The sequence below is a fragment of the Rhizobium sp. M1 genome (genome assembly GCF_002531805.1).
In the GTDB taxonomy this organism is placed as follows: domain Bacteria; phylum Pseudomonadota; class Alphaproteobacteria; order Rhizobiales; family Rhizobiaceae; genus Rhizobium; species Rhizobium etli_C.
On record NZ_NWSW01000026.1, the window covers coordinates 1 to 55,795 of the forward strand.

The window sequence follows — 55,795 nt, forward strand, 5'->3', positions numbered from 1 at the left end:
GCGGAGCACATCGGCGCAGGCCGCTGAAACCACCACCACGCCCGCGGCAAGCACGAGATCCGCCTGCTTTTTTTCCTTCTTGTCCGGATATTCGGCAAAGATCTCCTTTGGAAAATGCTCGGCAGACATCCGCTCGCCCGCTTCATTCAACTCAGCCATCTGACCAAGATCCATCCCCGTCGGCAACGGATCAGCGGTAAACGCCTTGATCCGTGTTGAGTCCATGAAGGCGCGGCTGGCCCAGACCCGTGCGTTTTCCGGTTGCGTCACAGCGGTAATAATCTCCTGATTCAGTTCACATGCGCACAGACCAAATCCTGCCCAATAGTAGGGTAAAGTAGGATTGTTCAACTCACGCTCGCTGCCAAGTTCAACGAGAGATTATCAACCACATTTGGCAAGCGAATGCGTAAGTGACGACACGTCCCTTAATCAACGATACTTCTGCATAGAAAAAATAAGTCTGAAAACACTCCGCCCCTCCAAACTGGCATTTGCACTTACGATCACTATTCATGATAGATTTTAGCTATGTTGCCAACCATAATTTGCAACACGCTCTGCAAATCTTTACCGATGGGGATCGCCAGCGCCGTCATCGGCCGCGTGTCGTCGGTGGCCGCGAACCCACGCCTGCACAAGCTTCTGATAGACGCCCTCGCTCGACACCTCACGACGCTTCAAGGGCCAGCTCCCGTCGGCGGCCCTTGGACTCGTCAGGGACGCCCCCTCCCGGCGATTCATGTGTTCGGCCTTGGACCGTCCCCTGTTCTAGGCAGCTCCATCAAAGCCGCCAACCCGCGCGGATGACGACGCGCACGGCTTCACCAGATACGACAGCCACGCGGCTGAAGGCGCGCAGCGTCTGGCCGTTGCCGAGCGTCAGCTTGACGGCATAACGCTCGCCCTCGAACAGCACGGATTCGACGGTTACCGGAGCCCCCTCGCCGCCGACCACAACATCTTCCGGCCGCACGAGAATATCGGCGCCATCGGTGTTGGCCGCCTGGAGCGCATCCTGCAGTTCATCCCATTCCAGATGGCGTTCGCCGCCCATGACAGGCAGTGTCAGGATCGCGCCGCGTCCGATCAGGCTGCCGACGATGCGGCCCTCCGGCCGGGCATAGATTTCGGCCGGCGGCGCCACCTGCAGCAGCCGGCCTTCGGACATGACGGCGACATCGGTCGCCAGCGCCATCGCCTCGCTCTGGTCATGGGTGACATAGATCATCGTCGCGCCCGAGCGTTGGTGAAATTCTCTAAACGTCTCCTCCATCTCCTGCTTCAGGTGCCGGTCGAGATTGGCGAGCGGCTCGTCGAGGAGGACGACGTCGGGCGATGTCACCAGGCAGCGGGCGAGCGCCACGCGCTGACGCTGGCCGCCGGAGAGATCGGCCGGCCGCCGCCCGGCATGATCGGCAAGCCGGACGGTGGAAAGCGCCTCGCCGACCTTCGTCCGGTATGCCTTGCCGGAGACGCCGCGCACCTTTAGGGGATAGCCGACATTGTCGGCGACGCTCATATGCGGCCAGAGCGCATAGGACTGGAAGACCATCGCCATGTTGCGCTTCTCGGGCGGCAGCGCCTGGGCTGCATTGGCAAGCAGCCGTTCGCCGAGATGGATGGAGCCGTCGGAGGGCGTCTCGAAACCGGCGATCATGCGGAGAACCGTGGTCTTGCCGCAGCCGGAAGGCCCGAGCAGCGCCAGGAAGCCGCCCTCGCGCACATCGAGCGAAAAATCGCTGACGGCGGCGCGGCCGGTGCCGAAATCCTTTGCCACCCGGTTGAGGATCAGCTTCGCCATGGGACCACCCCTTTCGGCAGGCGTTTCGCCAGGAGTTCCAAAAGCACCATCATGACGACGACCATCAGGACGACGAGCACCGACAGCGCCGAGGCAAGGTCGGAGCTGCCGCTGTCGTCGAGATTGTAGATGGCGACGCCGAGCGTCTGGGTGCCGGCCGACCAGAGCAGCGCGGAAATCGTCAGCTCGTTGCAGGCGATCAGGAAGACGAGGATGACGGAAGCGCCGGCGGCGGGCGCAATCAGCGGCACGATGATATCGGAAAGCCGCCGAGAGAAACCGGCGCCGGACAAACGTGCTGCCTCCTCCAGCGCCGGATCGAGCTGGTGGAAGGCGCTGACCACGGGCTTCAGGCTGACGGCGAAGAAGGAGGAGAAATAGGCAATGAGAATGATCCAGATCGTGCCGTAGAGCGAGATGTGGAGGAAGGGGATGGGCGCTGCGAAAACCAGGATGAAAGCGACCGCCATGACGATGCCGGGCAGCGAATAAGGTATCTCGATCAGGCTCGCGATGATGCGGGACGCCGCATCCTTGCGCCGCGTCAGCATATAGGCCGCAAGCACGGTCACCACCAGGAGACACACGGCGGTGGCGCCGGCAAGCGAGATCGAGTTGACGAAAGCCGTGCGCGTCACCGCCTGCCGGAACAGGATCTCCTGGAAGGCATGCAGCGACATGGTCTTGAAGGTGAGCGGCACGCCGTAGGCGGGAACCAGCGCGCCGGCGACGAGCGCGAAGAAGGGTGCGGCGAGCATGAAGAACAGGATCGCCCAGAGGAGCGGCATGAAGGCGAACCGCCAGGCGCCGAGCTCGAAGGCGGCGCTCGCCCCGGACAGGCCGATGACGCGGTAATCGCGGCCTCTGAGCGCCCTATCCTGGATCATCAGCCCGGCGACCGAGATCATCGCGATGATTGCCGACAGCACGGCGACATCGCCGAAGGTACGGCTGGTGAAGGCGGAAAACTTGGTGAAAATCAACGTCGGCAGCGTGAAGATCGAGGCGGGTATGCCGAGAATGGCGGGAATGCCGAAATTGCCGGTGCAGGAGACGAATGAGATCGCAGCACCCGCGATGATGCCGGGCAGCGACAGAGGCAGGATGATGTCGCGGAAGACTCGAAAGCTGGAGGCGCCGGAAAGCCGTGCGGCCTCGACGCCGTCACGCGGCAGCGTCATCAGCCCGGCCCTGAGCGCGAGATAGACGAGCGGCGCATGCTGGACGCCATAGAGCAGCGCGATGCCGCCGACCGAATAGAGCGGCTGCGGCGAGCCGAGCGGCGGAGCGATCGCGAGCGCCTTCAGCAGCGGGCTCGACGGCCCCGACATCTGCACCCAGGCAAGGGCCGTCACCTGCGGCGGGATCATCATCGGCAGCACGAAGAAGAAGCTGAGCAGCCCCTTGCAGCGGATGTCGGTCAGCGTCAGCAGGAAGGCGAAAAGGCAGCCGATGAGAAGTGAGAGGATCGTGCCGAGAACGGATGTGACGACGGTGTAATAGGTGGCCTGCCAGAGCGCCGGGTCGGCGAGCACATCGGTGACACCGCCGCTGGCGAAGCCCGCGATCCCTGCTATGGCAAGGCGGGCGAGCGGCAGCACGCTGAGGATGAGCACGGTAATGACGATAAAAGGAAACAGCCAGGCGGGCTGGCTGTTTCCTGCTCTGACATAGCCTGGCATGAAGAGATCAGTTCGAGCCGTAAATGCCCGAGAAAGTCTTCAGGTCCTGGTCGGTATTCTTCAGCGCTTCAGCCGCATTGACCGGCAGGACCTTGATCGTGTCGCGCGCCGGGAAGCCTTCCGGCACCTTCATGCCGTTGCGGGCCGGGATATAGCCGAGCTTGAGGAAGCCTTGCTGGCCCTTTTCGGAGAGCACGTAATCGACGAACTTCTTGGCGGCCTCGGCATTCTTGCTGCTGGCGAGGATGCCGACCGGCTCGGTGACGGCGGAAACGCCGTCGCTCGGGAAGACGAATTCGACCGGAGCACCCTTGGCCTTTTCGCGGATCGGCAGGTAGTCGACGACCATGCCGTAAGCCTTCTCACCCGAGGCGACCGACTTCAGCACGGCGCCATTGCCGCCGGCGGCAATGGCGCCGTTTGCCTGAAGCGACTTGTAGAAGTTCCAGCCGAGGCCGGGAACGGCGGCAAGCGTCTGTGCATGGATGAGGGCCGCACCCGAAGCAAGCGGGCTCGGCATGGTGACGAGGCCCTTGGCTTCCGGCTTGGCCAGATCCTTCCAGCTCGCAGGCTTCATGCCGGCCGAGGTGTTGTACATGATGCCGGTGGTGATCAGCTTGGTCGAGTAATAGTAGCCGTCGGCGTCATAAAGGGTGGCGTCATACTGGGCGGCTTCCGGCGACTTGTAGGCGAGCAGCTTGCCCTCTTCCTTCAGGCGCTCCAGCGTCACCATGTCGGCGATCAGGAGAAGGTCGGCGACCGGGTTGCCGGCCTGGATCTCGGCCTGCAGTTTGGCCATGATCTTCGGCGTGCCGTCGCGCACCCAGTCGACCTTGATATCGGGATTGGCGGCCATGAAGCCATCGACCGTCGCCTGCGCATCTTCGTTCGGCTGGCTGGTGTAGAGAACGAGGTTTGCGGCCGAAGCCGGAATGGCAAAAAGGCTCGCGGCGAGAAGGGCTGTGGCGGAAACGATCGTTTTCATGGGAGGGATCCTCGGGATTGCGTCACCCTCCCTTATTAGGGGTCGTTGACAGAGATGTGACAGGCGGCGGCAGGCTCCGCCGCCCATGTCACCAGGGCTGCTGCGTGGGCATCACGAAGAGCTCGGCGATATCCATGCGGGCCGGCGCCTGCAGCGCGAAGAGCACCGTCTCGGCAATGTCACCGGCCTTCAGGAATTCCATCTGCTCCTTGAGCGCTTCCATCTGGCCACGATAATTGCCGTCGGAAATATGTTCGAAGAGTTCGGATTCCACCGCGCCCGGCTGGATGCAGGTCACGCGGATATTATGCTTCTTGGAAAGCTCGAGACGCATGCCTTCCGAGATTGCCGTCACCGCGTGTTTGGTGGCGCAATAGACGGCAAGGCCCGGGAAGACCTTCCTTCCGGCGATCGACGAGGTGTTGACGATATGTCCGCCCTTCTGCCTGATCATCATGGGCAGGACCGCGGCAGTCGTGTTCAACAATCCCTTGATGTTGACATCGACCATGCGATGCCACTCATCGGTCTTCAGCGCCTCCAGATCCGAGATCGGCATCAGGCCGGCATTGTTGAAGAGAATGTCGATCGAGCCGAAGGCTTCTGCGAGCTTTTCAGCGCCCGCCGTGACGGAGGCCTGATCGACAACGTCCATTTCGAGAGCGACGGCCTGACCGCCATTGGCAGCGATCTGCTGTTGCAGCGCAGAGAGCCGGTCGAGCCGGCGGGCGGCGAGCCCGATCTTGGCGCCTGCCTTAGCAAGCTTCAGCGCGGTGGCAGCGCCGATACCGCTCGACGCACCGGTGACGAGAGCAACCTTACCATCAATAGACATGTTTGCTTCCTTTCATGTGGCCGCTGCGAATACGGAGCCGGCCGCTGTTGACGGAGGACAATCTAGGAAAGGCGGCTGGCCTTCGCGCTCGGGCCTTTGCGGTCGATGTCGCGATCTTGCGGCAATCGTCAGCCGTCGCGATATTGCGAGGGCGTGACGCCAACGGCCTTGCGGAAGACGGTGGCGAAATGGCTGGGGCTGGAATAGCCGACGTCGAGGCCGATCTCGATGATGCCCCGGTCGGTTTCCCGAAGCAGCCTGCGCGCCTCGGCCATCCGCATGCGGATGAAATATTCCGAGGGCGAATAACCCGTCGACTGTTTGAAGACCCGGCTGAAATGGAACGGACTGAGACCTGCTTCGGCCGCAAGCGCTTCCAAGCTGAAGGCCTCGGCAATGCCGCTTGCCATCAGATCCGTCACCCGGCGAAGCTTGAACGCCGGAAGGGCAACCCGGCGCCGCGGCGGCCGATCCGCATCCGCGTAGGAGCGCACGAGATGGACGGCCAGCGCCTGGGCAACGCCCTGCACGAAAATCTCGCTCGGGTCGCTCGCCTCGGTCAATTCGCTGAGGATCAGCTGCAGCAGATGGTTTATCAAGGGATCGCGTCCGGCCGATACGTCGCGCAGGCAAAGCCGGTCGTGGCCGATAGACAGGACCTCCGCGGCGGCCGCCTCGATCAGCGGCAGGCCAAGATAGACATGCATCACGCGGAACGGTTCGGCCGAGGTGGAGGTCCAGCGCATCTCATAGGGCGTCGCCGAATTGGTCAGGTAGAAGTCGCCGACATCGGCGCGGGCGGCCTGCCATTCACCGGAGAATTCGCGCTCTTCTATGACGGCCGAGCCTGAAAGGATCGAGACCAGCAGCGGCTCGGCAACGGCGGGAACGATCAGCCCCTCTTCCCGTCCGCTATGCGACAGGAGATGCACGAGAACGTTCCTCCAGGCAGGTCCCTCGCTTCGTGAGAGAAGGCGGCCATGGATGTGGTCTTTGAGCTTATCGGCGGAGGTTCTGAGCATCCGCGCATTCTGCGAGAACGGCTGCGGTCTTTTCAAGCCCATGATGGGGCTTGCAGCATTCGGGCCACGGCACTCTCGCGCCGTGGCCCTGGAACGAATGTTATTTCGCAGCCTCTTCGATCAGTTCGGCAACCTTGTCAGGATGCGACACCATCACGACGTGGGAGGCGCCATTGACGACGACGGTCCGCTTGGACCCTGCCCGCTCGGCCATGAAGCCAAGGGCTGCGGCCGGGATGTTCTTGTCGCCGGTGCCGTAGACGAACCACGACGGCAGCTTCTTCCAGGCCGGCGCGCCGGATTTGTCGGTGAGCGCCGCCTCGGTGACCGGGCGTTGGCCAGCCGCCATCACGGCCGCCTGTTCAGCCGGCACGTCGCTGGCGAACTGGTCATGGAACTTCGCCTGGTCGATATAAAGATCAACGCCGCCGGTGCTGAGCTTTACCGGGGCCGCCAGCGCTCCGCTCAGCGTGCCGCCCGGAAACTTGCCGGCAAGATCGGCAACCGATTCCCCTGCATCGGGCGCGAAGGCCGCGACATAGACCAGCGACTTGACGTTGTCGTGGCCGTTCGCCGCAGTCGAAATGACCTGGCCGCCATAGGAATGGCCGACGAGGACAACGGGGCCGGCGATGCTGCCGACGACGTCAGAGACATAGGCAGCATCATTGGCAACGCTGCGCAACGGATTGGCGGCGGCCACGACCGGGAAGCCGTCCTTGCGCAGGATTTCGACGACGCCGTTCCAGCTGGATGAATCGGCAAAGGCGCCATGGACGAGGACGACGGTCGGCTTGGCCGGCTGAGCAACGGCAGCACCGGAGAAAAGCGCGCCCGCCAGGGCGACGGCAGCAGCAAACTTGAACATTGGTCATTTCCTTTCGTCGGTTGAGTGTCACAGGAGCCGAAGTGGGGTTGACGCGCTTTCCGGCTCTCGCGTTCGTCATTTAATTTGCAGGCGATTTCTTTGTACACGATCTAATTAGGTCATCTCGTCCGGGACGTCAATAGCTTGCAAACAGATCGCGCACAAATTATATTGAGGCCGAAGGAGAGCGTGATGAAAGACACCACATCGAATGAACTCGCCGACGTGCCCAAGATCGATGAAATGCTTTGCTTTTCGATCTATTCAGCCGGCCACGCCTTCAACCAGCTTTACCGCCCGCTGCTCGACGAATTGGATCTCACCTATCCGCAATTCCTCGTCATGACCGCTCTGTGGGCGCGTGACGACCGCACGGTGAAGGATCTCGGCGAGACGCTTTTCCTCGATTCCAGCACCCTCACCCCGCTGCTGAAGCGGCTCGAAAATGTCGGCCTCGTCACCCGCAACCGAAATCCCGCCGACGAACGCCAGGTGCTGCTGCGCCTGACGAAAGAGGGACAGGCCCTGAAACGCCGCGCCACCCACGTGTACGACTGCATCGGCAAAGCCGTCGGCCTCGACGCCGAGACCGTCGGCAAGATCAGGGACACGATCGCTTCGATCCGCGACACCATTCACAACAGGGATACGGGCGAGGCCTGACGCGAGGCCGCCTCCCCGCGCCGCTGCGACGGTTTTCGTTCGACAAGCCGATAGCATATTGTAGGATCTGTCGGCTGCCGGCACGCGCGATCGGTCATCACCGCCACGCGGCCCGAGACGCCGGTGCCCCGCAAATCTTGCCTAAGCCTCACGCAGGCGTGAACCACGCCGCCATTGCCATTCGGCCGTGCTGAGGTACGTCAATCCTGTTTTGATGAAGGAGGAGTTTTATGGAATATCGTCTGCTCGGCCGTTCCGGCCTGAAAATTTCGACATTGACCATGGGCACGATGACCTTCGGCGGCGTCGGCTGGGCGAAGATGGTCGGCGATCTCGGCGTCTCCGAGGCGAAGAAGATGATCGATATATGCATTGATGCCGGCATCAATCTGATCGACACCGCCAACGTCTATTCATCCGGCGAATGCGAAAACATCATCGGCGAGGCGCTCGCCGGCAAGCGGCCGCAGGGCGTGCTGCTCGCCACCAAGGCCCGCTTCGGCATGGGCGACGGCCCGAACGACCGCGGCCTTTCGCGCTACCATCTGATCCGCGAATGCGAGGCGAGCCTGAAGCGCCTGAAGACCGATGTCATCGACCTCTACCAGGTGCATGAATGGGACGGCCAGACGCCACTCGAAGAGACGATGGAAGCGCTCGACACCCTGATCAAGCAGGGCAAGGTGCGTTATGTCGGCTGCTCGAACTATTCCGGCTGGCACATCATGAAGGCGCTTGGGCTCGCCAACGAGCACGGCTATCAGCGCTTCGTCAGCCAGCAGATCCACTATACGCTCGAATCCCGCGACGCCGAATACGAGCTGCTGCCGATCTCGATCGACCAGGGCCTCGGCGTCCTGGTCTGGAGCCCGTTGGCCGGCGGCCTGCTCTCCGGCAAGCATCGCCGCAACCAGGCTGCACCCGAAGGCACGCGCCAGTTCGCCGGCTGGACAGAACCGCCGATCCGCGATGAAAACCGTCTCTGGAACATCGTCGAGACGCTGGTGGCGATCGGTGACGAGCGCGGCGTCTCGGCCGCTCAGGTGGCGCTCGCCTGGCTGATCGGCCGCAAGGCGGTCACCTCGGTCATCATCGGCGGGCGCACCGAGGCCCAGTTCCGCGACAACATTGCCGCTGCCGAGCTGAAGCTGACGGAAGAAGAGCGCAAGCGCCTCGACGCCGTCAGCCTGCCGCCGATCCTCTATCCCTATTGGCACCAGCTGAACACCGCAAGCGACAGGTTGAGCGAAGCCGATCTCGAACTCTTCGGCCCGCATCTCCAGCAATAGCAGCTGAGGCCTGCTCGGCGGAGGATACGCGTCACAAAAGATGCACTTTATCAGTGCTAGCATGAGATCCCGCCACTGTAGCGAGGTTCTCATGCTGAAGAATTACAAGGTCCTGAAGGGTACGGCGAGCGCGCTCGCCCTTGACGACGACAACGATCCCCATATCGAGATCCGCATCGAGGCGGACGGCGTGAGCTACCGCATCGCGCTGAACGTCCGCTCGAAGATGTCGCCCCACGACCTGCTCTACGCCAATATCGTCGATTTCAAGCACGCGGCGCTGACGGAGGCGCTGGAAGCCCTGCCGATGGGCCTGACCGACATCCGCAAAGACCGTCCGGAGCTTGCGATCGATTATGTCCGCGGCGGCCTGATCGAGCGCGAGGATATGGATGTCGCACCCTTCCAGCTCTCCGGCCCGAAGAACGATCTGAGGGAATTCATCGAGCCGATCGTCGAGGAAGGCATCGCCGATCCCGACATCCATTTCTATGCCTTCGGCGAAGCCTGGGGGCCCGAGCACAACAAGCCCGACCAATATTTCGATTTCGAACCCGGCAACGGCATCCACGACATCCACATGAACCAGGGCGACAATGGCGGCTTCAAGGCCACCAACGGCCCGAACCAGGATGGGGCGCTGCTCGTCCACTTCACCGATACCGACGAATGGGCGGCGATCTTCCTCTGCTTCCAGTCGCAGAACTGGAACACCGATGCGGCCACCGGTCATCCGGTCGCCGAGGATCGCGGCGGCCAGGGCCGCGGCGAAGGCACGCGCCGGCCGCAGCCAGTCGTCGCCTCGTCGCTGCGTATCATCGCCGCGCTGATCAATCCGGTGAATGGCGAAGGCGGCACCGAGGCCGAAACGGTGACGCTGATGAACCGCTCCGACATGTCGGTGTCGCTCGACGGCTGGAAGCTGGAAGACGAAAACGGCCGGACCCAGACGCTGTCGGGAACGCTTGCCGCAGGCGAGATCCGCACCATCGCGCTCGACGCCGCAGCCGGCGGCCCGCAGCTCGCCAACCGCGGCGGCGACATCATCCTGCGCAACACCGACGGAGCGGTGGCCGACCGCGTCGGCTACGGCAAGAGCGAGACGGCGAACGAGGGCTGGACGACGATTTTTTGATTAGACGCTGGTGCACTGGTTTGCAAAAACATGGCAATGGAAGGATAAACGCTTACCCCTTCCCTCTGAGAGAAGAGGGCGTACCGTGCGGCCCCCTCATCCGGCTGCCGCCACCTTCTCCCCGCCGGGGCGAAGGGGTTGTGGCAACGTCTCGCGCTCATCTCTGCAATCGAAAGGCGGGGCAAGCGGCTTGCTCCCTCTCTTCTCCCCAGCGGGGAGAAGGTGGCCCGAAGGGTCGGATGAGGGGGCTGCACGGCACAGCCCCTCGCAAGCAATCACCCACCAATCTCATCCGAGATCAGCTTGCCCAACCGGCTGATCCCATCCCCGATCATTTGCTCGTTGGCGCAGGAGAAGCTGAGGCGGAAGGTGTTGGCGCCGGAGCCGTCGGCGAAGAAGGCCTTGCCGGGTACGAAGGCGACCTTGGCGGTTTCGAGCGATTTCGCCAGGAGCTTGGCGCCATCCATGCCTTCCGGCAGCGTGATCCAGATGAACATGCCGCCTTCCGGCTTCGTCCAGCTGGTGCCCTTGGGCATATATTTCTCAAGCGCCGCCAGCATGCAGTTGCGCCGATGGCTGTAGGCGGCCTTGATCTTGGCGACCTGCGCATCGAATCCACGTTCGGCCACATGGCTGATCGCGATCTGGTTGATGGTCGAGGAATGCAGGTCGGCCGCCTGCTTCATCAGCACCAGCTTGCGGATGACGGGCGCATTGGCGACGATGAAACCGACGCGAAGACCGGGCGCCAATGTCTTGGAGAAGCTGCCGCAATAGATCGTGCGGGTATGGTTGATATGGCCCCTTTCGGCAATCTCCAGCGCCAGGATCGGCGGGATCGGCTCGCCGTCGAAGCGCAGCGACTGATAGGCGGCGTCCTCGATGACGGCGACGTCGAGTTCTTCGGCAAGCGCCAGCACCTGCTTGCGGCCGGCGAGATCGACCGTTTCACCGGTCGGATTGGAGAAATCGGCGGAGAGATAGGCAAATTTCACCTTGCCGCCGGCGGCGGCTGCCGCCGCGCGGTAGGATTCCGGTGTCCGGTTGCCGCCTGGCGTCAGCTGGTCATAGGCCGGCTCATAGGCGTTGAAGGCCTGCAGCGCGCCGAGATAGGTCGGCCAGGTGACCAGCGCGGTGTCATTCGGCGACAGGAACAGCTTGCCGAGATAATCGAGCCCCTGCTGCGAACCGGAGACGATGAAGATGTTGTCGAGTTCGCAGGGAATGCCGAGACCCGCCATCTGCTTGGCCAACCATTCGCGCAGCGGCTTGTAGCCTTCGCTGACCGAATATTGCAGCGCCGAATTGACGGCAGGACCTGCGAAGATATCGGCGTAGGCCTGCTTGAATTCCTGATCCGGAAACAGCGCCGGATCAGGAATGCCGCCGGCAAAGGAGATGATTTCGGGCCGGTCGAGAAGCTTCAGGAGCTCGCGAATTTCGGATGCGCGCATGCGCGACGAGCGCGATGCAAACATGGTGTCCCAGTTCAGCATGGGGTTTCCTCGTATTTTTCTATAATACGGCCGACAAACCATGCGGCGGAAATTATGTCAACAATACTGACCTATTTTCTTGTCATGGTGACATGTTGGAGACTTTATATTCCAAAGCCTTGGATATTCCGGATCTCACTTGATATTGACGCCATCCGATATCGAAGCCGCTCGGTCCCGGATTTGCTGCTCGACAGCAGCCACATCAAGCGATTATTCCTCCGATCAAAGCCGAAACCGACTGATTCAGACCTTTCCAAGACCGGCTCGGCGGCGGTAGTGTCGCCGCCACTCTTCAATTTACTATCAAGGTGCAGCAATGACCGTGACGTCGGCCTCTCCGGAAATCAAAATCGAACTCCACAAATCTCCCGTCTCGGACGCCGAACGTATTCAGGCACTGGAGGCGCCCGGCTTCGGCAAGCTCTTCACGGATCATATGGTCCTGGCACGATGGACGGCCGACAAGGGCTGGCACGATGCGAAGGTTACGCCGAGGCGGCCCCTGGAACTCGATCCGGCGAGCGCCGTGCTGCACTACGCGCAGGAAATCTTCGAGGGCATGAAAGCCTACAAGGCGGACGACGGCCGGATTCTGCTCTTTCGACCTGAAGAGAATGCGCGCCGCTTCGCGCAGTCGGCGACCCGCATGGCGATGCCTCCGGTGCCGGAAGAACTCTTCCTGAAGGCGGTCGAAGAACTGGTCCGCGTCGACAAGGCCTGGATACCTTCCGGCGACGCCAGCCTCTATCTTCGCCCCTTCATGTTCGCCAACGAGGCGTTTCTCGGCGTTCGTCCGGCCCAGGAATACGTCTTCTGCATCATCGCCTCTCCGGTCGGCGCTTACTTCAAGGGCGGCGCGAAGGCCGTCTCCCTCTGGGTCGAGACCGAATACACCCGTGCAGCCGCCGGCGGCACCGGTGCCGCAAAATGCGGCGGAAACTACGCAGCCAGCCTCGTGGCGCAAGCCGAGGCGACGAAGAAGGGTTGCGATCAGGTCGTCTTCCTGGATGCCGCAGAGCATCGCTGGGTCGAAGAACTCGGCGGCATGAACGTCTTCTTCGTGATGAACGATGGGTCGGTAGTCACCCCACCGCTTGGCGGCACGATCCTGCCTGGCATCACCCGGGCTTCCGTGATCGTGCTCGCCGAAGAAAGAGGCTTGCGGGTCGAGCAGCGCCCCTACTCGTTTACGGAATGGCAAAACGACGCTGCCAGTGGCAGGCTCGCCGAAGCGTTCGCTTGCGGCACCGCCGCAGTCCTGGCGGGTATCGGCCTGGTTCGACATGCCGGCGGCGAGTTTCTGATCGGAGACGGACAGACCGGCAAATTGACCAGCGAACTGCGCCAGCAGCTCGTCAGTCTGCAGAAGGGCATAACGAACGATGAGCACGGCTGGACGCGCCTCATCCCGGCCTGAACTCGGTCGTGCGCCGACCTGCTTTCGGAAAGACACCTTCAATTCCAACCGACGTTGGGGATCGGCCGCTCCGCATGCACCGTGACAGCACCTCCGCCTTCTACGACGAAAACGCCGAGATTTATGCAAATCGGGCGCGCAGCCTGCCAAAGCAAGAGCTCGATGCCTTCCTCGCGCGGCTCGCACCGGGTGCCGCAATCCTCGAACTCGGCTGCGGCGGCGGGCAGGACAGCGCCTACATGCTGTCGCAGGATTTCGACGTGACACCGACCGACGGCTCGGCCGAGCTTGCAAGGCAGGCGGAAGTGCTGATCGGCAGGCCGGTCAGGGTCATGCTGTTCCAGCAGCTCGACGCCGAAAACGCCTACGACGGCGTCTGGGCGCATGCGAGCCTGCTCCATGTTCCGAGATCCGAGCTCGCCGACGTCTTCGCCCGTATCCGCCGCGCTCTGAAAACCGGCGGTCTCCTCCATGCAAGTTTCAAAGCAGGCGAGGCTGAAGGCTATGACGGCTTCGGGCGCTACTACAACTATCCCTCCGCAGACTGGCTGTCAGAGCTTTTGACCAAAAGCGGCTGGCGCAACGTCGCCATCAGCGAAAGCGACGGCGGCGGCTATGACGGCAAGCCGACGCGGTGGATCACCGTGATGGCGCTGAGGGCCGCATAACGCGAATACCCGGCGCGGCGACAGGCTCATAAAGGCGGCCGGAAGAGGAGCTCGTCCCGGCCGCTAAATGGCATTCGCAGCGAGTTGGCAGCCTGACTGCCACTCGCCCTGAGGCTCGACGCCGCGTTTCCTGTCGTCAGACCGCAATCTTGCCGCCGCCAGCCTTGGTGATCGCAACGACCGCAGGACGCACCGGCATATCAGGTTTGAAGTCCGGCCAGCGGGTGGAAAGATCCTCGTAATAGGACGGGCGGCCATGGCCCGGCCAGTCCTCGCCGCCATCGCCAGGATGCTGCACGGCGACGAACGCCGTCTGGTCGTCCGGCGTGAACAGCGGGCCGCACATTTCGGCGCCGACCGGCACGCGGAAGAACAGTTTCGAGGTGGCGCGCGCCGCCCCTTCGGTATCGACGGCCCACAGACCGTCGGTGCGGCCGGTGGCCTTGTTGTTATTGCCATCCGTCGACACCCAGAGGCGGCCGGTGGCATCGACGGCACAGTTATCGGGCATGCCGAACCAGCCGTTCTTGGTCGTTTCGGTCGAGAAGGTCGCGCCGACGGCCGCAACCGAGGGATCGCCGCACTTCAGGAGCACTTCCCACTTGCCTGAGGTGGCCGTGAAGTCGCCGTCGTTTTCCGAGATTTCGATGATGTGGCCGAAGGCGTTTTCCGCGCGCGGATTGGCGGCATCCACCTGGTCGGCCTTGCGGCGGGTATTGTTGGTCAGCATGACATAGACCTTGCCGTTGACGCCGTTCGGCTGGACGTCTTCCGGGCGGTCCATCTTGGTGGCGCCGAGCGCGTCACCGGCGCGGCGACATTCGATCAGCACGTCAGCCTGGCTGGTGAAGCCGTTCTCCGCCGTCAGCGGCCCCTGGCCGAAGACCATCGGCAGCCACTGCATGGTACCGTCCTCGTTGAACTTGGCGACGTGGAGCGTGCCGCTGTCGAGCAGGTTCATGTTGGCGGCGCGATCATTCGGGTTGAACGCCGCTGATGTCACGAACTTGTAGACATAATCGAAGCGCTCGTCGTCGCCGAGATAGAAGACGACCTTGCCGTTCTTGGCGACGATCGACTCGGCGCCCTCATGCTTGGTGCGGCCGAGCGCGGTCCGCTTCTTAGGTGCCGCCGTCGGGTCCATGACGTCAACCTCGACGATCCAGCCGAAACGGTTCGGCTCGTTCGGCTCCTTGGAAAGATCGAAGCGGTCGTAGAAATTGGCCCACTCGTAGGCGCCTTCCGGAACGCCGTAACGCTTGTAGTTCGCGGCTTCCTTGTGACCTTCCGGCAGCGCGCCGGAGAAATAGCCGTGGAAGTTTTCTTCGGCCATGATGTAGGTGCCCCAGGGCGTGACGCCGCCGGCGCAGTTGTTGATCGTGCCGATGGCGCGGGTGCCGGTCGCATCGGCGCTGGTCTTCAGACGGTCGTTGCCGGCGGCCGGGCCGGTGATTTCCATCGGCGTGTTGGCGGTGATGCGGCGATTGTATTTGCCGTCGGTGACGACCTGCCACTTGCCACCCGTCTTCCGAATCTCGACGACGGTGCCGCCATGGGCCGCCATCTCGACATCCACCTGCTCCTTGCTGAGCGCGCCCTGCTTGATCTTGCCGTCGACCACCTGCACCAGCCCGGCAAACATCAGATGCGGGTTCGTGTATTCGTGATTGACGACGAGCAGGCCATGTTCGGACGAACCGTCGAGCGGAATGAAGCCGACATAATCGTTGTTGTAGCCGAACTGCTTGCTCTGGGCATCGGCCGTCTGCTTCGTCGGATCGAACGCAGGCGCCCCCGGCAGCACGGCATCGCCCCAGCGCAGCAGAATATCGGCATCATAACCTTCAGCGACATGATGCTTGTCGTCGACGCCGGCCTCCACTTCGGAGAAGTTGAAGGCAGAGCCTTTATTGTCTGCAGCGCGCGCCTCGTCCGCGCTCATCAGCGCGATCGGGCTCACTGTGGCGGCAATGGCGGAAACGGCAAGCGAACCCTGCAGAAAATTGCGGCGCGAAAAACGCTTGCCGATGATTTCACCCATCGTCGGATTGGCGCTGGTGTTGTGGCCGTCACCATCCGCGTCCTCAAGCTGAGTCGTCGGGAAAATTTTCTGGGAAAGATGCTCGTTCATCCGATGCCTCCACGGTTCAAACTGGTGTCAAATTATCTTGTTTTTAGACCCATTCTAAACCTAGAGGCGCGATATTACGGTTTTGCGACAAGAACGCCTTGAGGATGCTGTTCTCTCAGGCGGGAACGATACGGCTCAATCAAAGGCCAAGGCTGGACATTGCCGTGGTCGACACGTTGCCTCCGCCCTATAACTCCCCCGTCATGAAGATGAGGTCGAAGTGCCAGAGACAGGCAGGATAGGCAGAGGAGCTGGAATGGTCTTTAAACCGCAACGATGGATGACTCGTGACTTCATTTTCACGGCGCCGCCCGCATTTCCCGACGTTACCGCCCTCCAACCCGAACGCTTCCACCTTCGGCCGCATCCGCGCAACTCGGAGCTTCCAGCGCTCGTCGTTGCGGCGCTCGACGGAAGCCAGCCGTGGGATCTGGATGCGGGCTTCGCAGCGATTGCCGCGGATCTTATCGGATCAGAAGACCAGACCGAATGGTCTCTCGCCCCCATTCAGGTGCTTGGTCATGAAGGACGATATGGAACGGCAAGCCTGTCCTCTGCAAAGCCGGATGGGGCGACCGCTTCTAAGATCGGCGGGAGCGACGTCGTCAATCCGGCGACCCAACGCGAGAAGGCAGACGCCGCAATTCTCGTATTTCATCGAGTAGTCGCTCGATGAGCCAATCCCGTTGCGGCGGTATAGCATCAATCAAGCCGATGAATGCATTTTCGATGATATCGCCCTTGAGCCATTCAATGACGCGAAGGCGCTTTTCCGGCGCGACATCACACCAGTAGCCATTTCCCCGGTAGAGGCTTTTGAGATCGGCACTGGCGAGTTGCAAGAAGGCGTTCGGCATTGGCTGCTTTAGCCACAGATCAAGGCATGGCTGGAACTGAAGATCGAGCATCGCTATAGCCACGATCCAGTCCCAAGCCGATGCGCCGGAATCGGGGTCCTGCAGCCTCTTATAGGCCCAGGCCGAATAAAAGAAGTTCGCGATGGCTGTCTGCTGGGCAATCGGCCATTGCTGCCAGTCACACAATAAAAGCTTGGAAGCGACAGTCGGCGGCTCGAAGCCTGGTGCGGAAGTATTGAAGAGAGCGCAGTGGAGAATGCGCGGCAGAAAGTGCCTGAAGTCATCGACCGAGCCGACTGTCGTTATCGCACTTGCTGCATATGGGCCAAGCTCCGCCGCATTTATTTCCCGCAAAGGCGCCGATTTGAGCGCGGTGAGGATCTTCTCTGCGTCGCGCAACGGCGAAGCGTCCAGCGAAGACGGAAAAGGATATTCGAAGAATGCGGGATAAAGCGTCTCGAGGCTGTCTTCCAAGTCCTGCCTTGCAGACCGCATAATCGCTTCAAACACATCAAAATCCCAATATGACAGCGTCGATAACGGAGCCAGCAATAGCAAAAGAGGCCGGAGCTTTCACCCCGGCCTCCCGTTCAATGTCAGCGAAATCGCTTAGTTGACCGACTTGTCGACCAGCTTGTTCTTGCCGATCCAGGGCATCATGCCGCGCAGCTTGGCGCCGACTTCCTCGATCTGGTGGCTGTCGTTGTTGCGGCGGATGCCCTTGAAGCGGGCAGCACCGGAGCGGTATTCCTGCATCCACTCGGAGGTGAACTTGCCGGTCTGGATGTCCTTGAGGACGCGCTTCATCTCGGCCTTGGTTTCTTCGGTGATGATGCGCGGACCGGTGACGTATTCGCCCCACTCGGCCGTGTTGGAGATCGAGTAGTTCATGTTGGCGATACCGCCTTCATAGATCAGGTCGACGATCAGCTTCACTTCGTGCAGGCACTCGAAATAGGCCATTTCGGGCGCGTAGCCTGCCTCGGTGAGCGTTTCGAAACCGGCGCGGATGAGCTCGACGAGACCGCCGCAGAGAACGACCTGTTCGCCGAAGAGGTCGGTTTCGCACTCTTCGCGGAAGTTGGTTTCGATGATGCCCGAACGGCCGCCGCCGACGCCGCAGGCGTAGGAGAGAGCGAGTTCAAGCGCATTGCCGGAAGCGTTCTGGTGAACGGCCACGAGGCAGGGAACGCCGCCGCCCTTCTGGTATTCGCCGCGAACCGTGTGGCCCGGGCCCTTGGGCGCGATCATGACGACGTCGACCGAAGCCTTCGGCTCGATCAGGCCGAAATGCACGTTGAGGCCGTGGGCGAAAGCGATGGCAGCGCCGTCACGGATGTTCGGAGCGATATCGGCCTTGTAAATGTCGGCCTGCAGCTCGTCCGGCGTCGCCATCATCATCAGGTCGGCCCAGCCGGCGGCTTCGGCAACCGTCATGACCTTGAAGCCGTCGGCTTCGGCCTTCTTGACTGTGGGCGAACCGGCCTTCAGCGCGATGACGAGGTTCTGGGCGCCGCTGTCCTTGAGGTTCAGCGCATGGGCACGGCCCTGCGAACCGTAGCCGATGACGGCGACCTTCTTGGCCTTGATGAGGTTGAGATCGGCATCACGATCGTAATAGACGCGCATTTGAAGTTCCTTCCCTTGTGCTTGTCCTGTTGACTGTCATTAAGGCGAAATCAGCCGAGAGCCGGCATCTCCGCCAGTACCTTTTCCGTGCCGTAGAGCCGGAGGAAGGCGGTCACCGCCTTCTCCGCCTGGCGCGCGGTATCCTTGAGGCCGGGTTCGCCGAGCAGCATGCGCACATGCAGATCGGAGACAACAAGGCCGTAAAGCGTATGATAGGCCTCGTCGGCATCGGCAAAGCGCAGGAGCCCTGCCCTCTTGCCGGAATCGATCAGCGCCATGGCGCGACGGTCGATCTGGCGGCGGCCGCGCTCGAGAAGGAGCTTGCCGAGCTTCGAGCCGTCGCGATGCGACTGGCCGATAGCGAGCCGGTTCAGCGCCAGCGAGACGTCGCCGGCCAGCACCTCCAGCAGGTCGCGCGCGAAGATGACGACATGGTCGTGCAGGCTCGCCGCCGTCAGCCGCTCACCGTTGCGCTCGAAGGTGCGCACCTTGCTCGCCTGATAGGCGATCATCGCCGAGAGCAGGCCATCGCGGTCGCCGAACCACTTGTAGAGGCTTTCCTTGGAGCAATTGGCGGCACGCGCGACACCCGAGGTCGTCAGCGCCTTCTCACCGCCATCGACGAGCAACCGCAGCGCCTGCTCCAGAACGGCGTTCTGGCGCGGCGAAAATTCGCTCGGCTCTGCAGTATCGACGGACACGGTCATGGCTCCCATATACGTACCGTACGGTACGGTTCGTGAGCTTTATGCGGCAAACCGAACGGGCCGTCAAGCCAGGCCCGGGAGATTTTTATACGGGAAAGGCGGGCGCAGCACCAGAATTGGATAGGCGGACACTGATGGCGATTGCATAATGCTTGTCGAACGTCATTTGCCGGGAGCCTTCCATGCCGCGCCTGTCTGCTGCCCTTCTCCTGGCTGGAGCGATGCTCCTGGCAGCGGCGCCCTTCACCGGCCGCGCCGCCGCGCAGGATAGCGAGGTCTATGATCGCATCGAGGAACTGCACGGCGATGCCGCGGGCTTCGACCGGCCGCTGCGCCAGCTCGTTCTCGCCATGCGCTCCGGCGATGCCGAGACCATTGCCGGCCTTGCCGAATATCCGCTGAGCGTGAAGGCCAATGGCGAGACCTACGATGTCGAGAGCGCCGAGGATTTCGTCGAGAATTTCGACGATCTGGTGACGCCGGAGACCCGCCGCGCCGTCGGCCGCCAGCAATATCAGGATCTCTTCGTCAGCAGCGAGGGCGTCATGCTCGCAAACGGCGCCGTCTGGATGGGCGCGGTCTGCGACGACAACGCCTGCGACGAGAGCCATTGGGCGATCATCGCCATCAACAATTAGCCTCGCGCAGCCATGTCAGCTGCGAAGCTTGCGCGCCAGCGTCTGCAGCTCCTTGAACGCTTCGTAACGCTTGCGGTGGAGGTCGGAAACCTCGCCGTCTGACGGCTGAAAACGTGTTTCCACCCTGGTGAGTTCGCCCATCGCCGCGCGCACGTCGGCAAATTGGCGGCCGGCGACGGCGCCGAGGATCGCTGCGCCGAGCAGCACCGGCTCTTCGGCCTTCGTGGCGACCACCGGCTTGCCGCTTGCATCGGCGAGCACCTGGCGGACGAAATCGTGCTGGCCGGCGCCGCCGCTGATGACGATGTTTTCGACGCTGACGCCCGCCTCGGCCTGCGTTTCGATGATCTGCCTGAGGCCGTAGCCGATGCCGCAAAGCCCGGCGATGTAGAGCGCAACCAGGCTGTCGACATCCCGCTCCATGCCGAGACCGGCGATAACAGCCCGGGCATGCGGATCGGCAAAGGGCGCGCGGTTGCCGAGGAACTCGGGAACGACATGCAGCCCGGCCGCCAGCTTGACCGCATCGGAAGCACGGCCCGCCTTGTCGGCGGCCATGTCGGCAAGCAGGACCGGCAGCGCAATGCCCGCGCTCGTCGCAAGCTCCCTCGCCTCGCCGGCCGCCGGATGGAAGGAGAGGAGCTGGTCGATCGCCGCGCCGGCGGCGCTCTGGCCGCCCTCGTTCAACCAGAGGCCCGGCACCATCGCCGAATAGTAAGGACCCCAGACGCCGGAAACGAAAGACGGTTCCGCCGTCGATGTCATCGTGCAGGAAGAGGTCCCGAAAACATAGGCGAGATTGGCCTGCGGATCGGCGCCGACGGTTCCGACGCCGCCGGCATGGGCATCGATCAGCCCGGCCGCGACCGCCGTTCCCGGCAGCAGACCGAGTTCATCCGCTGCCGCAGCGGTCAGTCCCTGACCAAGCGCCGAACCCGGCTCGACGATGGACGTGCCGATGCGGGCAAAACCTTCGTCTGCCAGCACGCCGAGGCCGATCTGATGGAAATAGCTGCCGTCCCAGCGCTTCTCATGGGCGAGATAGGTCCACTTGCAGGTGACCGTGCAGGTCGAGCGCGACAGGTCGCCGGTCGCCCGCCAGGTGAGGAAATCCGCAAGATCGAAGAATTGCCAGGCGGCATCGAACACGGCGGGACGGTTTTCCCGGAGCCAGAGAAGCTTCGGCGTTTCCATCTCCGGCGAGATGCGGCCGCCGACATAACGCAGCACGTCATGCCCGAAGGCGTTGATGCGCTCCGCTTGCGGGACGGCCCGGTGGTCCATCCACACGATGATATCCCGGTCCGGATCTTCCGAAGGCCCGACGGGCAGCGGCTTGCCGCCTTCGCCGAGGACGACGAGCGAGCAAGTGGCGTCGAAGCCGAGCCCGACCACCGAAGCCCGATCGATGCCGGCTGCTGCAACCGCCTCCCGCACGGCGGCGCAAACAGCGCGCCAGATCTCGCTGCTCGACTGCTCGACGATGGAACCGGCTTCATGAAACAGGCTGATATTGCGCTTGGCGGAGGCAAGCATGCTGCCGGCCATATCGAACAGGCCCGCCCGGGCGCTGCCGGTGCCGACATCGACGCCGATGACATATTTGGCGCCGGCTTCCGGGGTGTGGGATGTGTCGCTCATGGTCTCTCGTTTCAGATCGCCAGGGATCGGGTTGATGGGCAGCTGTGGCCGGGGACGCTGACATTACGCGGTCGCGGCGACATGGCAAGGCGAGCACGCGCTGGCGAGCTCGCCGTCACAGCCTGCCTCCGACATTTTCCAGAATGGCGGTGAGCTCCCCTGCCCCTGTCGCGACGGCGGCGGCTCCGGCGGCATCGAGCACCCCGCGGCGGCCGGGCCTCGGATCGGCCGGATCGACGAATCCGATGGCCGTCATGCCTGCGGCCAGTGCCGCCGCCACGCCGTGAACGCTGTCGTCGATCATGACTGACTTGCCCGGACGGGCCCGGAAGCGCTCGGCGCAATGCAACAGCAGGTCGGGTGCCGGTTTCGGCCGCGAGACAGCTTCGGCGCTGAACACGCCCTCGGCGAAGGCGCTCCAGAGATCGAGCTTGCCGAGGCTGTTGCGCAGCCGCTGCATCGTGCTGTTCGATGCGACGCATTTCGGACGGTCGAGGTTGTTGACGACCTCGGCAATGCCGGCAATCGGCTTCAGCGAGCGTTCGAATTCCTCGAACAGATGGCGATGCCACTGCTCGAACAGCGCGGGCACATCGCTGATCCCGTATTCGCGCCGGCACATTTCGGCGATGATGCTTTCCGAATTGCCGGTGAATTTGACATGGGCCTCCGCCGCGCTGATCGCAATACCGGCGCCTTGCAGCGTTTCCGCGAGCGTGCGGCTGGCGATCGGCTCGCTGTCGATCAGCACGCCGTCGCAATCGAAGATCACGAGGTCGATGCTGTCCATGGCGCCTCGCGTGCCGGGATGATCGATGCGGCTATCGAGCATGCCTCACCTCCGCGCCTGCAGGGCGAGATCCGGCCGGTCCGTGGTGATCTGCCGGATCGGTTTGGCGAGCCAATATTCGAGTTCGCTCGTTTCGTTCGGAACCCAGGCGCCGAGCCGGTCAAGCGGCACGAGCTGAGTGATCTCGTCCCACTTCGCCTGAAGCAGCGACTTCTCGATCGCGATAATATCCGAGCACTGCTTCATCAGGCGGAGGCCGCTCGCAAGGCCGAGGCGCTCGGCCGACTTGGCGTCGAAGGACGACAAGGTGCGAATTCCGGGCGCGGCCTTGCGAATATCGGCAAGCACGTCGGGATGAAAGCTCGTCAGGATCGAGCGCTCCTTTAGACCAAGCCGCTCGACGGCAGCGAATGCCTTGGCCGCCAACCCCTCGTAAGGCGTCCCATCGGCAAGGGTCTTCAGTTCGATGTGAAGTTCGAGCGGCGTGGCCTTGAAGATGGCAAGGACCTCTTCCAGCGTCGGTATCGCCTCCCCGTCGCTGTCCTTGAGGCGGATTTCACGATGTTTTCCGGGTCCGAGATCGGCGACCGGCCCATGTGTATCGGTGGTGCGTTCGAGCGTCGGGTCATGAATGACGAGCATTTCGCCAGACCGTGTCAGGTGGATGTCGAATTCCACGCCGTCGACCGGCATCTGCGCAAGTTTTCGGAAGCCCGAAAGACTGTTTTCAGGCCAGAGATTGCGGCCACCGCGGTGGCCGATGATATGCACCATCGTCTGAATATCCTTGAAATCTTCGTGTTACTTTCCGGAGTCCACCAGCCCCTTGGTGAACCAGCGTTGCATGAAGAGAATGACGGCCGCGGGCGGCAGCATAACGAGCAGCGCAGCGCTCATCGCAATGTTCCAGGCAGGTGCCGAGTCGGAAACGGGAACGAGCTGCTTCAGCCCGAGGACGGCCGTTCCCATCTCCTTGTCGGTGGTGAAGAGCAGCGGCCACAAATACTGGTTCCAGCCGTAGAGAAACAGAATGATCGACAGCGCCGCGATATTGGCGCGCGACAGCGGCAGCAGGATATCCTTGAAGAATTTCAGGGGGCCGGCGCCGTCGAGCTTGGCCGCCTCGCAAAGCTCGTCGGGAACGGTCAGGAAGAACTGCCGGAACAGGAAGGTCGCCGAGGCAGAGGCGATCAGCGGCAGGATCAGCCCGGCATAGCTGTTGACCATGTTCCATTTCAGCGAGGCTTCGATGCTGTATCCGGTCAGCCGTTCGACGACGCCGGAAAGGCCGATCGTGCCGGCAAGCCAGCGGATCGGCCCGGCAGCATCGGCGACCGCTTCATAGGTTGGAATGATGCGGACCTCGACCGGAAGCATCAGCGACACGAAGATCAGCCAGAACGCCGTCATGCGGAACGGGAAGCGGAAATAGGTGACGCCGAATGCGGCGATCAGCGAGATCGCCAGCTTGCCGACGACGATGCCGGCGGTGACGATGATCGAATTCAGGAATAACTGGGAGAACTCGCCCTGCTGCCAGGCGGCGGCCAGGTTTTCGAAGAAATGCGAGCCGGGCAAGATCGGGAACGGCGCCTGCTGAACCTCCTGCAAGGTGAGCGAGCCGGCGACGAAGGCGAAGTAGAGCGGCAGGCAGACGAAAACCGCGCCGATCAACAATATGGCGTGGCAGAAGATCGATAGACCGAGATGGCGTTCGGGCATGGCTACACCTGGTAATTGACCTTGCGCTCGAGCGCGCGGAATTGAACGATGGTGAAGAGGATGGCGATCAGCATCAAAAGCACCGACTGGGCGGCCGACGAGCCGAGGTCGAGCTGCACGAAACCATCCTGATAAACCTTGTAGACCAGGCTGTTCGTCGCCCCCGCCGGACCGCCGCGGGTGACCGCGTCGATGATGCCGAAGGTTTCGAACAGGCCGTAGACGAAGTTCATCACCACGAGGAAGAAGATTGTCGGCGAGATGAGCGGAAGCGAAATGGTGAAGAAGCGCCGGACAGGCCTTGCGCCGTCGAGCTTTGCCGCCTCCAGCAGCGAGGCCGGCACGGCCAGCAATGCGGCGACGAGGAAGATGTAATCGTAGCAGACATTCTTCCAGACAGAGGCGATCGTCACCAGAAGCTGCGCATCGAAAGGACGCCGGTTCGGGTCCCATTCGAAACCGAACCCATGCAGAAGCTGCGCGACCGGCCCCACCGCCGGATTGAAGAGGAAGGCCCAGATCACGCCCGAAATGACAGGCGCGATCGCATAGGGAAGCAGGATGATGCTCTTGTAGATCCCCCTGCCCCTGATCACGAAATCAGTGGCAAAGGCGAACAGGCCGGCAAGCAGAAGCGTCGCAGCGTTCTGTGCAACGGTGAACCAGAGCGTAAACAGCGCGCTGCCGCGATATTCCGGACTGGCGAAGAGATTGTAGAAATTCGTGAGCCCGACGAAAATCTGCGTGCCGCCGAAGGGATCGACCTGAACGAAGGCCAGCGACAGCGCCTTGTAGGACGGGATGAAAAAGAAGAACAGCAGGATCAGCAGCTGCGGCGCGACCAGGCCGAAGGCAAGCCACGGCCTGTTGAAATGGGCGGACTTCAACCCGGCCTCGGAAGGCTGCGCGATCGAGCGCCCCGTCGACAGAAGATCCGGGATGCGAAGGCGCCGGGAGGCGCCTTCCATCTTTCCCAAGGTTCTACTTTGCTGCATGAAGCTGCTCATACTGGCGAAGGATCTGGTTGCCGCGCGCCGCCGCCGCATCCAGCGCCTCCTGGGGGCTCTTCTGGCCGGTCCAGACGCCCTGGATCTCTTCCACCAGAAGCGCCATCGACTGGTTATGGTTGCCGAAACGGAAGCCGCGCGAATTGTCGGTCGGCGTGCCGCGCGTGAGCTGGAGAATGGCGATCTCGCGGGTCGGGTGATCCTTGAAATAGCCCTCGGACTTGGCCTGTTCATAGGCGGCGTTGGTGACGGGCACATAGCCGGTCTGCTTGCTCCACCACACCTGCGTCTTCGGTGAGGCGAGGAAGTTCAGGAAGGCGGCGGCACCGGCATATTCTTCCTCCGACTTGCCTTTCAGGACCCAGAGCGCGCCGCCGCCGATGGTGCTGTTCTTCGGCTCGATGCCCTCCTCATGCGGCAGGAACGTCGCGCTCCAATTGAATTTCGCACCGCTTTCGACGGCAGCATGCGCCGCGGTGGAGGCCACATAGGTCGAGCAGGTGCCCGAGGTGAAGAGCTGGTCGGGCGAGAGGCCCTGCCCGGCGATCTGCAGGATGCCGGCGTCGAGCCAGGTCTTGAGGCGCGTCACCTGGCCGACCACCAGCGGACTCTTGTTGAAGATGAATTCGGTGTCGAGGCCGCCGAAGCCATTCGCCTTGGTGCCGTAAGGCTGGTCCTGGATCGCCGCGTAGTTCTCGATCAGGCTCCAGTAGAAGTCGTTCGCCAGCGCCATCTGGCACTTCGAAACGCCCTTCTCCTTGATGGCACGCAGCTGCTTGTCGAGCTCCTGCCAGGTCTCGCCCGGCTTGTCGAAACCGGCTGCCTTGAAGTGATCGGCATTGTACCAGAAGATCGGCGTCGAGCTGTTGAAGGGCATCGCCGCCGGCTTGCCGTCGACCAGATAAAAACCGGCGACCGGCGCGACGAAATCGTTCCAGTCGATCTTGTAGCCTTCCTTTTCCATCAGCTGCGGCACCGGAATGATGGCGCCGGAATTGTACATGGTCAGGAAGCCACGCTCGGCCGCCTGGATCAGCACTGGCTGCTGGCGGACGCGGTAGGCGGCCACCATCGCCGCCATGGTCTCCTCGTAATTGCCTTTGCCGATGCCGACGACCTCGTATTTGTCCTGCGAGGCATTGAAGTCGGCGATCAGCTTGTTGGTGATTTCGGCCAGGCGCCCGCCTGCCGCATTCCACCATTCGATCTTGACGCGATCGGCTGCGCTAGCCTCACCCGCAGCTGCCAATCCAAGCGTCGCCAGTGCAGCACCCGCCGCGAACGAGCGGATCGCCCGCCGCAAGCGGGCGCCCATCGAAGACTCTGCCGTCATTTCGTTTTCCTCTCCATAGCCGTTTTCGCCGACCGGCGCGCTTGCGCCGATCAACCCCTCCCAGAGTGGCGATAAAACAAGGTTGGGGTTACTTGTTACAAATGTCAATAGCGTGTTACAAATGTATGACGGCGACGAAGGAGGATGCCATGGCAGCGATCGAACTCATCGATTTGAAGAAGAATTACGGGGCGGTTCCGGCGGTGAAAGGGATCAACCTCAGTGTTGCTGACGGCGAGATGATCGTGCTGGTCGGGCCTTCGGGATGCGGGAAATCGACCCTGCTGCGGATGATTGCCGGTCTTGAAGCCATAAGCTCCGGGCACTTGAGGATCGCTGGAAACGACGTCGGCCATGTCGATCCGGCCGACCGCAACATCGCCATGGTCTTCCAGAACTACGCGCTCTATCCCCACATGACCGTTCGCCAGAATCTCGAATACGGGCTCAAGAATCGCCGCGTGCCGCGCGACGAGATCGACCGTCGGATCGCCAATGCCGCCGGCATTCTGGAGATCGGCGAGTTCCTCGAGCGGCGCCCTCGCCAGCTCTCGGGCGGCCAGCGCCAGCGCGTCGCCATGGGCCGCGCCATCGTCCGCGATCCCGCCGCCTTCCTGTTCGATGAACCTCTGTCCAACCTCGATGCGAAGCTTCGCGTACAAATGCGAGTCGAAATCCGCAGGCTGCAGCGGCAGCTGAAGACGACGAGCCTCTACGTCACGCACGACCAGCTCGAGGCCATGACGCTCGCCGACCGGCTGGTCGTCATGAACGGCGGCCGGATCGAGCAGATCGGCACGCCGATCGAGGTCTATCGCCGCCCCGAAACCGTCTTCGTTGCCGGCTTCATCGGTTCTCCGCCGATGAACCTCATCGATCTCGATGAGCTCGGCCCCTGCGACCTCCCGCTGCCGAGAGACACGGATCTCATCGGCATCAGGCCGGGCGCGGTCGATCTCGGTGCCGGGTCGGCACGCGATCTCCAGTTCGACGCTCATGTCGAATTGATCGAGACCGTTGGTGATGAGAACAACGTGCATCTGCGCATCGACGGCAGCGATAGGCGCATCGTTGCGAGCGTTTCCACCGATCAGCGGATGCAGGACGGCGACCGCATTTCCTGTCATGTGAGAAGGGATGATCTGCATCCCTTCAACCGGACGACGGGGCGGCGAACCGATTGACCTGCTGACGGCAAGCCCCTGCGATTGACAAGCGCCGGGGATTTGAGATCCATGGCGTCGAAGCGGAGGCGCAGTTTATCGCATGTCACAGAACAGAAGTGCTTCTCTTGCGCCTGTAGCGCTCCCCGACGAGCAGATGCAGGTGCGCGTCGTCTGGCTCTACTACATGGAGGGACGCACGCAGGGCGAGATCGCCGAAGCGCTGTCGACCAACCGGCTTCGCGTCAACAAGATCATCGCCGAGGCGCGCCGCTCCGGCCTCGTAACGATCACGCTCAATTCCCGGCTCACCTCCTGCGTCGCCCTGGAGCAGCAGCTGGCGGCGGAATTCAACCTCAATCGGGCAATCATCGTTCCGACGCCCGAGGATGCGGAACTCATCCCCGTCCTGCTCGGCCAGGCGGCAGCCGATTATCTCGTGCAATTGCTGAACGGCGGCAACATCCGCGGCGTCGGCGTCGGCTGGGGAGCGACGCTTCGCGAAATGGTGCGCCACATGCCGTCGCTGAGACGGCCCGATCTCTGCGTCAACTCGGTCATGGGCGGACTGACGCACGGCATCGAGATCAATACGTTCGACATTGCGAGCGATCTCGCCCGCCAGCTCAATGCCGAATGCGCCTATCTTGCAGCGCCGATCTATGCCGGCAGCCCGGAGTCGCGCACTGCGATCATCAAGCAGGATGTTTTTGAAACGGCCTTTCGCCAGATCGAGGCCAACGATGTCATCGTGCTCAGCATCGGCGACATGACCGAACGCTCGCTGCTGATGCGCTACGGCCTGCCGAGCAGCATCAATATCGAGGAACTGGTTGCAGCCGGCGCCTGCGGCGATGTTCTCGGCCAGTTCGTCGACAAGACAGGGCAGCCGATCGAACATGCGATCAACAGATGCGCGATCGCGCCCGAGCTCGAAGCGCTGCGCGCCATTCCGAACGTCATCTTCGCCTCTGGCGGCCTGAACAAGGCGCAGGCCATCGCCGCCGTGCTGCTGTCCGGTCTGGGCAACGTGCTGATCTGCGACGAAGACACGGCCCGCCAGGCGCGACAGCTTGCGCTCGATCTCAGGGCTGGCAGCGGTTCATAAAGCCGCCACGCAACCGGCGGGAACCGAAAGAGGTTCTCCCGGCGCCGCCTTGTCGATCGCGTAGAGCTTGGCGAAACCGGCATCCTCGACCAGCGTCAGGCCGCCCGGCATCAGGGCGCCGACATAACGGTCGGGAATATCGGCGTTGGCGACCAGGATAAAATCGAAGCGGCCGCGCCAGTCGGAGAGATAAGGCGCATAGGCTTTGTATATCTGCATCATCTCAGGGCAGGAAAGCACGCCGACCGATACCAGATTGCCCTCGGGAACCGCGATCTCCGACCAGGGCGGCAGAACGGTGAGCGGCTGCTTGCCTTTAGCGGTAAAGAGCGTCGGCACGAAAGCATGCGAAAAGGGCACGGCGAGCGTCGGCAGGTGCCGGAAAGTGTCCAGCCCCCAGGCGAAATGCCGGTTGGAATGGGCAAAGCCGCCGACCATCTCGGCCTCGTGCCCCAAAGGCAGTACGGCCGCACCGGCCGGCACCTTTTTGAGCACGGTCTCGAAGGCAGCGACGTCCTTCTGCGCCAGCCACCAGTTCCAGCCGATCCAGCCGGTCCGGCCGAAAACCGCGAGATTGACGACGAGCGCCATAAACAGTGCATGGCGGCGCGTCAGATTGGCAAAGGGGCACACCATCGCCATGGCGACGAGCGCCGCCATCACAGGAAAGCGCCAGCTGATCCACCCGGTGCCGAGCATGTGGAGCGGTGCGGCGCAGGAGAGAAGCAGCAGCCCGCAGGCGGCAACCGCAAGGCCCACATGCATACGGATGTCGCCTGCGCGAGCGGCGCGCGTGCAGATGAGGATCAGCGGCAGAACCAGCAGGACATCCACGACAGGCACATAGGTGGTGATGGCGGAAAGCAGGTTCATGACGATCGGGACGAGGCCATCGTTCCAGACCAGCCCGAGGCCATCGCCGCCGGCATTCGGCAAGGCGGTCGTGCGCAGATAGAGCGCAAGCGGCGGCAAGGAACAGGCGCCGATCGCCAGCGCCAGACGGCCGGCGAGCCTCATCAGCCCTGCCTTCGATCGCAAGATGTCGAAACGCCAGGAAAATTCGAGGCCGCAGACAACAGCCATATAGAAGCCGAGCGAGAAGAGGTGCATCACCGTCAAGAGCAGCGCGGCGGCAAGCCTCCAGGCAAACAGCAGCGCGAAATTTCGGCGCTGCAGCCGCAGGTCGGCGCAGGCGAAGAACAGGGCCATGCCGAGGCCGATCTGGAAGTTGATGAAGCCGCCGATCATCGTGGCGCACCAGCCAAGCGACAGCATGGCGATCTGCCAATAATGCCGGCCGCCGAAGAGCGTCCGGTGCAGACTGATCGCGCCAAGCGGCGGCAGCACGATCGCCAGGAAAAGCAGGGCTCGCGCCAGCCGGTCGGCGCCGACGAGCGGCCCTATCCAGGCTGCCAGAAGATCGATCCCGACATTGGTGAAGGTTCGGTTCCAGTCGATCGCATAGATCTCGGGAAACGGCTGATCGCCGATGCCGCCCGAAAGCAGCCAGATGCGGGCGTAGTGATTGGCGTAATCGAGAACCGGCGGAAAGGGAAAGAGCACCACCAGCGCCGCGGCGAGCGCAACGAAAGCGATGATCGCAACCGTGGAGTCTTGCCGGGCGGTCAGATCCTCAAGTCCGGCTGCCGCATGAACAGGCGCAGCAATCCGATCCATCATCCGGCCCGGCTGTTCTTTTTCGCGCGCGCTTCGCCTGGCACGAAGGCCGCATCCAGTGCTGCGCGCTTGTCGCCGGCGCCCATCTCGGAAAAAGCGGTCGGCAGCTCGGCATGTTCGCTGCCACGCAGGATCGTCTCGATCATGAACATCGGCCGCCTCTTGCTCTCCTGCACGAGACGGCCGAGATATTCGCCGATGATGCCGATGCAGATCAGCTGGATGGCGCTGAAGGCGCTGACGGCGGCCATGATCGACGACCAGCCGGTGACCGTCTCGCCCTGCAGCCAGCGCACGAAGGTATAGACGAGCAAGGCCATCGCCACACCGGCGCTGATCATGCCGAGCCATGTGGCGATGCGCAGCGGCGTCGTCGAAAAGCTGGTGATCGCATCGAGCGCGAAATTGATCATTTTGCGCAACGGATATTTCGTCGTGCCGGCAAAACGCGCGTCGCGCTCATAGGGCAGCGCCACCTGCCGGCCGCCGATCCAGCTGACCATGCCGCGGATGAAGCGATCGCGCTCCGGCATCGCCAGCAGGATATCGACGACGCGCCGGTGCATCAGCCGGAAATCACCGGTATCGCGCGGGATGGTCACGGAAGCGAGCCTGGAGAGCGTGCGATAGAACAGCGAAGCGGTGGCGAGCTTGAACCAGGTTTCGCCCTCGCGGCGCGTGCGCTGGCCGTAGACGACGTCGGCGCCGCGCTCCATGATCGGCATCATCATCAAAAGCAGTTCGGGCGGATCCTGAAGATCGGCGTCGATCAGGAGAACGCGCTCGCCCCGCGAGGCGGAAAGGCCCGCCGTCGACGCCAGCTGGTGGCCGTGATTGCGCAACAGGCGAACGCCGAGCACCTGCGGCACTTTTGCAGCCAGTTCCGAAATGATCTCCCAGGTGCCGTCGGAGGAACCGTCATCGACGAGAATGAGCTCGAACGCGTCGCCGGCAACGCTCTGCGCGGCGGCAGAGGCGCGGCGGCAGAATTCGCGCAGGCCCTCTTCCTCGTTGTGACAAGGCGCGACGATGGAAAGAAACGGTGCTTGCGTCATGCGGACGGCGGTGCCTGCTTGATGGATGGCGCCAGCCTAGCCGGGAAACGTCAAGCATCCTTTAATACAGCGGAAAGCAAGTGTATCGCGCCGGGCGCAGCGCTCTATTCGGCCGCCATCATCTCGCGCACGCCGTCGATATCGCGGGCCGGCGACGCCCCGTAGAGGCGGCTGTATTCGCGGCTGAACTGCGACGGGCTCTGATAGCCGACGCGGTGGCCGGCGGTGCCGGCATCGAGCCGCTCCACCAGCATCAGCCGGCGCGCCTCGTGCAGGCGCAGCTGCTTCTGGTATTGCACCGGCGTCATCGCCGTCACCGACTTGAAATGGTGATGGAAGGAGGACACGCTCATATTGACGCGCTCGGCGAGGTCCTCGATGCGCAGCGGCCGGGCGAAATTCTCCTTCAGCCAGGCGACGGCACGGGCGATCCTGTTGCTGTGGCTGTCAGCCGTCGCGATATTGATCAGCCGCGCGCCGTGCGGCCCGGTCAGCACGCGGTAGAGGATCTCCTGCTCGATCAGCGGCGCCATGGCGGGAATGTCGCCTGGACGATCGAGCAAGCGCAGCAAACGAACGGCGGCATCCATCAGCTCCGGCGGCGCGACGTTCACCACCATGCCGCGCTGCCCGTCGGTATCGGCGGCCGGGCGCGGAATGTCGATGCGGCTCAGCAATTCCAAGAGCTTCTCGGAATCGATTGCCAGCCCCAGGCAGAGATGCGGAACCTCGGGGCTAGCCTCGGTGACGCGCCAGGCGACCGGCAGGTCGAGCGAGGTCAAGAGATAATCCCCGGTGCCGTAGCTGATGAGCTCCGTGCCGAGCTGCAGGCTTTTGGCCCCCTGCAGCACGAAGGCAAAGCAGGGCCGGTAGCTGCTGTGCAAGGGATCGCTGGGCTTGGACCGACGGCTGACATGGAGATTGCCGATCGCGGTCGAAAACTCGCCATCGCCAGGCGCGAAGCGCATCGCGATGTCGACGATTTCCTGGTAGGGGCTGAAGGGCAAAGTCATGCGGCAACTCTTTCTGTCTGACGCCTGCTGATCGGCTCTAATCCGAAGTGGCTTCTATCTAGGTTCGCCCGGGCATTTCGAAAACGGGCCGTCCGCTCATTTTTGCAGGATCGTGCAAGAAGCTTGGAGGATTACTCTACCTCCCTCGCCGCGTTCGGGGCAATAGTGCGTCATACCGCTCAACCCCCACCTCAAAAATCGAAAAAGGAAGGTTCCATGCCTATTGCAAGAGGCTATGCCGCCACCGACGCTTCCAAGCCGCTGACCCCTTTTACCTTCGAACGCCGCGAGCCGAACGCCGACGACGTCGTCATCGACATCAAGTTTGCCGGCATCTGCCATTCTGATATCCACACCGTGCGCAACGAGTGGAAGAACGCCGTCTATCCGATCGTGCCGGGCCATGAGATCGCCGGCATCGTTTCGGCCGTCGGTTCCGCCGTCACCAAGTTCAAGGTCGGCGACCGTGTCGGCGTCGGCTGCTTCGTCGATTCCTGCGTCGGCTGCGCCGAGCGCGACCTCGACCGCGAGCAGTATATGCCGGGTCTCAGCGGCACCTATAATGACTTCGAAGCCGACGGCAAGACGAGGACGCAGGGCGGCTATTCCGACTCGATCGTCGTCAGGGAAGGCTACGTCATGTCCATCCCTGACAACCTGCCGCTCGATGCTTCCGCACCGCTGCTCTGCGCCGGCATCACGCTCTATTCGCCGCTGCGCCACTGGAATGCCGGCCCCGGGAAGAAGGTCGCGATCGTCGGCATGGGCGGCCTCGGCCACATGGGCGTCAAGCTGGGTTCGGCGATGGGCGCCGACATCACGGTTCTCTCCCAAAGCCTTTCCAAGAAGGAAGACGGCCTGAAGCTCGGCGCCAAGGAATATTACGCCACCAACGATCCGGAGACCTTCACGAAGCTCGCCGGCACCTTCGATCTGATCATCTGCACCGTCAGCGCCGAGATCGACTGGAACGCCTATCTCGGCCTGCTGAAGGTCGACGGATCCTTCGTGGTGGTCGGCGCGCCCGAGAATCCAATCCCGGTGCACGCCTTCGCGATCATCCCCGGCCGCAAGAGCATCTCCGGCTCGATGATCGGCTCGATCAAGGAAACCCAGGAAATGCTGGATTTCTGCGGCAAGCACAACATCGTCTCCGAGATCGAGAAGATCAACATCCAGCAAGTCAACGAAGCCTATGAACGCGTCCTGAAGAGCGACGTCCGCTACCGCTTCGTCATCGACATCGCCTCGCTGGCGGCTTGAGGAACAAGAGCGGCTCCTTCGGGAGCCGTTTTTTTATTGGTGGCACACCCAAGCTTCCTCATGCTGGGGTGCGCAGCCCGCAAGGCGGAGCCTTGAAGCACGAGGCTCTCTCTGTACAGGAAGCTTAAGAGTCATTCACGGCGCGGACGCGCCGTGGCTGGATTCCTGTGACGAGCACAGGAATGAGGGGAGGAGAAGTGGTGCCCCGACAGCGGATCAGCCCCTCCGCGCCACTACATCGGCCCATCCAACACCTTGTCGCGAGGACAGATTTGATGGGAGCGCCCGCCCCACCCTCCCTCATTCCTGTGCTCGTCACCGGAATCCAGCCACCGCGCGTCGGCGCGGTGAATGACCCTGCATGAGTGCGAGAACCGCTTCAACCGTCTCGCGACACGCGCTCCCCACCTCCCCGCAACCGCAGCAGATATTCCACCGGGTTGAACGGATCAGGCCCCGAACGCGGACGCAGGCGCGGCGGCCCTGATAGCGGGGCATAGTGATCGAAAGCCGTCTCCATCGTCGCTGCCCCGCTCGTCAGCCCCGGCAATTGCTGCTGGACGCTTTGAACCATCTGAGACGCCAGAGTGCCTTCCAGATGCGCCACCCCATCGGCAATCACCGAATCCGTCGTCATCGCGGCGGATTTCGCCAGCAGGGTCAGCACGCCGCCCAGGCTCTCGGCCGGCGTTTCGAGATGAAAGCGGTCGACCGGTTCGCAGAGCACGGTTTGCGCGGCCGAGAGCGCCGTTGCCAGAACCCAGGGCGTCAGCTGCCGGAAGTCGGCGGCAGTGCTGGCCGGCGAGCTATGGCGCGCCGCCGTCATCGCCACATGGCAATCGATGACCTGCCAGCCGAAAATGCCCTGCTTCAGCGTTTCGAACACGGTTTCCTCGACCGCCCGGTAAAAAGCGACGGGCATCTGGCCGACATCCACTTCGAGCGCAAAGCTGTTGCCCGCCCCGGCGGGACGCGGCTCGACCCGCAGGCCGACGGTGGCAAGAAACGGATTGGGCTCCTTGAAGAGGATCTGCAGGCCGCTTCCCGTTGCCGCCGGCCTCTCGGCCAGGATGACCGTGCTTTCCTCGAAGCTCGCCTCGAGGCCGAAATCCGCCAGAAGGGTCGATTGGATAACCTCCTTCTGCACCTCGCCGTAGAGCGATACGAAGACCTCGTCGGCATCTTCGTTCCGGTGCAGGTTGATCAGCGGATCCTGTTCGGCCATCTGGCTTAACGCCAGCCACAGCGCCGCCCTCTCCGAAGGCCGCCGGGCAAGCACGCGGGTTTCGAGCGTCGGCGGCGCGAAGTGAGCCCTTCCGGCCGCACCCCGATCGCCGCCCACCACATCGCCGATCCGGGCGCCGGCAAGCCCGCTGACGCGCGCGATCTGTCCGGCGGCAAAGCTCTCGGCGCCATGGCTGCGCCCGGCCTGAAAGAGCTGGATTGCGGTCACTCTCTCCGGGCCATTCGGCAGATCGAGATATTGCCGCAGCCGCACCGTGCCTGATGTCAGATACACATAACTCAGCTTCTCGCCGCCCCAGCCGCGCTCGATCTTGAAGATCCTGCCGGCGACCGGCCCATCCGGGTTGGGGCGCCGCTCGGGCAAGATCGCGGCGATGGCCGAGGCCAGCGCCGGCACGCCGGCGCCGGTCATAGCCGCGCCCGCGAAGACGGGATGCACAAGGCCGCGCGCCACCTGATCGGCCAGAGCGCGGCCGAGCCTTTCCCCCGTCAGGCGCTCGGGGGCGAGCACATAATCATCGAGCAGCACTTCGTCGTTTTCCCCGAGCGCCTCGCAGAGCGCCGAAAAAAGTGGCTCGTTTCCCGGGTCCAGGGCCTCCACCCCGGCAAGCTTGCTGCCGGCATTTATGACCGAAGACATGGGGATCGGCCGGACGGCCAACTGCATGGCAAGCGCCTCCATCACCTCCCCATATCGGGCGCCAAGGCGATCGACCTTGTTGATGAAGAAGACGAAGGGAACGCCGAGCCGCCGCAGCGCCCGCACCAGCACGCGCGTCTGCGCCTGCACGCCTTCGACCGCCGAAACCACGACCACCGCCGCATCCAGCAATCCCAGCACCCGTTCCACTTCGGCAATGAAATCCGGATGGCCGGGCGTATCGATCAGATTGACGGTCCTGCCGCCGATCGCAAACGACACCACCGCGGCCCGGATCGTGATGCCGCGCTGCCGTTCGAGTTCGAGCGTATCCGTCTGTGTATCGCCGCTATCGACGCTGCCTGGCTTGTCGATGACGCCGGCGTTAAAAAGCAGTCTTTCGGTAAGGCTAGTCTTGCCTGCATCCACATGGGCGAGGATGCCCAGATTCATAGTGCGCATGAACCACCATCTTCTCAGAAATTCGGATGTGATTTTCGTGAGAAGTGACTCGGCGCATTGGAACCTCTGTCCGTTGTTACGGCTGGATACGATGCCCCAGGTGGTGGGCAGACGCGGGCGGGATGCTAAGGGCGTGTGGGGAGATGTGTCAAGGTTTGGCGTGCGCGCCGGGCACACCGATCAGCCCTCATGGTAAGGAGGCCCATAGGCCGTCTCGAACCACGAGGGCGGGTGGCTGGGCGGCACGCGATATCGCCGGTAGAGATTAGGCATCCCCCGCCCTCATCCCTGTGCCCTCAGGGCTTCGCCCAAGGGATGTCACAGGGTTCCAGCAAGCCCAAGTCCTGGGCGCGAAAGACCTTCGTTCATGGAAGTCATTCACGGCGCGGACGCGCCGTGGCTGGATTCCTGTGACAGGCACAGGAATGACGGAGGAGAGGTACGCCGTGTGGCACCCCTCTCCCGCTGTCTTCCAACTTGAGCCTACCCCTCCTCCCACATCGTCTCCCGCTGCGTGATCAGCCGGGCGCTGTGCTGGCCGCTCAGATAGATCCACAGCCAGTTCCAGGCGACGGCAAAGCGCGAGCGGGTGCCGATCAGGAAGTAGATATGGGCGATGCCCCAGATCCACCAGGCGATCCAGCCCTTGAGCTTGATCCGGCCGAAATCGATGATCGCCGCACTCTGGCCGATCGTTGCCAGGCTCCCCTGATGCCAATATTTGAAAGGCGCAGGCGCCGGTTTGCCGGACAGGCGGGCGCGGATGACTTTTGCCACATAGCCACCCTGCTGCTTGGCGGCGGGCGCTATGCCAGGCACGGGCTTGCCATCCTCTCGCATGACAGAGGCCGTATCACCGATAATGAAGACATCAGGCAGGCCCGGCGCGCTCAAATCCTTCTCGACGATGGCGCGCCCTGCACGGTCGGCCGGAATATCGAGCCACCGCGCCGCCGGTGAGGCGGTGACGCCGGCCGCCCAGACGATCGTGCGGCTGGGCGTGAAAGTCTCGCCTATTCGGACACCGTCGGCGCTGCACTCGGTGACCGGCTTGCCGAGAAGCACCTCGACCCCCAGTTTCTCCAGCGCCTTTTGCGCATAGGCCGAAAGCTCTTCGGCGAAGGTCGGCAGCACCCGCGGGCCGGCCTCGACGAGCACCACACGGGTCTTGCGCGTATCGATATTGCGGAACTCCTTCGGCAGCGTGAAATGCGCGAGCTCGGCGATGATCCCGGCGAGCTCGACCCCGGTCGGCCCGGCGCCGACAATGGTGAAGGTCAGAAGCGCGTCGCGCACGGCGGGATCGGCCTCCATCTCCGCCTTCTCGAAAGCGAGCAGCACGCGGCGGCGGATCGTCGTTGCATCCTCAAGCGTCTTCAGACCCGGCGCCACCGGCTCCCATTCGTCACGGCCGAAATAGGCATGCGTCGCCCCGGTCGCCAACACCAGCGTGTCATAACCGAGAGTCATGCCGTTGCGTAACGACACGGTCTTGGTGCCGCTATCGACACCGGTGACCTCGCCGAGCAGCACCGTCACGTCGGGCCGGTCGGCATAGAGGCGGCGGATCGGCCAGGCGATCTCCGAAGTGGAGAGAATGGTCGTCGCCACCTGATAGAGCAGCGGCTGGAAGAGATGATGATTGCGCCGGTCGACGAGCGTGATCTTCACGCCTGCGCCCTTCAACCCGTTGACCAGCTGCAGCCCGCCGAAACCGCCACCGACAACGACGACCTGATGATCGCTCATGACCTGCCCCTTTTGCGCCATTTCGCTGAAGGCCAATGTGGCTTTTGCAGCGAATGTTGCAACCACCGTTTCGGCATGCCTGCCCTGCGCCGCCGGCAGTCGAGGCGACGCAGGATTATTGGCTTCTCGTCCAATTGGACCGAGCGAAACCTGTGAAGCGGAAGTCACGCGGAATTATCACTGCCCAGACCGGGTTGCGGTTGGGTTCACATAGACATGGCGCAGACGCGTAACCTGCCGATCAATAGGGACCGATGCACTGGCGACGGGGTCCGTAATAGGGCTGGAAGGTATTGTCGTAAGCCCTGTACGAACGATAGCGCGCATAGCACCAGGCCTCGTGGTTTCCCCTTCCGTAATACGCAGGCGATGCATAGGTGCGGTAGGGCGGGCTATAATAGCGGCCATAATAACGGTAGGGCGGACCATAATAGCGGTATGGCGAACCGTAGTAGCGGTACGGCGAGCCATAATAGCCGTAGGGCGAACCGTAATAGGAGCCATAGCGAGGCTGTGCCAATGCGCTGCCGATGATCGTGCTGACAGCTAGACCACCCAAAGCCCAGCCCAAATCCGCTCCACGACGATGATGGCGGTGACCGCGCCATCGCACATGCTCTATCTGCTGCTGAGCTTCGATCCGGGGCGGATTGATAGCCGGAAATGCCTGGGCCGGGGTGACGCCGGAGCTACCGATGATCAAGCATAACGCGGCGACAGTTAGCTTTCTCATGACTGTCCTCCTCTACTCCTCAGGAGGAGGACACATCTTCCCCCTCTTGAACCAAAGGTGAACGCAATATGTCGAAAATCGTTCCGTATCGGGGCAAATAATTGCCATCGGTGACGCTGGCGCTATCACTTCGCCAGGCAATCGAGCCGTGCTTTTTCCAGGATATTATAGACTTGCCTTATGCTGTGCGGGACGCCCGGACCAGAGCAGTTTATCTCCTGGCAGGACATAGCTATGAATATCGCTGTTGCGCATAATATCGCAGCCCTCGAAATACCGGCTTACCGCGCGTAGCCCACGGGTATCGCCATTCCATGTTTCAATTCTTCCATCGAGATCGACGCTGAAACGTCGAAGAGTTCCAGCTTGCGCACGATCTGCTTATAAATCACGTCGTAATGCTCGACGCGCGGCAGCACGATCTTCAGGATGTAATCGTGGTTTCCGGTCAGCCGGTGCGCCTCGACGATCTCGGGGATGTCGCTGATGATCCGACGGAAGGCTTCCGTCCATTCGTCGGAATGGTGGGCCGTCTTGACGAGGGCGAAGACCGTTGTCGGCACGCCCATGCGTTCGCGGTCCAGCACGATGATGCGCCGAGCGATATGGCCGCTTTCTTCCAGCCGCTGAATGCGCCGCGAGCAGGCCGAGACCGACAGCGCCACGCGCTCGGCGAGATCGGTCACGGATATGCCGGCATTTTTCTGCAGCATGTCGAGAATGCGTCTGTCACGATCATCAAGCATGGTGTGAAATGAACCCTGCGCTCTCAATTTGCGCCAATCGGCCAATCGATGCAAAATAATAGCACGTTTTCCTCATAAAGGACAAACAATGCAAACACGCCGCGCGACCATTGCGGCATCATTTTCGAAACTCGAAGCATGGGAGCACGAAGAGATGGAAACGATCGGCCTGATCGGCGGCATGAGTTTCGAAAGTTCGGCGGTTTACTACCGCCTGGTCAACGAGATGGTGCGCGCGCGCCGCGGCGGCCTCGCCTCGGCCGAACTCATTCTGCATTCGGTCAATTTCGAGGAGATCGTCGCGCTTCAGAAGGCCGGCGACTGGGCTGGAGCGGCCCGCCGTCTCGGCGAGGTGGCCGAGCGCCTGCAGGCTGGCGGCGCCGGCTGCATCTTGATCTGCACCAACACCATGCATCTGATCGCCGATAAGGTCGCGGCAAAAATCTCCGTACCGCTGATCCATATCATCGACGAGACGGCGAAATCGCTGCATGCCGCCGGCCACAAGCGGCCGCTGCTGCTTGCGACCCGCTACACGATGGAGCACGGCTTCTACGCCGAGCGGATGAAAAGCCTTGGCCTCGACATCATGGTGCCCGACGCCGCCGACCGCACCACCGTGCACGACATCATCTTCAACGAACTCTGCGCCGGCAAGGTGCGCGACAGTTCGCGCGAGAAGCTGATCGATATCATCGACCGCGCCGTGGAGCACGGCGCCGACAGCATCATCCTCGGCTGCACCGAGATCTGCCTGATCCTCGATCCCGACCGCCTGCCGCTGCCGGGCTTCGACACCACCGCAATCCACGCAAGGGCGGCGGTCGATTTCGCCCTTGGCACGGAGGATGCGGAGGCGGAAGAGGCTGCGTGAGGCATCTATAATTTAGTTGACTCAGTCAACTAAATGCATGACAAATGTCTTCATGCGGAGATCTTTTGTCAGTTTGTTGGCACGTCGGCCACCCCTCCTTCCGTCATGCTCGGGCTCGTCCCGAGCATCTGCCTCCGTTCGATAGGGCAGCAGATCCTCGGCACAAGGCCGAGGATGACGGCGAGCGAGGAGCGGGCTTGTCAACAATCTGGCGAGGTCTCCCTCTGGAGATCACCATGTCCGATACCGCCCTCATCGAAACCGCCCGCGATTTCAACCGCTTCTATACGAATTTCCTCGGCCTGCTGAACAAGGCATATCTCGACTCACCCTACACGCTGACGGATGCCCGCATTCTCTTCGAGATCGGCTCGCATGAGGGCGTCAGCGCCACCGCACTTGCCCGCGACCTGCATCTCGATCCGGCCTATCTCAGCCGCATCCTCAAGCGTTTCCGCGCCGAGGGACTGATCGAAACCAACCCCGATCCGGCCGATTTGCGGAGCCAGATCATCACTGTCACCGAACGGGGACATGCGCAGTTCGAGGAACTCGGCCGGCGCGCCAATGCGCAGATCGCCGCCCGTTTCGACACTCTTGCGACCGGCGAGCCACAGGCGGTCGTCTCCGCCATGAACAGAATCCGCGCCCTGCTCGACCCGGCCGCCAAGCCCGCCCCCGCCGTCATCCGCGCCCACCGCGCCGGCGATATCGGCTGGATCGTTCATAGCCAGAGCCGCTTTTACACCGAGGAATATGGCTGGGACCTGCGTTTCGAGGCGCTGGTCGCCGAGGTCGCCGGCAAATTCCTCGCCAATTTCGATCCCGAGAAAGAATATTGCTGGATCGCCGAACGCGGCGGCGTCAATGTCGGCTCGGTCCTCGTCACCAATGGCGCCGATGGCATCGCCAAGCTGCGGTTGCTCTATGTCGACAAATCGGCCCGCGGCCTCGGGCTCGGCAAGCTGCTGGTCGACGAATGCATCCGCTTCTGCAGGCAGAAGGGCTACCGCGAGCTTTCGCTCTGGACCAACGACATGCTGGAGACCGCCCGCGCCATCTATATCAAGGCCGGCTTCCGGCTTGTCTCCGAGGAGAGACATCGCATGTTCGGCCCGGAAGCCAACGGCCAGAGCTGGGTTCTCACCCTCTGAATTTGCTGCGTCGCAAAGTTTCGCTTGATTTGGAAACGATCATTTCCTAATTAGCTGGACATGAACGCAACGCACCTTCACGAGAAGACCCGAAGCCGCGGACGCCCGCGGGAATTCGACGCGGAGGCTGCACTCGATGCCGCCCTGCGCGTTTTTTCCGAACGCGGCTACCACGCCGCCTCGATCAGCGAGCTTACCGAAGCCATGGGGCTTGCCGCCGGCAGCGTCTACAAGGCGTTCGGCGATAAGCGCGGAATCTTCCTCGCCGCCTTCGACCGTTATCGCGCCGTGCGCCGCGGCCTGCTCGACGCCAGGCTCGCCGGCGCCGAGCGCGGCCGCGACAAGCTCCATGCGCTGATCACCTTCTTTGCCGGCTCGTCCCATGGTGAAATCGGCAGGCAGGGCTGCCTCGTCGTCGGCAGCGCCGGCGACCTCGCTCTCTTCGACGAGGAGGCGGCCGAACGCGTCGCCACCGCCTTCATGACCGACGAGACGCTTTTGGCCGACCTGATCCGCCTCGGTCAGTCCGACGGCTCGATTTCTTGGGATCTCGATGTTTCCGCCACATCGCTGGCGCTGCTCTGCCTCACCAAGGGCATGCGCGTCATCGGCAAGACGGGCCGCAGCGGCGAAGAAATGGCGGCCGCCGCCGAAGCCGCGATGAAACTGGTGACATGACATTCCCCCGGAGTGCCCGCCACTCCGGGGAGTGCTCGCACTCCCCGGAGTTGGCACCCTTGGGCCGCGGCAGGAAACGGGTGGCCGGCGGCAAGACGATTTGCGACTAATCCTTTCAATACCGGAGTTTCTGATGAGCATTTCAGCCACTACGCCGGATAATGCCATTCCACGAGCGCTATCCCCCTGGCTCACCTTTCTTTTCGCCGCCGCCTGCGGGCTGGTGGCGGCCAATCTCTATTATGGACAGCCGCTGGCCGGGCCGATCAGCGCCGATCTCGGCTTCACGCCGGCCGCAATAGGGCTGATCGTCACGCTGACGCAGATCGGCTACGGCCTCGGCCTGCTGCTGATCGTGCCGCTTGGCGACCTCACCGAAAACCGCCGTCTGGTGCTGCTGCTGATTGCCGTCTCCGCTCTCGCCCTGATCGGGGCCGCGCTGTCTTCGACGCCGGCCATGTTCCTCACCGCCTCGCTGTCGATCGGTCTTGCCTCGGTCGCCGTCCAGGTGCTCGTGCCTTTCGCCGCCAACATGGCGCCGGATGCGACGCGCGGCCAGGTCGTCGGCAATGTCATGAGCGGCCTGCTCTGCGGCATCATGCTGGCCCGCCCCTTCGCAAGCTTCGTCGCCGAGGCGTCGTCCTGGCACATGGTCTATTACGTCACCGCGGCGCTGATGCTCGTGCTTGCCGTCGTCCTGCGCGCCAACCTGCCGGTCCGTGTGCCGAAGACGAAGCTCGGCTATGGTGAACTGCTTGCCTCCATGGCGCATCTGGCGCTGACCTCGCGGGTGCTGCAGCGCCGCGCCCTCTACCAGGCCGGCATGTTCGGCGCCTTCAGCCTGTTCTGGACGACGACGCCGCTGCTGCTTGCAAGCCCGGCCTTCGGCCTGACACAGAACGGCATCGCCCTCTTCGCGCTTGCGGGGGCGGCCGGCGCCGTCGCCTCGCCGATCGCCGGCCGGCTTGCCGATCGCGGCATGACGAAGATCGCCTCGACGATCGCCATGCTGCTCGGCATGGCCTCCTTCCTGATCAGCCATTTCGCCGCCGACGGCTCGCTCACCGCGCTGATCCTGCTGACCGTCGCGGCGATCATGCTCGATTTCGGGGTGACGACCAACCTCGTCTGCGGCCAACGCGCCATCTATGGCCTGAACCCGGAACATCGCAGCCGGCTGAACGGCCTCTTCATGGCCACCTTCTTCGCCGGCGGCGCGCTCGGCTCGGCGCTCGGCGGCTGGGCCTATGCGACCGGCGGCTGGACGATGACCGCCTGGATCGGCTTCGCCTTCCCGGCGCTCGCCTTCCTGCTGTTCCTCACGGAACGGCGCGGGAAGCACGTCTAACTGTCGGCACCATCGAAACGCGCCCGGGCGGCACGGACGAAATCATGATTTGCCTCGGCCCAGTTCAAAAGCTGCGACAGCGGCTGGTAGAGCGAGCGGCCGAGATCGGTCATCGAATATTCGACGCTCGGCGGCTTGGTCGGGAAGACCTCGCGGGCGATATAACCGTCCCTCTGCAGATCGCGCAGCGTCTGCGTCAGCATGCGCTGCGAAATGTCGGGAAGCATCCGTCTGAGTTCGCCGAAGCGGCGGGGCTCGGCCGCCAGCACCTCGAGCAGCAGCGTCGACCACTTGCCGCCGATCTGCTGCATCATGTCTCGGACCGGACAATTGGAAAAATCGAGGCCGGCGAGATCGATCTCGCGCCGCGCCCCCGGCATCCTGTTCTTCAGACTGAGGACTGCGCCGCTCATCTGTTGGTTCCTTTTTGGTAACTTACAGCCGAAAAGCTGCCTCCTTTACACGGTGAAGTCAATTCCTATTCTAGAGTTAGTCTCTTTTTGAGACCAACGACCAACGCAGAAGGAAACGACTTCATGAGCGAAACCATCCTGGTCACCGGTGCTGCCGGACAGCTCGGCCAGCGCGTCATCCACCATCTCCTCGAGACCTATAAGGTCGCCCCCGGCGCGATCGTCGCTGCCACCCGCAATCCGGAAAAGCTCGCCGAACTCGCCAGCAAGGGCGTTCTCAGCCGCAAGGCCGATTTCGATGACGCGGCCGGCCTGGAACAGGCCTTCGCCGGCATCGACCGGCTGCTGATCATCAGCACCGATGCGCTCGACACCCCCGGCAAGCGCCTCGCCCAGCACAAGGCCGCCGTCGCCGCTGCCGTCAAGGCCGGCGTCAAGCACATTGCCTACACCTCGATGCCGGCGCCCGACAATTCGCTCGTCACCTTCGCACCCGACCATCTCGGCACCGAAAACGCCATCAAGGCAAGCGGCATCGCCTACACAATCTTCCGCAACGCCTGGTATCACGACAATTACATGCACAGCATGCCGCACAACCTGCAGGGCGGTAAATGGTATAGCGCCACCGGCAACGGCAAGGTCGCGAACATCTCGCGCGACGATTGCGCGCTCGCGATCGCCGCAGCCCTTGCCTCTGCCACCGCGGAAAGCGCCACCTACACGCTGACCGGCGCGGTGTCGCTCGCCAACCGGCAGATCTCCGCCATCATCTCCGAAGCATCAGGCAAGCCGCTCGAAGTGGTCGACGTCAATGACGAACAGCTCGGCCAGGGCATGCGCGGCGCCGGCCTCCCCGGCTTCATCGCCGACATGCTGGTCTCCGCCGACGCCAACATTCGCGCCGGCAATTTCGACATCGTCACCGGCGACTTCACCAAGCTGACCGGCAAACAGCCGCAGCCGCTGAAGGATTTCTTCGTGGCGCATAAGGCGGCGTTGACGACGGCCGGAGCTGGCGGGCACTGATAAGATTGGGGTGGCGACTGGCGTCACCCCTCTGGCCTGCGGGATGAGTCATTCACGGCGCGGACGCGCCGTGGCTGGTTCCTGTGACATCCCTTGGGCGAAGCCCTGAGGCGCACAGGAATGAGGAGGGTAAATTGAGCGCCTTCGCCGGAATTCCCGTCGCCATTGACACAGCGGTTGTGGGGAAGCACGACCTCTCCACCCTCATTCCTGTGCGCCTCAGGGCTTCGCCCAAGGGATGTCACAGGAATCCAGCGCGCCCAAGTCCTTGGGTGCAGGAGACTCAAAACGCGCTATATCCCTCACGGCCAACGCCGGGCCTCCCTCCACCGTCAAGAGCAGAGAGAAACGTCTTCCTCAAATCACCTGCCCGCAAGCCCGGCAGAACCGGCGCACTGTCTCGGCCATGCCATATTCCAGCGCATCGGCGGTCAACCCATGGCCGATCGAGACTTCGGCAAGCGCTGGAATGCGCTTAACCAATGCCGGCAGGTTCGCGACCGTCAGATCGTGACCGGCATTGACGGCTAGCCCGATGGCGAGCGCTGCATCCGCTGTCTTGCCGAGCGCTTCAAGGATCGGCGCTGCTCGTTCCGGCGCGTCGTAGCAGCCGCCATAAGGGCCGGTATAGAGTTCGATCCGGTCGGCGCCCGTCGCTTTCGCCAGCTTTACCGCTTCCGCATCCCCGTCGCCGTCGGCAAACAGCGACACCCGGCATCCCATCATCTTCAGCCGCGCGACGACATCGGTGAGGAACGCCTCGTGCTTGCGAAAATCCCAGCCATGATCGGAGGTCGCCTGCGCGGGATCGTCGGGCACCAGCGTCACCTGCTCGGGCGCAGCACCGGCGCAGAGTTCGAGGAACTCCTCGGTCGGATAACCCTCGATGTTGAACTCGGCCGCGGGAAATTCGTCGTCGATCAGGTTGCGGATGACCGGCAGGTCGGAAAAGCGGATGTGGCGCTGGTCGGGACGCGGATGCACCGTCAGCCCGCTGGCGCCGGAGGCAAGGGCGATTCGGCCGAGGGCTTCGACGCTCGGCCACGGCAGGTCGCGCCGGTTGCGAAGCATGGCGACGGCGTTGAGGTTCACGGAGAGCTTGGCGGGCATGGCGGGCATCCATCGGTCACGAAACGAGAGGCCCTGCTTTTAAGCCAAGTGTTGCGCGATGGCCAACGAGATTCGCAGATGGATGCGATGCCTTTTGCTGATGAAAGCCCTAGCATTTCCGCCCGGCAGCGGCCGCGTGCGTACCGCAAACAGTATTTCGCGTCGCCTTTCGAGACGACCGCCAGCCATTGCAGCGCAGCGCATGTTTTTCCGCACAGCAGCACGCAAACCCCGCGCGAAATGCCCTCGCGTTGCTATCCCATTTAAAAGAGATTATTTTTAGCACTTATAAAAAAGATCGTTCACGCATAACGTGGACATTGTGTCGCGTAAACGTAAGCCGCGTATTGCTTCTTTCCCATCGATAAGACCGCCTAGAGGAAACCCCACTCGCCGCGCCCGGGAAGCAACTGGCAAATCCGCATGAGGTGCAACAAGATGCCCTAGGAGGGTTCATGCCAGACGGTTCCAAACGCCTGTTTGCTGCCGCCGGTTTCGCTTCGGAGGCCCGGTCGAAATACCGGTTCCTGCCTTCGGCCGCGCTGCCGCCGGATCTACCGGAAGGTCCGGTACCGATTGCCGATATGGCCAACGCATTCGGCGTTACGCACAGGACGCTGCATTTCTACGAAGAGAAGGGATTGATTTCGGCCAATCGCATCGGCCTGATGCGGGTCTACGGCCAGGACGACGTCATGCGCATGGCTGTCATCACCGTCTGCCGCGAGACGGGCATGCCGATTGCCGTGATCCAGGAATTGATGGACGAGCTTCGCAAAGCCGATTCGCAGGAAGGGGCCGAGGCAATGTTCCGCGAAGCCCTGCAGGTGCGCAAGCGCGAGCTGACGGCGGAGATGTCGACGCTGCACCGCCAGCTCCAGCAGGTCGGCGATCTTCTCGATTACGATGGCGGCATCGAAACGCAACCGCTCAACGACAATCAGGATAACTCCAGTCTGACGCCGCAGGAAAGGCGTTGCCTGGAACTGATGGCGGAAGGCTACTCCACCCAGCGCATCGCCCGGGCACTCGACCTGAAACACGACGAGACGAGGGATCTCGAAGCCGGAATCATTTTGAAGTTCCGCGCCAACAACCGCTTCCAAGCCATCGCCAAGGCCGTCCTGCTCGGCATCGTGCAAGCCTGACCCGCATCAAGCCCGACGGCCGCCACCGTCCCCCTCCCCGCCAAAACCGGGTTCAGCGCACGATTGTCAGGGTCTCGGCCGCGCGCGTGATCGCGGTATAGAGCCAGCGTTCGCGCGTATCGCGAAAGGCCCAGCTCTCGTCGAAGAGCACGACGTCGTTCCATTGCGAGCCCTGCGCCTTGTGAACGGTCAGCGCATAGCCGTAGTCGAACTCGTCGTAGCGCTTGCGGGTGTTCCAGGGAATCTCGCCTTCGACATCCTCGAAGGCCTGTTTCAGAAGCTTGATCTTGGCCGCCCCGCGATCCATGTCGTCGTCCTCGGGGCGGACGAGCAGATTGATGCCGGGTTTCGTCGTTTCCTTCGACGAGGTCATCACCTGCCACAGCGAGCCGTTGAGCAGGCCCTTGGCCGGATCGTTCCTCAGGCAGACGAGCTTGTCGCCGGTCTGCGGATAATCGGCGTTAAAACCCTTCAACTCCCGCAGGCGCTGGTTGTAGCGCCGCCGCGTCCGGTTGGTGCCGACGAGCACCTGGTCGGCATCGAGCACCAGCTGCTGCGTCACCTCGCTCTTCGAAATAACCTTCGCCGTTCCGTAATCGCCATACATCACCTCGTTGCCCTCGCGCACCTGCATGGCGAGCTTGATGATCGGATTGTCGCGCGCCTGGCGGTGAATATCGGTGAGGAGGTAATCCGGTTCCTGATTGGTGAAGTAACCGCCACCCGACACCGGCGGCAGCTGGCCGGGATCGCCGAGCACCAGAATCGGCGTGCCGAAGCTCATTAGATCCTTGCCGAGCGCCTCGTCCACCATCGAGCATTCGTCGACGATGATCAGTGCGGCTTTCGCGACCGGGCTCTGCCGGTTGATCGAAAACATCGGCGCGATCGAGGTCTTGCCGGTTTCCTCGTCCTCCACCGCCTCCTCGCCGCGCGGCCGGTAGATCAGCGAATGGATCGTCCTGGCATTGGAGGCGCCGCGCGAGCGCAGCACCTGCGCGGCCTTGCCGGTGAAGGCGGCAAACAGTACATCGCCGTCGACATTTTCGGCGAAATGCCTGGCAAGCGTCGTCTTGCCCGTCCCGGCATAGCCGAACAGGCGAAAGAGCGGCGAGCGCCCTTCATTCAGCCATTTCGAAACAGCCTTGAGGGCTTCGTCTTGTTGCGGCGCAAATTGCATAGCCCGGCGACTTGGCAGGATTCGCAGCTGTTAGGCAAGGCGGAAACTGACGCGGCACGACCAGATTGACGGAGGGATGACCTACTTCATTAACTGCATCCAAGGTAGCACCAGTGACAAGCGTTGCAAAATCCTGCAAAGAGGTCTCCCCACGGTTGTGCTGTAGAATAAGATGATATCGCTCAAGAAAACTGCCTTTGCGTGCGCTGCCTTGGTTGGCGCGATCGGGATTGCCGCTGTGTTGGTTCCCGCTAAAGCCTCTTTCGCGCGAAAACCCATCGAAATTTTTCCAAGGGAAACGAGCGAAACATGCCGGGATGGGCGTGCCACGCTTTATGATCAGTGTTCTGATCAGGTCCAGATTTATCGAATGGCGGTGGCGAAGGCAGCTGCGGAGCACAAAACCGTGCTGGTCTCCTTCGGTGCTGAATGGTGCATATGGTGCCACGTCTTCGACGCCTATATCCATGGCGAGACGGATAAATTCACCTATCGCTTTGGCAGCCCGAGCCAGCCTGTACCCAGCCATACCGCAACACTTTACGAACGTCCGCCTTCCGATATCTCAAAAAGCGCCGAACGGCTTAACGCCTATGTGGCGGACAATTTCGTCGTGCTTCACATCGATCAGCAATATGCGAATGGCATGGATGTGCTCAACCTGACGGATGCCGCCGAACATCTCGGTTCTGGCATTCCGTTTATCTTCACCCTCGACCGAGACGGCAAATTCGCCGCCGAGCTTGTGCACGACACCGTCGAAGTGCGCCGAGACAGCGCCAACTGGTACAGAGGCTATGAGCGCGACAGGCTGCTGACCTCGCTGACTGCGATGCGCAACAAGGCTCAAGTTGCTTCTCCACTCGATACGCGAGTCGGGCAATAGGCCAATCCATCCGCCTCAATGCGAAGGCAATTTAATCGGGCCTTCCGGCGCAGGCTCAGCCGCTCGCGCACATGGACGGGTCCTGCGCCATGGCGCCGATGAGAAAATCCAGCACCGTCTTGACGCGTAGCGGCATGTTGCGCCGCGAGGGATAGACAACGGTGACCGGCAGCCGGCTTGGCTGATAGTTCTCCATCACGGGGATCAGCCGGCCGGCGGCGATATCAGGCCCGGCGATGATGTGCGAGAGCACCGCAAGACCCGCTCCGCCAAGGGCCGCCCGGTGAATGGCCACCGCATTGCAGGCGGTCAGCCGCGGCGAAATCCTGACCGATATGTCTTCCGAGCCATTCGAGAAGGACCAGCTATTGGCCTCGCCTGCCCTGTTGTAGCACAGGCATTCATGGTCCTTGATATCTCGGGGCGTGCACGGGGCGGCCTTGCGCGCGAGATAGGCGGGAGACGCGACGAGGAAGGCGGTCGTCCAGCCGATCCGCCGACAGACGAGGCTGCTGTCGGCGACCGGGCCGAGACGCACTTCGAGATCCAAGCGCTCCTCGATCATGTCGGAGCTTTGCTCCCTGAAGAGAAGCTCGACCGAGAGTTTCGGATGGGCGGCTAAGAAATCGCCGAGCCGCTCGCTGAGATAGAGGCCAAGCGGCGCTGGAACGCTGAGCCTGACCTTTCCGGACGCCATGGCGCCCTCAGAGCCGGCCGCATCGCCGAGTTCCTCCACCGCCTCAAGGATCCTGAGCGCCATCGGCAGCATGCGCTCCCCTTCCGCCGTCAGCGACAGGCCGCTCGTCGTACGATGCAGGAGGCGGGTGTTGAAATGGCTTTCGAGGGACGCAACCTGCCGCGAAACCGCCGGCTGCGTCACATCGAGATCATGCGCCGCCGCTGAGAACGAACCGGTCTCTGCGACGCGTTGGAAGGTCCGCAATGCCGAAACGATATCCATCCCTGCCCCCTCATACTTTTGCGCATAGGCATTATGCAGGCAAACTAGGTGAGAATGGCTTTACAGTCCAGCAATTAAGGATATCTTTTATCCATAAGGATATTAAATGTCCTTAATTGAGGAGAAACGACATGACCCAGCGATTGAATTACGCCCAGCAGTCCCCCGAACTTTTCAAGAAATTCATGGAATTCAGCATGGCGCTGAGAAGCAGCGTCATCGATGAGAAGCTGCAGGCCCTTATCGAGATCCGCGCCTCGCAGATCAACGGATGCGGCTTTTGCCTTGATATGCATGTGAAGCAGGCAAAGATCCATGGTGAGAGCGAGCTCCGACTCTATCACGTCGCCATCTGGCGGGAATCGAACCTGTTCGTTCCCCGCGAGCGCGCAGCCCTTGCCTGGACCGAAGCGCTGACCAAGCTGCCCGAAGGCGGCGTTCCCGACGAAATCTATGAGCGCGTGCGCGGCCAGCTTTCGGAGAAGGAAATCTCCGACCTGACCTTCGTCGTCATGGCCATCAATGCCTGGAACCGGGTCAATGTCGGCTTCAAGACCGTGCCCGGCTCGGCCGACAAGGCCTACGGCCTTGACAAGGCTGGCCTGAACTAACTCACGCAATTCATTGAGAAGATTCAGCTTTGACGCTGCCGCATGCCGGCAGCGAATGGAGATCTGTTATGAAAATCGTCGTCATCGGCGGAACCGGCCTCATCGGTTCGAAGACTGTCGAACGCCTGCGCACGCGCGGGCACGAGGTGATCGCCGCCTCGCCGAACTCCGGCGTCAACACGGTCACCGGAGAAGGTCTGGCGGAAGCGCTGACGAGCGCCGACGTCGTGCTCGACCTCGCCAATTCGCCCTCCTTCGAGAATAAGGCCGTGCTCGAATTCTTCGAGATGTCGGGCCGCAATCTTCTCGCCGCCGAAAAGACTGCCGGCGTGAAGCACCATATCGCGCTTTCCGTCGTCGGCACCGAACGGCTCCAGGACAGCGGCTATTTCCGCGGCAAGCTCGCCCAGGAACAGCTGATCAGGGCATCGGGCATTCCCTATACGATCGTGCATTCGACGCAGTTCATGGAATTCCTGAGCGGCATCGCCCAGTCGGGCACCGTCGGCCAGACGGTTCGCTTATCGCCCGCCTATGTGCAGCCGATCGCTTCCGACGACGTAGCCGACGCCATGGCCGACGTGGCGCTCTCCGCCCCAGCCAACAAAACGATCGAAATATCCGGCCCGGAACGGGTCCGGCTCAGCGAGCTCGTCGCCCGCTATCTCAAGGCGACGAAGGACCCGCGGATCGTCGAGGCCGACGCCGAGGCGAAATATTTCGGCGCCAGGCTGAACGACCAGTCCCTCGTTTCCGACGACGACCCGCGCCTCGGCTCGATCACCTTCGAGCAGTGGTTCGCCACATCCGTCCGGCCGAAGTGATCGGCCTCCTCCCCCTGCCAACAAGGAGATTCCCATGATCAAATCATCGTTCCTCGCCGCCGCCCTCGCCTTTCTGGCAGCCACCGGCGCTTCCGCCCATGACAGCAGCAAGTCCGCCAAGGTAACGCGCGTCTATGAGCACGAACTGCCGAACGTGCCGGGCAAGAGCATCAAGGGCGTGCTGGTCGAATACGGGCCCGGCGGCTTCTCCGAAGGCCACACCCATCCGGACTCGGCATTCATCTACGCCACCGTGCTGGAAGGATCGATCCGCAGCCAGGTCAATGACGGTCCGATCAAGACCTATCAGGCCGGCGAGAGCTTCTCGGAAATGCCTGGCGACCGCCATGACGTCAGCGCCAATGGCAGCGAGACGCAGCCGGCTCGCCTGCTCGCTGTCTTCGTCGTCGACACCGACCAGAAAGAATTGACCTATCCCCTCAAGAAGTAGGCAACCTCCAAGCCTGTCCGCGCGGGACCGATGCTTGCGCGGACAGCCGACATGCTCAATCATGTGCCGCCCGCCCTCCCGGAGACAGAGAGATGATCTACGACGCGCTCTTCGGCAAGCCACTGAATTCTCTCATTGCAGTCGGCTTCGCCGGCATCGTCGTCTGGTATTTCCTCTCCAGCCAGCGGCCGACGACGCGGCTGGTGGTGCAGATCCTGTTCTTCGGCGTGATGACGCTGATCCTCATCGGCAGCGGCATCGAACCTCACCGGTTTCAGGGATATGAGACGCAGGACCCTCAGGCCCTGCTCGTCATTCTCGCCAAATCGCTCTGGTGGGTTCACCTGGCATGGGCCGTCATCGGTTTCATCCGGCTCTATCTGGTGCTGGAAGGCAGCCCGCGCGAGGCCCGTCTGCTCCAGGATCTCGTCATTGGCGTCGTCTATATCGGCATGGTGCTTTCGATCCTCGCCTTCGTCTTCGGCGTGCCGATCGGAACCCTCGTCGCCACATCAGGCGTCGTCGCCATCATTCTCGGTCTCGCGCTGCAGAACACGCTGGCCGACGTCTTCTCCGGCATCGCGCTGACCCTCGGCCGGCCCTATATCATCGGCGACTGGATCCTTTTGAGCGACGGCACGGAAGGGCGCGTCGTCGAGAGCAACTGGCGCGCGACGCACATCCTGACCCCCGGCAACAATATCGTCGTGCTGCCGAACAGCTTTCTCGCCAAGCTCGGCCTGACCAATGTCAGCCGGCCGGACGAGACCCACCTCCTGATCCTCACTATCCGCATCGCCCCGACGCGCATGCCGGCCTCGATCCGACAGGTCATGTTGACGGCGCTGACGAGCTGCAACTCCATCGTGCGTGAGCCGCCGCCGGTGGTGGCCTTGAAGGAGCTTGACGCCACCGCGCTCGAAGTCGAGCTGCAATTCCGCGTGACGAGCCCCAGCCAGCGCGTGCCGGCGCGAAACGAAGTGCTCGATCTCGTCTACCGCCACTGCAAATCCGCCGGCCTGCTGCTCGCCGTCCCGCCCTCGGCCAGCATCCTTGCCGCAGACCTGCCGACCGAGGAAAACGCCAAGCCGCCGAGCGTGACGCCGCTTGCGCTGATCGAAGCCATTCCGGTCTTTGCGACGCTGACGGCGGAAGAAAAGGCAAAGCTCGCCGAAACCACGACTGCCCGGCAATTCCGCAAGGGCGACGTCATCGTACGGGAGGGCGAAATGCTGCCCGCGCTGATGATGGTGCGCGCCGGCATCATCGCCGCCCGGCATGCGGGCGAGGAACGCGGACGCTTGGCGCCCGGCGATTTCTTCGGCGAGACCGGCCTGCTCGCCGGCATGCAGGAAGTCTGCACCCTGGAGGCGCTGACGCCGGTGACGGCCTATGAAATCGACCAGGAGGCCTTCGCGCCGCTGCTTGCCGAACGCCCGGCGCTCGCCGAGGAAATCGCCGAACACCTCGCCGGCCGCGCCGAACGCTTCCGCGACGGCGCCGCCCTGCCCCCGGAACAGATCCGCAGCGCCCATGCCATCCTGAAGACCATCAGGACGATTTTCAGGGCCTAGGATTTCGCACGGACCTCAGCCGGCGCGCTTCAGCACCCATTCGAACGTGTCCTGCCAGATATTCGGCGGAACCTCTTCGGACAAGGTGCCGACGAGATCGGAGAGGCGTACACGCCTCAGCGTATCGCGCCAGGCCTCGTCGGCTTCCCACATGATGCGGGCGACCGCGCAAGGCTTGCTGTCGCAATAGCCTGCCGGCCGGCACGGATTGTTCTCGCGGATATTCGTGCAGGTGAAGCTGCGCGCCTTGCCCTCGACTGCCTCGACGATCTCGAGAAAATTGACCTCCGACGGCGCGCGCGCAAGCCTGTAGCCGCCGCTCGGGCCAAGCGTGGTTTCGACGAGGGAAGCCTGAGAAAGGCTCTGCAACGCCTTGGAGAGATATTCCTTCGGCAGGCCATGAAGCTCGGCCAGCGCCTTGGTGGAGAGATACCTGCCCTCGGGCAGGCCCGCGAGAATGGCACAGCAGTGCAGCGCCCACTCGACCTGGCTTTTCAGGATCATTCAACAACTCATCATGGCTGGCTCTGCGAGCGGAATTAAGGATATATGTTATCCGCAAATAGCCATGATGTAAATGACTGTAAAAGCAGGGTGTTGTGTGCGAATGACCATCCGCCCGCCATAAAACTTCTCCACGCGGGAATAAAACCGCCTCGTCTCGTGTCTCATCTCAGGTAGCGCGAAATCGCGTGCCCAACCCGAGGAGAAACACCATGAAGTCCGTGAAATTCCTGTCCGTCGCAGCGGCAGCCGCCTTTGCCGCGACCGCTGCTTTCGCCGCCGCGCCCGTCAAGGAAGTCGAGACTGCCAAGGGCAAGGTTCTTGCCGGCGAAAACGGCATGACCCTCTATACTTTCAAGAAGGACGCCAAGGGCGTTTCCAACTGCTACGACGATTGCGCCAAGAACTGGCCGCCGCTGATGGCCGCTTCCGATGCCAAGGCCGATGGTGCATATTCGATCATCGAACGCAAGGATGGCACGAAGCAATGGGCCAAGGACGGCATGCCGCTCTATTACTGGGTCAAGGACACCAAGGCCGGCGACATCACCGGCGACGGCGTCGGCGGCAACTGGGACCTTGCCAAGCCCTGATGTGACGGCAAGAGAGCTGGCGTGAAGACACCCGCACCCGAAAGTTTCGAGGGCCAGATCCTGGCCCTCCTTCCCTCGCTCAGGCGCTATTCGCGCAGCCTGACGCGCTCGGATGCCGATGGCGAGGATCTGCTTCAGGATTGCGTCGAGAAGGTGCTGGCGCGCCGCGGTCAATGGCGCGGCCTCAACTTGCGCGGCTGGGTCCTGACCATCATGACCAATCTTTACCGCAACGGCCGGCGCGGCAAGGCGCGCGACGGCATGCTCGAGCTCGACGCTGCAGGAGATATGGCAGCACCCGAAGCGCCGGCCGATCCGCTGGAACGCACCCGGCTCGATAACGCGCTGAACAGCCTTTCGGAGGAGTACCGCGCCGTGCTGATGCTCGTCGTCATCGAGGGATATAGCTATAGCGAGGTCGCCGCCGCGCTCGATATCCCCATCGGCACGGTGATGTCCCGCCTGTCGCGCGCCCGCCGGCGCGTCGCCGAACACCTGAAGGCCGATAACATCATTACGCTTCGGAGACCGAAATGAACGAGACCAACCCGATCGTCACCGAAGCCGATCTCCACGCCTATGCCGACGGCGAGTTGCCCGAAACGGCGCGCGCCCGCATTGAGGCCTATCTTGCCGACAATCCCGACGAGGCGGCGATGGTCGCCGAATGGCAGGCGCAGAACACGGGCATCCGCTCGCTCTTTGCCGGTTACGACAGGGCAAAGGACACCGATGCCCTGCTCGTCGCGCCGCCGCACGCCATCCCGTCGGTGCCGAACCGCTGGGCAGTCGCCGCCGCAGCGCTCGTCGTCTTCGCGCTCGGTGCCGTCAGCGGCCATTATGGCCCGGCCCTTCTGGCAAAGCCGGACCTGCAGTTAGCCGGTTCCGAAACCCTGCCGAAACAGGCCGAGACCGCCTTCACCGTCTATGCCGCCGAGGTTCGCCACCCGGTCGAGGTTTTCGCCGACGAGGAGGCCCATCTCGCCACCTGGCTCGGCAAGCGCCTGGCGATCCAGAACTTGAAGATCCCGAACCTGCAGCCGCTCGGCTTCAAGCTGGTCGGCGGCCGCCTGCTGCCGGTCGACGGCAGGCCCGGCGCCATGTTCATGTATGAGAACCAGGCCGGCGAGCGCCTGACCGTCATGGTCGGCCGCAACAAGGAAAACCGCACGACGAGCTTCCGCTTCGCCTCATCGGGCAAACTCGAAACCTTCTACTGGATCGACGGCGAACTTGGTTATGCCGTCACCGGCGAAATCTCGCGCGAGACCCTGCGCGGTG

At 62.6% G+C, this 55,795-nt stretch carries 54 protein-coding genes (1 of these 54 cut by a window edge); 24 read left to right on the plus strand and 30 right to left on the minus strand.

Annotated elements, in window-relative coordinates:
• The 7 genes from CO655_RS33525 to CO655_RS23905 form a co-directional block, all read right to left on the minus strand.
• Positions 1–351: hypothetical protein (locus tag CO655_RS33525; RefSeq protein WP_141514349.1), on the minus strand; the 351-nt coding region annotated here is incomplete at its 3' end.
• 433 nt (positions 352–784) lie between these two features.
• A complete protein-coding gene (locus CO655_RS23880) occupies positions 785–1,804 on the minus strand; it encodes an ABC transporter ATP-binding protein (RefSeq protein WP_097608370.1) in 1,020 nt (339 codons plus the stop codon).
• Positions 1,792–3,486, minus strand: a complete 1,695-nt coding sequence (locus tag CO655_RS23885) for an iron ABC transporter permease (RefSeq protein ID WP_097608369.1) — start codon at positions 3,484–3,486, stop codon at positions 1,792–1,794. Before CO655_RS23885 ends, CO655_RS23880 begins: the two co-directional genes overlap by 13 nt.
• A gap of 7 nt (positions 3,487–3,493) precedes the next feature.
• Positions 3,494–4,471: an ABC transporter substrate-binding protein gene (locus CO655_RS23890; protein WP_097608368.1), complete on the minus strand. Its 978-nt coding sequence runs from the start codon at positions 4,469–4,471 to the stop codon at positions 3,494–3,496.
• Between the two features lie 88 nt (positions 4,472–4,559).
• The gene (locus CO655_RS23895; RefSeq protein WP_097608367.1) at positions 4,560–5,306 is read right to left on the minus strand and encodes an SDR family oxidoreductase; all 747 of its coding nucleotides are present in this window, start codon (positions 5,304–5,306) and stop codon (positions 4,560–4,562) included.
• A 128-nt stretch (positions 5,307–5,434) separates the two neighbouring features.
• Entirely contained in the window at positions 5,435–6,328 is an 894-nt protein-coding gene (locus CO655_RS23900; protein WP_097608431.1) for an AraC family transcriptional regulator, read from the minus strand.
• 100 nt (positions 6,329–6,428) lie between these two features.
• Positions 6,429–7,196, minus strand: a complete 768-nt coding sequence (locus CO655_RS23905) for an alpha/beta hydrolase (protein ID WP_097608366.1) — start codon at positions 7,194–7,196, stop codon at positions 6,429–6,431.
• A 192-nt stretch (positions 7,197–7,388) separates the two neighbouring features.
• On the opposite strand from CO655_RS23905, the gene CO655_RS23910 reads away from it, so the two are divergent.
• The 3 genes from CO655_RS23910 (at position 7,389) to CO655_RS23920 (ending at position 10,283) form a co-directional block, all read left to right on the plus strand.
• Positions 7,389–7,859 carry a MarR family transcriptional regulator gene (locus CO655_RS23910; RefSeq protein WP_010034226.1) on the plus strand — a complete coding sequence of 157 codons (471 nt, stop codon included), beginning with the start codon at positions 7,389–7,391 and terminating at the stop codon, positions 7,857–7,859.
• A 230-nt stretch (positions 7,860–8,089) separates the two neighbouring features.
• Positions 8,090–9,148: an aldo/keto reductase gene (locus CO655_RS23915; protein WP_010034223.1), complete on the plus strand. Its 1,059-nt coding sequence runs from the start codon at positions 8,090–8,092 to the stop codon at positions 9,146–9,148.
• 91 nt (positions 9,149–9,239) lie between these two features.
• Entirely contained in the window at positions 9,240–10,283 is a 1,044-nt protein-coding gene (locus CO655_RS23920) for a DUF2278 family protein (protein ID WP_097608365.1), read from the plus strand.
• Positions 10,284–10,558: 275 nt separating this feature from the next.
• Here CO655_RS23920 and CO655_RS23925 read toward each other — a convergent pair whose 3' ends face one another.
• Complete coding sequence (locus CO655_RS23925; protein WP_097608364.1) at positions 10,559–11,779, minus strand: PLP-dependent aminotransferase family protein; 1,221 nt, start codon at positions 11,777–11,779, stop codon at positions 10,559–10,561.
• 319 nt (positions 11,780–12,098) lie between these two features.
• Between CO655_RS23925 and CO655_RS23930 the strand changes: the two genes are divergently transcribed.
• Complete coding sequence (locus tag CO655_RS23930) at positions 12,099–13,199, plus strand: branched-chain amino acid aminotransferase (RefSeq protein WP_010035117.1); 1,101 nt, start codon at positions 12,099–12,101, stop codon at positions 13,197–13,199.
• Between the two features lie 74 nt (positions 13,200–13,273).
• The gene (locus CO655_RS23935; protein ID WP_097608363.1) at positions 13,274–13,867 is read left to right on the plus strand and encodes a class I SAM-dependent methyltransferase; all 594 of its coding nucleotides are present in this window, start codon (positions 13,274–13,276) and stop codon (positions 13,865–13,867) included.
• A 136-nt stretch (positions 13,868–14,003) separates the two neighbouring features.
• Here the strand turns inward: CO655_RS23935 and CO655_RS23940 are convergent, their stop codons facing one another.
• Entirely contained in the window at positions 14,004–15,998 is a 1,995-nt protein-coding gene (locus CO655_RS23940) for a PhoX family phosphatase (RefSeq protein WP_097667084.1), read from the minus strand.
• Between the two features lie 256 nt (positions 15,999–16,254).
• On the opposite strand from CO655_RS23940, the gene CO655_RS33530 reads away from it, so the two are divergent.
• Positions 16,255–16,674, plus strand: a complete 420-nt coding sequence (locus tag CO655_RS33530; protein WP_141514350.1) for a hypothetical protein — start codon at positions 16,255–16,257, stop codon at positions 16,672–16,674.
• Here CO655_RS33530 and CO655_RS23945 read toward each other — a convergent pair.
• The 3 genes from CO655_RS23945 to CO655_RS23955 form a co-directional block, all read right to left on the minus strand.
• Positions 16,604–17,365, minus strand: coding sequence for a hypothetical protein (locus CO655_RS23945; protein WP_141514351.1), 762 nt, complete (start codon positions 17,363–17,365; stop codon positions 16,604–16,606). The two genes, CO655_RS33530 and CO655_RS23945, sit on opposite strands and share 71 nt — an antisense overlap.
• A gap of 99 nt (positions 17,366–17,464) precedes the next feature.
• Positions 17,465–18,484, minus strand: a complete 1,020-nt coding sequence (gene ilvC, locus CO655_RS23950) for a ketol-acid reductoisomerase (protein WP_004668557.1) — start codon at positions 18,482–18,484, stop codon at positions 17,465–17,467.
• A 50-nt stretch (positions 18,485–18,534) separates the two neighbouring features.
• Positions 18,535–19,200: a TetR/AcrR family transcriptional regulator gene (locus tag CO655_RS23955; RefSeq protein WP_010029103.1), complete on the minus strand. Its 666-nt coding sequence runs from the start codon at positions 19,198–19,200 to the stop codon at positions 18,535–18,537.
• 173 nt (positions 19,201–19,373) lie between these two features.
• On the opposite strand from CO655_RS23955, the gene CO655_RS23960 reads away from it, so the two are divergent.
• Complete coding sequence (locus CO655_RS23960) at positions 19,374–19,829, plus strand: hypothetical protein (RefSeq protein ID WP_097608359.1); 456 nt, start codon at positions 19,374–19,376, stop codon at positions 19,827–19,829.
• Positions 19,830–19,844: 15 nt separating this feature from the next.
• On the opposite strand, the gene CO655_RS23965 is transcribed toward CO655_RS23960, so the two are convergent.
• The 6 genes from CO655_RS23965 to CO655_RS23990 form a co-directional block, all read right to left on the minus strand.
• The gene (locus CO655_RS23965) at positions 19,845–21,470 is read right to left on the minus strand and encodes an FGGY-family carbohydrate kinase (RefSeq protein WP_097608358.1); all 1,626 of its coding nucleotides are present in this window, start codon (positions 21,468–21,470) and stop codon (positions 19,845–19,847) included.
• A gap of 115 nt (positions 21,471–21,585) precedes the next feature.
• On the minus strand, positions 21,586–22,302 hold the full coding sequence (locus CO655_RS23970) for an HAD-IA family hydrolase (RefSeq protein WP_097608357.1): 717 nt from the start codon (positions 22,300–22,302) through the stop codon (positions 21,586–21,588).
• Between the two features lie 3 nt (positions 22,303–22,305).
• Complete coding sequence (locus tag CO655_RS23975; RefSeq protein WP_097608356.1) at positions 22,306–23,034, minus strand: glycerophosphodiester phosphodiesterase family protein; 729 nt, start codon at positions 23,032–23,034, stop codon at positions 22,306–22,308.
• 27 nt (positions 23,035–23,061) lie between these two features.
• On the minus strand, positions 23,062–23,982 hold the full coding sequence (locus CO655_RS23980; RefSeq protein ID WP_010029419.1) for an ABC transporter permease subunit: 921 nt from the start codon (positions 23,980–23,982) through the stop codon (positions 23,062–23,064).
• A 2-nt stretch (positions 23,983–23,984) separates the two neighbouring features.
• Positions 23,985–24,950: an ABC transporter permease subunit gene (locus CO655_RS23985; protein ID WP_170965056.1), complete on the minus strand. Its 966-nt coding sequence runs from the start codon at positions 24,948–24,950 to the stop codon at positions 23,985–23,987.
• A 13-nt stretch (positions 24,951–24,963) separates the two neighbouring features.
• A complete protein-coding gene (locus CO655_RS23990) occupies positions 24,964–26,322 on the minus strand; it encodes an extracellular solute-binding protein (RefSeq protein WP_097667144.1) in 1,359 nt (452 codons plus the stop codon).
• A 149-nt stretch (positions 26,323–26,471) separates the two neighbouring features.
• Between CO655_RS23990 and CO655_RS23995 the strand changes: the two genes are divergently transcribed.
• The gene (locus CO655_RS23995; protein WP_097667086.1) at positions 26,472–27,506 is read left to right on the plus strand and encodes a sn-glycerol-3-phosphate import ATP-binding protein UgpC; all 1,035 of its coding nucleotides are present in this window, start codon (positions 26,472–26,474) and stop codon (positions 27,504–27,506) included.
• 82 nt (positions 27,507–27,588) lie between these two features.
• Positions 27,589–28,593 (plus strand): sugar-binding transcriptional regulator, encoded by a 1,005-nt coding sequence (locus CO655_RS24000; RefSeq protein WP_097667088.1) that lies wholly within the window; start codon positions 27,589–27,591, stop codon positions 28,591–28,593.
• Here CO655_RS24000 and CO655_RS24005 read toward each other — a convergent pair.
• The 3 genes from CO655_RS24005 to CO655_RS24015 form a co-directional block, all read right to left on the minus strand.
• Positions 28,588–30,270 (minus strand): hypothetical protein, encoded by a 1,683-nt coding sequence (locus CO655_RS24005; RefSeq protein ID WP_097667090.1) that lies wholly within the window; start codon positions 30,268–30,270, stop codon positions 28,588–28,590. The genes CO655_RS24000 and CO655_RS24005 overlap by 6 nt on opposite strands.
• On the minus strand, positions 30,270–31,325 hold the full coding sequence (locus CO655_RS24010) for a glycosyltransferase family 2 protein (RefSeq protein WP_097667092.1): 1,056 nt from the start codon (positions 31,323–31,325) through the stop codon (positions 30,270–30,272). Before CO655_RS24010 ends, CO655_RS24005 begins: the two co-directional genes overlap by 1 nt.
• A gap of 104 nt (positions 31,326–31,429) precedes the next feature.
• Positions 31,430–32,338 (minus strand): AraC family transcriptional regulator, encoded by a 909-nt coding sequence (locus CO655_RS24015; protein WP_097667094.1) that lies wholly within the window; start codon positions 32,336–32,338, stop codon positions 31,430–31,432.
• 216 nt (positions 32,339–32,554) lie between these two features.
• Between CO655_RS24015 and CO655_RS24020 the strand changes: the two genes are divergently transcribed.
• On the plus strand, positions 32,555–33,601 hold the full coding sequence (locus tag CO655_RS24020) for an NAD(P)-dependent alcohol dehydrogenase (protein ID WP_010030788.1): 1,047 nt from the start codon (positions 32,555–32,557) through the stop codon (positions 33,599–33,601).
• 379 nt (positions 33,602–33,980) lie between these two features.
• On the opposite strand, the gene CO655_RS24025 is transcribed toward CO655_RS24020, so the two are convergent.
• The 4 genes from CO655_RS24025 to CO655_RS24045 form a co-directional block, all read right to left on the minus strand.
• Positions 33,981–35,948 (minus strand): TetM/TetW/TetO/TetS family tetracycline resistance ribosomal protection protein, encoded by a 1,968-nt coding sequence (locus tag CO655_RS24025; protein ID WP_097667096.1) that lies wholly within the window; start codon positions 35,946–35,948, stop codon positions 33,981–33,983.
• 483 nt (positions 35,949–36,431) lie between these two features.
• Positions 36,432–37,697: an NAD(P)/FAD-dependent oxidoreductase gene (locus tag CO655_RS24035; protein WP_097667145.1), complete on the minus strand. Its 1,266-nt coding sequence runs from the start codon at positions 37,695–37,697 to the stop codon at positions 36,432–36,434.
• A 241-nt stretch (positions 37,698–37,938) separates the two neighbouring features.
• Complete coding sequence (locus tag CO655_RS24040) at positions 37,939–38,430, minus strand: BA14K family protein (protein WP_097667098.1); 492 nt, start codon at positions 38,428–38,430, stop codon at positions 37,939–37,941.
• Positions 38,431–38,711: 281 nt separating this feature from the next.
• Complete coding sequence (locus tag CO655_RS24045; RefSeq protein WP_097579000.1) at positions 38,712–39,176, minus strand: Lrp/AsnC family transcriptional regulator; 465 nt, start codon at positions 39,174–39,176, stop codon at positions 38,712–38,714.
• Between the two features lie 154 nt (positions 39,177–39,330).
• On the opposite strand from CO655_RS24045, the gene CO655_RS24050 reads away from it, so the two are divergent.
• The 4 genes from CO655_RS24050 to CO655_RS24065 all read left to right on the plus strand — a co-directional run bounded on the left by CO655_RS24050 (position 39,331) and on the right by CO655_RS24065 (position 43,230).
• A complete protein-coding gene (locus CO655_RS24050) occupies positions 39,331–40,050 on the plus strand; it encodes an aspartate/glutamate racemase family protein (RefSeq protein WP_097605038.1) in 720 nt (239 codons plus the stop codon).
• 236 nt (positions 40,051–40,286) lie between these two features.
• Positions 40,287–41,204, plus strand: coding sequence for a helix-turn-helix domain-containing GNAT family N-acetyltransferase (locus tag CO655_RS24055; protein WP_097667100.1), 918 nt, complete (start codon positions 40,287–40,289; stop codon positions 41,202–41,204).
• 60 nt (positions 41,205–41,264) lie between these two features.
• Positions 41,265–41,882, plus strand: a complete 618-nt coding sequence (locus CO655_RS24060; protein ID WP_097605036.1) for a TetR/AcrR family transcriptional regulator — start codon at positions 41,265–41,267, stop codon at positions 41,880–41,882.
• 133 nt (positions 41,883–42,015) lie between these two features.
• On the plus strand, positions 42,016–43,230 hold the full coding sequence (locus CO655_RS24065; RefSeq protein WP_097667102.1) for an MFS transporter: 1,215 nt from the start codon (positions 42,016–42,018) through the stop codon (positions 43,228–43,230).
• Here the strand turns inward: CO655_RS24065 and CO655_RS24070 are convergent.
• The gene (locus CO655_RS24070; RefSeq protein WP_097605034.1) at positions 43,227–43,643 is read right to left on the minus strand and encodes a helix-turn-helix domain-containing protein; all 417 of its coding nucleotides are present in this window, start codon (positions 43,641–43,643) and stop codon (positions 43,227–43,229) included. The two genes, CO655_RS24065 and CO655_RS24070, sit on opposite strands and share 4 nt — an antisense overlap.
• 123 nt (positions 43,644–43,766) lie before the next feature.
• Here CO655_RS24070 and CO655_RS24075 point away from each other — a divergent pair, with 123 nt between their 5' ends.
• Positions 43,767–44,672 (plus strand): SDR family oxidoreductase, encoded by a 906-nt coding sequence (locus tag CO655_RS24075; RefSeq protein WP_097667104.1) that lies wholly within the window; start codon positions 43,767–43,769, stop codon positions 44,670–44,672.
• A 357-nt stretch (positions 44,673–45,029) separates the two neighbouring features.
• Here CO655_RS24075 and CO655_RS24080 read toward each other — a convergent pair whose 3' ends face one another.
• Positions 45,030–45,782, minus strand: a complete 753-nt coding sequence (locus CO655_RS24080) for a pyridoxine 5'-phosphate synthase (RefSeq protein WP_097667106.1) — start codon at positions 45,780–45,782, stop codon at positions 45,030–45,032.
• A 455-nt stretch (positions 45,783–46,237) separates the two neighbouring features.
• Here CO655_RS24080 and CO655_RS24085 point away from each other — a divergent pair, with 455 nt between their 5' ends.
• A complete protein-coding gene (locus tag CO655_RS24085) occupies positions 46,238–46,930 on the plus strand; it encodes a MerR family transcriptional regulator (RefSeq protein WP_097605031.1) in 693 nt (230 codons plus the stop codon).
• Between the two features lie 52 nt (positions 46,931–46,982).
• Here CO655_RS24085 and CO655_RS24090 read toward each other — a convergent pair whose 3' ends face one another.
• A complete protein-coding gene (locus CO655_RS24090; protein WP_097578864.1) occupies positions 46,983–48,110 on the minus strand; it encodes an ATP-dependent RecD-like DNA helicase in 1,128 nt (375 codons plus the stop codon).
• A gap of 172 nt (positions 48,111–48,282) precedes the next feature.
• On the opposite strand from CO655_RS24090, the gene CO655_RS24100 reads away from it, so the two are divergent.
• Positions 48,283–48,996 (plus strand): thioredoxin family protein, encoded by a 714-nt coding sequence (locus CO655_RS24100; protein WP_141514352.1) that lies wholly within the window; start codon positions 48,283–48,285, stop codon positions 48,994–48,996.
• 55 nt (positions 48,997–49,051) lie between these two features.
• Here the strand turns inward: CO655_RS24100 and CO655_RS24105 are convergent, their stop codons facing one another.
• Positions 49,052–49,957 (minus strand): LysR family transcriptional regulator, encoded by a 906-nt coding sequence (locus tag CO655_RS24105; RefSeq protein WP_097667110.1) that lies wholly within the window; start codon positions 49,955–49,957, stop codon positions 49,052–49,054.
• A 131-nt stretch (positions 49,958–50,088) separates the two neighbouring features.
• Here CO655_RS24105 and CO655_RS24110 point away from each other — a divergent pair, with 131 nt between their 5' ends.
• The 4 genes from CO655_RS24110 (at position 50,089) to CO655_RS24125 (ending at position 53,417) form a co-directional block, all read left to right on the plus strand.
• The gene (locus tag CO655_RS24110; protein WP_097667112.1) at positions 50,089–50,568 is read left to right on the plus strand and encodes a carboxymuconolactone decarboxylase family protein; all 480 of its coding nucleotides are present in this window, start codon (positions 50,089–50,091) and stop codon (positions 50,566–50,568) included.
• Positions 50,569–50,636: 68 nt separating this feature from the next.
• Positions 50,637–51,392 (plus strand): SDR family oxidoreductase, encoded by a 756-nt coding sequence (locus tag CO655_RS24115; protein WP_097667114.1) that lies wholly within the window; start codon positions 50,637–50,639, stop codon positions 51,390–51,392.
• Positions 51,393–51,426: 34 nt separating this feature from the next.
• The gene (locus CO655_RS24120; protein ID WP_010031950.1) at positions 51,427–51,843 is read left to right on the plus strand and encodes a cupin domain-containing protein; all 417 of its coding nucleotides are present in this window, start codon (positions 51,427–51,429) and stop codon (positions 51,841–51,843) included.
• Positions 51,844–51,935: 92 nt separating this feature from the next.
• Complete coding sequence (locus tag CO655_RS24125) at positions 51,936–53,417, plus strand: mechanosensitive ion channel family protein (protein WP_010031951.1); 1,482 nt, start codon at positions 51,936–51,938, stop codon at positions 53,415–53,417.
• Between the two features lie 15 nt (positions 53,418–53,432).
• On the opposite strand, the gene CO655_RS24130 is transcribed toward CO655_RS24125, so the two are convergent.
• Entirely contained in the window at positions 53,433–53,921 is a 489-nt protein-coding gene (locus tag CO655_RS24130; RefSeq protein ID WP_097667116.1) for an Rrf2 family transcriptional regulator, read from the minus strand.
• 212 nt (positions 53,922–54,133) lie between these two features.
• On the opposite strand from CO655_RS24130, the gene CO655_RS24135 reads away from it, so the two are divergent.
• The 3 genes in view from CO655_RS24135 to CO655_RS24145 are tightly spaced (at most 21 nt apart) and all read left to right on the plus strand, a layout consistent with a single transcriptional unit that may run on beyond the window.
• Complete coding sequence (locus CO655_RS24135) at positions 54,134–54,514, plus strand: hypothetical protein (protein ID WP_009996856.1); 381 nt, start codon at positions 54,134–54,136, stop codon at positions 54,512–54,514.
• 21 nt (positions 54,515–54,535) lie between these two features.
• Complete coding sequence (locus CO655_RS24140) at positions 54,536–55,051, plus strand: RNA polymerase sigma factor (protein WP_097667118.1); 516 nt, start codon at positions 54,536–54,538, stop codon at positions 55,049–55,051.
• A protein-coding gene (locus tag CO655_RS24145) for an anti-sigma factor (RefSeq protein WP_010030086.1) crosses the window boundary here: on the plus strand, positions 55,048–55,795 show its 5' portion. It continues 35 nt past the right edge of the window; the window shows 748 of its 783 coding nt (coding positions 1–748); the start codon lies at positions 55,048–55,050; the stop codon falls past the right edge of the window. Before CO655_RS24140 ends, CO655_RS24145 begins: the two co-directional genes overlap by 4 nt.

What these genes read in the sequence shown, in the direction of transcription:
- CO655_RS23935 (WP_097608363.1), top strand. Translation starts at nt 13,274, where the DNA reads ATGCACCGTGACAGCACCTCCGCCTTCTACGACGAAAACGCCGAGATT.
- CO655_RS23980 (WP_010029419.1), bottom strand. Translation starts at nt 23,982, where the DNA reads ATGCCCGAACGCCATCTCGGTCTATCGATCTTCTGCCACGCCATATTG.
- CO655_RS23975 (WP_097608356.1), bottom strand. Translation starts at nt 23,034, where the DNA reads ATGGTGCATATCATCGGCCACCGCGGTGGCCGCAATCTCTGGCCTGAA.
- CO655_RS24105 (WP_097667110.1), bottom strand. Translation starts at nt 49,957, where the DNA reads ATGGATATCGTTTCGGCATTGCGGACCTTCCAACGCGTCGCAGAGACC.
- CO655_RS24115 (WP_097667114.1), top strand. Translation starts at nt 50,637, where the DNA reads ATGAAAATCGTCGTCATCGGCGGAACCGGCCTCATCGGTTCGAAGACT.
- CO655_RS23900 (WP_097608431.1), bottom strand. Translation starts at nt 6,328, where the DNA reads ATGCTCAGAACCTCCGCCGATAAGCTCAAAGACCACATCCATGGCCGC.
- CO655_RS23995 (WP_097667086.1), top strand. Translation starts at nt 26,472, where the DNA reads ATGGCAGCGATCGAACTCATCGATTTGAAGAAGAATTACGGGGCGGTT.
- CO655_RS23940 (WP_097667084.1), bottom strand. Translation starts at nt 15,998, where the DNA reads ATGAACGAGCATCTTTCCCAGAAAATTTTCCCGACGACTCAGCTTGAG.
- CO655_RS23880 (WP_097608370.1), bottom strand. Translation starts at nt 1,804, where the DNA reads ATGGCGAAGCTGATCCTCAACCGGGTGGCAAAGGATTTCGGCACCGGC.
- CO655_RS23985 (WP_170965056.1), bottom strand. Translation starts at nt 24,950, where the DNA reads ATGGAAGGCGCCTCCCGGCGCCTTCGCATCCCGGATCTTCTGTCGACG.
- CO655_RS24090 (WP_097578864.1), bottom strand. Translation starts at nt 48,110, where the DNA reads ATGCAATTTGCGCCGCAACAAGACGAAGCCCTCAAGGCTGTTTCGAAA.
- CO655_RS24130 (WP_097667116.1), bottom strand. Translation starts at nt 53,921, where the DNA reads ATGATCCTGAAAAGCCAGGTCGAGTGGGCGCTGCACTGCTGTGCCATT.
- CO655_RS24025 (WP_097667096.1), bottom strand. Translation starts at nt 35,948, where the DNA reads ATGCGCACTATGAATCTGGGCATCCTCGCCCATGTGGATGCAGGCAAG.
- CO655_RS24080 (WP_097667106.1), bottom strand. Translation starts at nt 45,782, where the DNA reads ATGCCCGCCAAGCTCTCCGTGAACCTCAACGCCGTCGCCATGCTTCGC.
- CO655_RS23990 (WP_097667144.1), bottom strand. Translation starts at nt 26,322, where the DNA reads ATGACGGCAGAGTCTTCGATGGGCGCCCGCTTGCGGCGGGCGATCCGC.
- CO655_RS23960 (WP_097608359.1), top strand. Translation starts at nt 19,374, where the DNA reads ATGCCGCGCCTGTCTGCTGCCCTTCTCCTGGCTGGAGCGATGCTCCTG.
- CO655_RS24120 (WP_010031950.1), top strand. Translation starts at nt 51,427, where the DNA reads ATGATCAAATCATCGTTCCTCGCCGCCGCCCTCGCCTTTCTGGCAGCC.
- CO655_RS24040 (WP_097667098.1), bottom strand. Translation starts at nt 38,430, where the DNA reads ATGAGAAAGCTAACTGTCGCCGCGTTATGCTTGATCATCGGTAGCTCC.
- CO655_RS33530 (WP_141514350.1), top strand. Translation starts at nt 16,255, where the DNA reads ATGGTCTTTAAACCGCAACGATGGATGACTCGTGACTTCATTTTCACG.
- CO655_RS23885 (WP_097608369.1), bottom strand. Translation starts at nt 3,486, where the DNA reads ATGCCAGGCTATGTCAGAGCAGGAAACAGCCAGCCCGCCTGGCTGTTT.
- CO655_RS24085 (WP_097605031.1), top strand. Translation starts at nt 46,238, where the DNA reads ATGCCAGACGGTTCCAAACGCCTGTTTGCTGCCGCCGGTTTCGCTTCG.
- CO655_RS24010 (WP_097667092.1), bottom strand. Translation starts at nt 31,325, where the DNA reads ATGACGCAAGCACCGTTTCTTTCCATCGTCGCGCCTTGTCACAACGAG.
- ilvC (WP_004668557.1), bottom strand. Translation starts at nt 18,484, where the DNA reads ATGCGCGTCTATTACGATCGTGATGCCGATCTCAACCTCATCAAGGCC.
- CO655_RS24070 (WP_097605034.1), bottom strand. Translation starts at nt 43,643, where the DNA reads ATGAGCGGCGCAGTCCTCAGTCTGAAGAACAGGATGCCGGGGGCGCGG.
- CO655_RS23920 (WP_097608365.1), top strand. Translation starts at nt 9,240, where the DNA reads ATGCTGAAGAATTACAAGGTCCTGAAGGGTACGGCGAGCGCGCTCGCC.
- CO655_RS23970 (WP_097608357.1), bottom strand. Translation starts at nt 22,302, where the DNA reads ATGCTCGATAGCCGCATCGATCATCCCGGCACGCGAGGCGCCATGGAC.
- CO655_RS24055 (WP_097667100.1), top strand. Translation starts at nt 40,287, where the DNA reads ATGTCCGATACCGCCCTCATCGAAACCGCCCGCGATTTCAACCGCTTC.
- CO655_RS23890 (WP_097608368.1), bottom strand. Translation starts at nt 4,471, where the DNA reads ATGAAAACGATCGTTTCCGCCACAGCCCTTCTCGCCGCGAGCCTTTTT.
- CO655_RS23965 (WP_097608358.1), bottom strand. Translation starts at nt 21,470, where the DNA reads ATGAGCGACACATCCCACACCCCGGAAGCCGGCGCCAAATATGTCATC.
- CO655_RS24060 (WP_097605036.1), top strand. Translation starts at nt 41,265, where the DNA reads ATGAACGCAACGCACCTTCACGAGAAGACCCGAAGCCGCGGACGCCCG.
- CO655_RS24135 (WP_009996856.1), top strand. Translation starts at nt 54,134, where the DNA reads ATGAAGTCCGTGAAATTCCTGTCCGTCGCAGCGGCAGCCGCCTTTGCC.
- CO655_RS23895 (WP_097608367.1), bottom strand. Translation starts at nt 5,306, where the DNA reads ATGTCTATTGATGGTAAGGTTGCTCTCGTCACCGGTGCGTCGAGCGGT.
- CO655_RS24015 (WP_097667094.1), bottom strand. Translation starts at nt 32,338, where the DNA reads ATGACTTTGCCCTTCAGCCCCTACCAGGAAATCGTCGACATCGCGATG.
- CO655_RS24075 (WP_097667104.1), top strand. Translation starts at nt 43,767, where the DNA reads ATGAGCGAAACCATCCTGGTCACCGGTGCTGCCGGACAGCTCGGCCAG.
- CO655_RS23955 (WP_010029103.1), bottom strand. Translation starts at nt 19,200, where the DNA reads ATGGGAGCCATGACCGTGTCCGTCGATACTGCAGAGCCGAGCGAATTT.
- CO655_RS24110 (WP_097667112.1), top strand. Translation starts at nt 50,089, where the DNA reads ATGACCCAGCGATTGAATTACGCCCAGCAGTCCCCCGAACTTTTCAAG.
- CO655_RS23905 (WP_097608366.1), bottom strand. Translation starts at nt 7,196, where the DNA reads ATGTTCAAGTTTGCTGCTGCCGTCGCCCTGGCGGGCGCGCTTTTCTCC.
- CO655_RS23930 (WP_010035117.1), top strand. Translation starts at nt 12,099, where the DNA reads ATGACCGTGACGTCGGCCTCTCCGGAAATCAAAATCGAACTCCACAAA.
- CO655_RS24125 (WP_010031951.1), top strand. Translation starts at nt 51,936, where the DNA reads ATGATCTACGACGCGCTCTTCGGCAAGCCACTGAATTCTCTCATTGCA.
- CO655_RS24050 (WP_097605038.1), top strand. Translation starts at nt 39,331, where the DNA reads ATGGAAACGATCGGCCTGATCGGCGGCATGAGTTTCGAAAGTTCGGCG.
- CO655_RS23925 (WP_097608364.1), bottom strand. Translation starts at nt 11,779, where the DNA reads ATGCTGAACTGGGACACCATGTTTGCATCGCGCTCGTCGCGCATGCGC.
- CO655_RS23910 (WP_010034226.1), top strand. Translation starts at nt 7,389, where the DNA reads ATGAAAGACACCACATCGAATGAACTCGCCGACGTGCCCAAGATCGAT.
- CO655_RS24000 (WP_097667088.1), top strand. Translation starts at nt 27,589, where the DNA reads ATGTCACAGAACAGAAGTGCTTCTCTTGCGCCTGTAGCGCTCCCCGAC.
- CO655_RS23915 (WP_010034223.1), top strand. Translation starts at nt 8,090, where the DNA reads ATGGAATATCGTCTGCTCGGCCGTTCCGGCCTGAAAATTTCGACATTG.
- CO655_RS24035 (WP_097667145.1), bottom strand. Translation starts at nt 37,697, where the DNA reads ATGAGCGATCATCAGGTCGTCGTTGTCGGTGGCGGTTTCGGCGGGCTG.
- CO655_RS24005 (WP_097667090.1), bottom strand. Translation starts at nt 30,270, where the DNA reads ATGGATCGGATTGCTGCGCCTGTTCATGCGGCAGCCGGACTTGAGGAT.
- CO655_RS24100 (WP_141514352.1), top strand. Translation starts at nt 48,283, where the DNA reads ATGATATCGCTCAAGAAAACTGCCTTTGCGTGCGCTGCCTTGGTTGGC.
- CO655_RS24020 (WP_010030788.1), top strand. Translation starts at nt 32,555, where the DNA reads ATGCCTATTGCAAGAGGCTATGCCGCCACCGACGCTTCCAAGCCGCTG.
- CO655_RS24045 (WP_097579000.1), bottom strand. Translation starts at nt 39,176, where the DNA reads ATGCTTGATGATCGTGACAGACGCATTCTCGACATGCTGCAGAAAAAT.
- CO655_RS24065 (WP_097667102.1), top strand. Translation starts at nt 42,016, where the DNA reads ATGAGCATTTCAGCCACTACGCCGGATAATGCCATTCCACGAGCGCTA.